At 67.6% G+C, this 57,341-nt stretch carries 59 protein-coding genes (1 of these 59 running past the window's edge); 16 read left to right on the top strand and 43 right to left on the bottom strand.

Annotated features, from left to right (window positions below):
• Both yaaA and RU01_RS00620 read left to right on the top strand, forming a co-directional pair.
• Nucleotides 1–508 carry the 3' portion of a peroxide stress protein YaaA gene (yaaA, locus tag RU01_RS00625; RefSeq protein WP_042572566.1) on the top strand. 236 nt of this gene lie to the left of the window's left edge, so the window shows 508 of its 744 coding nt (coding positions 237–744); its start codon lies beyond the left edge, outside the window; its stop codon occupies nt 506–508.
• Between the two features lie 59 nt (nt 509–567).
• Nucleotides 568–1,740: a DUF2786 domain-containing protein gene (locus RU01_RS00620; protein ID WP_231568545.1), complete on the top strand. Its 1,173-nt coding sequence runs from the start codon at nt 568–570 to the stop codon at nt 1,738–1,740.
• Here the strand turns inward: RU01_RS00620 and RU01_RS00615 are convergent.
• From RU01_RS00615 to RU01_RS00605, 3 genes are read right to left on the bottom strand one after another with little or no spacing between them, the layout of a single operon-like run.
• On the bottom strand, nt 1,731–3,188 hold the full coding sequence (locus RU01_RS00615) for an MFS transporter (protein WP_042572702.1): 1,458 nt from the start codon (nt 3,186–3,188) through the stop codon (nt 1,731–1,733). The two genes, RU01_RS00620 and RU01_RS00615, sit on opposite strands and share 10 nt — an antisense overlap.
• An 8-nt stretch (nt 3,189–3,196) precedes the next feature.
• The gene (cobA, locus tag RU01_RS00610) at nt 3,197–4,429 is read right to left on the bottom strand and encodes a uroporphyrinogen-III C-methyltransferase (protein WP_156148725.1); all 1,233 of its coding nucleotides are present in this window, start codon (nt 4,427–4,429) and stop codon (nt 3,197–3,199) included.
• 26 nt (nt 4,430–4,455) lie between these two features.
• Nucleotides 4,456–6,138: an alkaline phosphatase D family protein gene (locus RU01_RS00605; protein ID WP_042572564.1), complete on the bottom strand. Its 1,683-nt coding sequence runs from the start codon at nt 6,136–6,138 to the stop codon at nt 4,456–4,458.
• Between the two features lie 95 nt (nt 6,139–6,233).
• On the opposite strand from RU01_RS00605, the gene RU01_RS00600 reads away from it, so the two are divergent.
• Entirely contained in the window at nt 6,234–6,650 is a 417-nt protein-coding gene (locus RU01_RS00600; RefSeq protein ID WP_082042778.1) for a helix-turn-helix domain-containing protein, read from the top strand.
• A 4-nt stretch (nt 6,651–6,654) separates the two neighbouring features.
• Here RU01_RS00600 and RU01_RS00595 read toward each other — a convergent pair whose 3' ends face one another.
• The 6 genes from RU01_RS00595 to mqo form a co-directional block, all read right to left on the bottom strand.
• On the bottom strand, nt 6,655–7,290 hold the full coding sequence (locus RU01_RS00595; RefSeq protein ID WP_052493054.1) for a pentapeptide repeat-containing protein: 636 nt from the start codon (nt 7,288–7,290) through the stop codon (nt 6,655–6,657).
• 128 nt (nt 7,291–7,418) lie between these two features.
• Nucleotides 7,419–8,816: a cobyrinate a,c-diamide synthase gene (locus tag RU01_RS00590; protein ID WP_042572562.1), complete on the bottom strand. Its 1,398-nt coding sequence runs from the start codon at nt 8,814–8,816 to the stop codon at nt 7,419–7,421.
• On the bottom strand, nt 8,810–9,430 hold the full coding sequence (cobO, locus tag RU01_RS00585) for a cob(I)yrinic acid a,c-diamide adenosyltransferase (protein ID WP_042572699.1): 621 nt from the start codon (nt 9,428–9,430) through the stop codon (nt 8,810–8,812). The genes RU01_RS00590 and cobO overlap by 7 nt, the downstream gene beginning before the upstream one ends.
• Before the next feature lie 10 nt (nt 9,431–9,440).
• The gene (locus RU01_RS00580) at nt 9,441–11,345 is read right to left on the bottom strand and encodes a VWA domain-containing protein (RefSeq protein WP_156148724.1); all 1,905 of its coding nucleotides are present in this window, start codon (nt 11,343–11,345) and stop codon (nt 9,441–9,443) included.
• A gap of 191 nt (nt 11,346–11,536) precedes the next feature.
• Complete coding sequence (locus tag RU01_RS00575; protein WP_042572561.1) at nt 11,537–12,022, bottom strand: GNAT family N-acetyltransferase; 486 nt, start codon at nt 12,020–12,022, stop codon at nt 11,537–11,539.
• A gap of 12 nt (nt 12,023–12,034) precedes the next feature.
• Complete coding sequence (gene mqo / locus RU01_RS00570; protein WP_082042777.1) at nt 12,035–13,630, bottom strand: malate dehydrogenase (quinone); 1,596 nt, start codon at nt 13,628–13,630, stop codon at nt 12,035–12,037.
• A gap of 79 nt (nt 13,631–13,709) precedes the next feature.
• Here mqo and RU01_RS00565 point away from each other — a divergent pair, with 79 nt between their 5' ends.
• From RU01_RS00565 to RU01_RS00545, 5 genes are all read left to right on the top strand, one after another.
• Complete coding sequence (locus tag RU01_RS00565) at nt 13,710–14,753, top strand: alpha/beta hydrolase (RefSeq protein WP_042572560.1); 1,044 nt, start codon at nt 13,710–13,712, stop codon at nt 14,751–14,753.
• The gene (mtr, locus tag RU01_RS00560) at nt 14,750–16,138 is read left to right on the top strand and encodes a mycothione reductase (protein WP_042572559.1); all 1,389 of its coding nucleotides are present in this window, start codon (nt 14,750–14,752) and stop codon (nt 16,136–16,138) included. Before RU01_RS00565 ends, mtr begins: the two co-directional genes overlap by 4 nt.
• A complete protein-coding gene (locus tag RU01_RS00555) occupies nt 16,110–16,973 on the top strand; it encodes an RCC1 domain-containing protein (protein ID WP_042572558.1) in 864 nt (287 codons plus the stop codon). Before mtr ends, RU01_RS00555 begins: the two co-directional genes overlap by 29 nt.
• Before the next feature lie 80 nt (nt 16,974–17,053).
• Nucleotides 17,054–18,127, top strand: coding sequence for a DUF222 domain-containing protein (locus tag RU01_RS00550; protein WP_197074644.1), 1,074 nt, complete (start codon nt 17,054–17,056; stop codon nt 18,125–18,127).
• Nucleotides 18,128–18,201: 74 nt separating this feature from the next.
• On the top strand, nt 18,202–18,417 hold the full coding sequence (locus tag RU01_RS00545; RefSeq protein WP_156148722.1) for a hypothetical protein: 216 nt from the start codon (nt 18,202–18,204) through the stop codon (nt 18,415–18,417).
• A gap of 1 nt (nt 18,418) precedes the next feature.
• On the opposite strand, the gene RU01_RS00540 is transcribed toward RU01_RS00545, so the two are convergent.
• The 8 genes from RU01_RS00540 to dxr all read right to left on the bottom strand — a co-directional run bounded on the left by RU01_RS00540 (nt 18,419) and on the right by dxr (nt 27,706).
• Nucleotides 18,419–18,958: an alpha/beta fold hydrolase gene (locus tag RU01_RS00540; RefSeq protein WP_042572555.1), complete on the bottom strand. Its 540-nt coding sequence runs from the start codon at nt 18,956–18,958 to the stop codon at nt 18,419–18,421.
• Nucleotides 18,959–19,000: 42 nt separating this feature from the next.
• Nucleotides 19,001–20,521: a cobyric acid synthase gene (locus RU01_RS00535; protein WP_042572554.1), complete on the bottom strand. Its 1,521-nt coding sequence runs from the start codon at nt 20,519–20,521 to the stop codon at nt 19,001–19,003.
• Nucleotides 20,518–21,375 carry a type I methionyl aminopeptidase gene (map, locus tag RU01_RS00530; protein ID WP_042572553.1) on the bottom strand — a complete coding sequence of 286 codons (858 nt, stop codon included), beginning with the start codon at nt 21,373–21,375 and terminating at the stop codon, nt 20,518–20,520. The genes RU01_RS00535 and map overlap by 4 nt, the downstream gene beginning before the upstream one ends.
• A 29-nt stretch (nt 21,376–21,404) precedes the next feature.
• Nucleotides 21,405–23,213, bottom strand: a complete 1,809-nt coding sequence (locus tag RU01_RS00525) for a penicillin-binding transpeptidase domain-containing protein (protein ID WP_082042776.1) — start codon at nt 23,211–23,213, stop codon at nt 21,405–21,407.
• A gap of 32 nt (nt 23,214–23,245) precedes the next feature.
• Complete coding sequence (locus RU01_RS00520) at nt 23,246–24,079, bottom strand: GNAT family N-acetyltransferase (protein ID WP_042572552.1); 834 nt, start codon at nt 24,077–24,079, stop codon at nt 23,246–23,248.
• Between the two features lie 56 nt (nt 24,080–24,135).
• Nucleotides 24,136–25,275, bottom strand: coding sequence for a flavodoxin-dependent (E)-4-hydroxy-3-methylbut-2-enyl-diphosphate synthase (gene ispG / locus RU01_RS00515; RefSeq protein WP_042572551.1), 1,140 nt, complete (start codon nt 25,273–25,275; stop codon nt 24,136–24,138).
• A 74-nt stretch (nt 25,276–25,349) separates the two neighbouring features.
• Entirely contained in the window at nt 25,350–26,561 is a 1,212-nt protein-coding gene (locus tag RU01_RS00510; protein WP_042572550.1) for a M50 family metallopeptidase, read from the bottom strand.
• 8 nt (nt 26,562–26,569) lie between these two features.
• Nucleotides 26,570–27,706: a 1-deoxy-D-xylulose-5-phosphate reductoisomerase gene (gene dxr / locus RU01_RS00505; RefSeq protein WP_042572695.1), complete on the bottom strand. Its 1,137-nt coding sequence runs from the start codon at nt 27,704–27,706 to the stop codon at nt 26,570–26,572.
• Between the two features lie 96 nt (nt 27,707–27,802).
• Here dxr and RU01_RS00500 point away from each other — a divergent pair, with 96 nt between their 5' ends.
• Both RU01_RS00500 and RU01_RS00495 read left to right on the top strand, forming a co-directional pair.
• Complete coding sequence (locus RU01_RS00500) at nt 27,803–28,327, top strand: DUF1990 family protein (RefSeq protein WP_042572549.1); 525 nt, start codon at nt 27,803–27,805, stop codon at nt 28,325–28,327.
• An 88-nt stretch (nt 28,328–28,415) separates the two neighbouring features.
• Nucleotides 28,416–28,694 carry a DUF2631 domain-containing protein gene (locus RU01_RS00495; RefSeq protein WP_442970422.1) on the top strand — a complete coding sequence of 93 codons (279 nt, stop codon included), beginning with the start codon at nt 28,416–28,418 and terminating at the stop codon, nt 28,692–28,694.
• Between the two features lies 1 nt (nt 28,695).
• Here RU01_RS00495 and rlmN read toward each other — a convergent pair whose 3' ends face one another.
• Complete coding sequence (gene rlmN / locus RU01_RS00490) at nt 28,696–29,808, bottom strand: 23S rRNA (adenine(2503)-C(2))-methyltransferase RlmN (protein WP_042572548.1); 1,113 nt, start codon at nt 29,806–29,808, stop codon at nt 28,696–28,698.
• A 91-nt stretch (nt 29,809–29,899) separates the two neighbouring features.
• Between rlmN and RU01_RS00485 the strand changes: the two genes are divergently transcribed.
• Both RU01_RS00485 and RU01_RS00480 read left to right on the top strand, forming a co-directional pair.
• The gene (locus RU01_RS00485; RefSeq protein ID WP_042572547.1) at nt 29,900–30,280 is read left to right on the top strand and encodes a LapA family protein; all 381 of its coding nucleotides are present in this window, start codon (nt 29,900–29,902) and stop codon (nt 30,278–30,280) included.
• Nucleotides 30,281–30,412: 132 nt separating this feature from the next.
• Nucleotides 30,413–31,258, top strand: coding sequence for an HpcH/HpaI aldolase/citrate lyase family protein (locus RU01_RS00480; protein WP_442970421.1), 846 nt, complete (start codon nt 30,413–30,415; stop codon nt 31,256–31,258).
• 3 nt (nt 31,259–31,261) lie between these two features.
• Here the strand turns inward: RU01_RS00480 and RU01_RS00475 are convergent, their stop codons facing one another.
• From RU01_RS00475 to rpsB, 7 genes are all read right to left on the bottom strand, one after another.
• Nucleotides 31,262–33,628, bottom strand: coding sequence for an ATP-binding cassette domain-containing protein (locus RU01_RS00475; RefSeq protein ID WP_042572546.1), 2,367 nt, complete (start codon nt 33,626–33,628; stop codon nt 31,262–31,264).
• A gap of 39 nt (nt 33,629–33,667) precedes the next feature.
• Nucleotides 33,668–34,414, bottom strand: coding sequence for a class I SAM-dependent methyltransferase (locus tag RU01_RS00470; protein ID WP_156148721.1), 747 nt, complete (start codon nt 34,412–34,414; stop codon nt 33,668–33,670).
• A 14-nt stretch (nt 34,415–34,428) separates the two neighbouring features.
• Nucleotides 34,429–35,313: a phosphatidate cytidylyltransferase gene (locus RU01_RS00465; RefSeq protein ID WP_442970425.1), complete on the bottom strand. Its 885-nt coding sequence runs from the start codon at nt 35,311–35,313 to the stop codon at nt 34,429–34,431.
• A 29-nt stretch (nt 35,314–35,342) separates the two neighbouring features.
• Entirely contained in the window at nt 35,343–35,900 is a 558-nt protein-coding gene (frr, locus tag RU01_RS00460) for a ribosome recycling factor (RefSeq protein WP_042572545.1), read from the bottom strand.
• Between the two features lie 49 nt (nt 35,901–35,949).
• Nucleotides 35,950–36,675, bottom strand: a complete 726-nt coding sequence (gene pyrH, locus RU01_RS00455; protein WP_042572544.1) for a UMP kinase — start codon at nt 36,673–36,675, stop codon at nt 35,950–35,952.
• A 108-nt stretch (nt 36,676–36,783) separates the two neighbouring features.
• On the bottom strand, nt 36,784–37,608 hold the full coding sequence (gene tsf / locus RU01_RS00450) for a translation elongation factor Ts (RefSeq protein ID WP_042572543.1): 825 nt from the start codon (nt 37,606–37,608) through the stop codon (nt 36,784–36,786).
• A 111-nt stretch (nt 37,609–37,719) separates the two neighbouring features.
• Complete coding sequence (gene rpsB / locus RU01_RS00445) at nt 37,720–38,652, bottom strand: 30S ribosomal protein S2 (protein ID WP_042572542.1); 933 nt, start codon at nt 38,650–38,652, stop codon at nt 37,720–37,722.
• Between the two features lie 310 nt (nt 38,653–38,962).
• Here rpsB and RU01_RS00440 point away from each other — a divergent pair, with 310 nt between their 5' ends.
• Nucleotides 38,963–39,460, top strand: coding sequence for a M23 family metallopeptidase (locus tag RU01_RS00440; RefSeq protein WP_082042794.1), 498 nt, complete (start codon nt 38,963–38,965; stop codon nt 39,458–39,460).
• 1 nt (nt 39,461) lies between these two features.
• Here the strand turns inward: RU01_RS00440 and RU01_RS00435 are convergent, their stop codons facing one another.
• The 4 genes from RU01_RS00435 to RU01_RS00420 all read right to left on the bottom strand — a co-directional run bounded on the left by RU01_RS00435 (nt 39,462) and on the right by RU01_RS00420 (nt 42,776).
• Nucleotides 39,462–40,559 (bottom strand): MinD/ParA family ATP-binding protein, encoded by a 1,098-nt coding sequence (locus tag RU01_RS00435; RefSeq protein WP_231568544.1) that lies wholly within the window; start codon nt 40,557–40,559, stop codon nt 39,462–39,464.
• 114 nt (nt 40,560–40,673) lie between these two features.
• Entirely contained in the window at nt 40,674–41,648 is a 975-nt protein-coding gene (locus RU01_RS00430; RefSeq protein WP_082042774.1) for a tyrosine recombinase XerC, read from the bottom strand.
• Nucleotides 41,587–42,336, bottom strand: a complete 750-nt coding sequence (locus RU01_RS00425; protein WP_042572541.1) for a siderophore-interacting protein — start codon at nt 42,334–42,336, stop codon at nt 41,587–41,589. Before RU01_RS00425 ends, RU01_RS00430 begins: the two co-directional genes overlap by 62 nt.
• Nucleotides 42,337–42,434: 98 nt before the next feature.
• A complete protein-coding gene (locus RU01_RS00420) occupies nt 42,435–42,776 on the bottom strand; it encodes a histone-like nucleoid-structuring protein Lsr2 (RefSeq protein WP_042572540.1) in 342 nt (113 codons plus the stop codon).
• A 224-nt stretch (nt 42,777–43,000) separates the two neighbouring features.
• Here RU01_RS00420 and RU01_RS00415 point away from each other — a divergent pair, with 224 nt between their 5' ends.
• Nucleotides 43,001–44,296, top strand: coding sequence for a DNA cytosine methyltransferase (locus RU01_RS00415; RefSeq protein WP_082042773.1), 1,296 nt, complete (start codon nt 43,001–43,003; stop codon nt 44,294–44,296).
• Here RU01_RS00415 and dprA read toward each other — a convergent pair.
• The 3 genes from dprA to RU01_RS00400 are packed head-to-tail and all read right to left on the bottom strand — an operon-like array spanning nt 44,219 to nt 47,237.
• A complete protein-coding gene (gene dprA, locus RU01_RS00410) occupies nt 44,219–45,373 on the bottom strand; it encodes a DNA-processing protein DprA (RefSeq protein ID WP_042572538.1) in 1,155 nt (384 codons plus the stop codon). The two genes, RU01_RS00415 and dprA, sit on opposite strands and share 78 nt — an antisense overlap.
• Nucleotides 45,370–46,881 (bottom strand): YifB family Mg chelatase-like AAA ATPase, encoded by a 1,512-nt coding sequence (locus tag RU01_RS00405; RefSeq protein ID WP_042572537.1) that lies wholly within the window; start codon nt 46,879–46,881, stop codon nt 45,370–45,372. The genes dprA and RU01_RS00405 overlap by 4 nt, the downstream gene beginning before the upstream one ends.
• Nucleotides 46,881–47,237 (bottom strand): YraN family protein, encoded by a 357-nt coding sequence (locus RU01_RS00400; protein ID WP_042572536.1) that lies wholly within the window; start codon nt 47,235–47,237, stop codon nt 46,881–46,883. The genes RU01_RS00405 and RU01_RS00400 overlap by 1 nt, the downstream gene beginning before the upstream one ends.
• 185 nt (nt 47,238–47,422) lie before the next feature.
• On the opposite strand from RU01_RS00400, the gene RU01_RS00395 reads away from it, so the two are divergent.
• Nucleotides 47,423–47,713 (top strand): hypothetical protein, encoded by a 291-nt coding sequence (locus RU01_RS00395; protein ID WP_042572535.1) that lies wholly within the window; start codon nt 47,423–47,425, stop codon nt 47,711–47,713.
• Here RU01_RS00395 and RU01_RS00390 read toward each other — a convergent pair.
• From RU01_RS00390 to RU01_RS00365, 6 genes are all read right to left on the bottom strand, one after another.
• Complete coding sequence (locus RU01_RS00390; RefSeq protein WP_027505026.1) at nt 47,697–48,002, bottom strand: DUF2469 domain-containing protein; 306 nt, start codon at nt 48,000–48,002, stop codon at nt 47,697–47,699. The genes RU01_RS00395 and RU01_RS00390 overlap by 17 nt on opposite strands.
• Before the next feature lie 33 nt (nt 48,003–48,035).
• Entirely contained in the window at nt 48,036–48,665 is a 630-nt protein-coding gene (locus tag RU01_RS00385; RefSeq protein WP_042572687.1) for a ribonuclease HII, read from the bottom strand.
• 80 nt (nt 48,666–48,745) lie between these two features.
• A complete protein-coding gene (lepB, locus tag RU01_RS00380) occupies nt 48,746–49,501 on the bottom strand; it encodes a signal peptidase I (RefSeq protein ID WP_042572534.1) in 756 nt (251 codons plus the stop codon).
• A gap of 94 nt (nt 49,502–49,595) precedes the next feature.
• Entirely contained in the window at nt 49,596–49,937 is a 342-nt protein-coding gene (rplS, locus tag RU01_RS00375) for a 50S ribosomal protein L19 (RefSeq protein WP_042572533.1), read from the bottom strand.
• A gap of 191 nt (nt 49,938–50,128) precedes the next feature.
• A complete protein-coding gene (locus RU01_RS00370; RefSeq protein ID WP_042572532.1) occupies nt 50,129–50,986 on the bottom strand; it encodes a hypothetical protein in 858 nt (285 codons plus the stop codon).
• Between the two features lie 67 nt (nt 50,987–51,053).
• On the bottom strand, nt 51,054–53,366 hold the full coding sequence (locus RU01_RS00365) for a Tex family protein (RefSeq protein ID WP_042572686.1): 2,313 nt from the start codon (nt 53,364–53,366) through the stop codon (nt 51,054–51,056).
• A 104-nt stretch (nt 53,367–53,470) separates the two neighbouring features.
• On the opposite strand from RU01_RS00365, the gene RU01_RS00360 reads away from it, so the two are divergent.
• On the top strand, nt 53,471–54,409 hold the full coding sequence (locus RU01_RS00360; RefSeq protein ID WP_052493053.1) for a hypothetical protein: 939 nt from the start codon (nt 53,471–53,473) through the stop codon (nt 54,407–54,409).
• On the opposite strand, the gene trmD is transcribed toward RU01_RS00360, so the two are convergent.
• From trmD to RU01_RS00335, 5 genes are all read right to left on the bottom strand, one after another.
• The gene (gene trmD / locus RU01_RS00355; RefSeq protein WP_042572531.1) at nt 54,406–55,095 is read right to left on the bottom strand and encodes a tRNA (guanosine(37)-N1)-methyltransferase TrmD; all 690 of its coding nucleotides are present in this window, start codon (nt 55,093–55,095) and stop codon (nt 54,406–54,408) included. The genes RU01_RS00360 and trmD overlap by 4 nt on opposite strands.
• Nucleotides 55,095–55,640, bottom strand: coding sequence for a ribosome maturation factor RimM (rimM, locus tag RU01_RS00350; RefSeq protein ID WP_042572684.1), 546 nt, complete (start codon nt 55,638–55,640; stop codon nt 55,095–55,097). Before rimM ends, trmD begins: the two co-directional genes overlap by 1 nt.
• 10 nt (nt 55,641–55,650) lie before the next feature.
• Nucleotides 55,651–55,893, bottom strand: a complete 243-nt coding sequence (locus RU01_RS00345; protein ID WP_042572530.1) for an RNA-binding protein — start codon at nt 55,891–55,893, stop codon at nt 55,651–55,653.
• On the bottom strand, nt 55,890–56,354 hold the full coding sequence (gene rpsP, locus RU01_RS00340) for a 30S ribosomal protein S16 (RefSeq protein ID WP_042572529.1): 465 nt from the start codon (nt 56,352–56,354) through the stop codon (nt 55,890–55,892). The genes RU01_RS00345 and rpsP overlap by 4 nt, the downstream gene beginning before the upstream one ends.
• Before the next feature lie 206 nt (nt 56,355–56,560).
• The coding region (locus RU01_RS00335) for an amidohydrolase family protein (protein ID WP_042572528.1) at nt 56,561–57,341 on the bottom strand (781 nt) is incomplete at its 5' end.

Genomic DNA, 57,341 nt, shown 5'->3' with positions numbered 1-57,341 from the left:
ACTCGAGCGCTACACCGGCGTGCTGTACGACGCCCTCGATGCCGCGTCGTTCACGCGCGCTCAGAGGGCCAGGGCGCAGGCACGCCTCGCGATCGGCTCCGCGCTTTTCGGAGCCGTACGGGCCCACGACCACGTACCGGCCTACCGGCTGTCGGGCGGATCAGCGCTACCGGACCTCCCGACCCTGCGTGCCCTGTGGAAGCCCCAGCTGCCGGCGGCCATCTCCGCCGCCGCGGACGGCCTCGTCGTCGATCTACGGTCCGGTGTCTACCGCGATCTCGGGCCCGTTCCCGGCGCGATCACCGCCACGGTCCTCACCGAGCAGCCCGACGGTTCGCGCACCGTGGTCAGCCACTTCATCAAACATCACAAGGGTCTGCTCGCACGAGCCCTGACGGTGACGCGCGCGGAGCCGACGACCGCCCGGGCCGTCGCTCAGGTGGCGTCGAAGGCCGGCCTGCGGGCCGAGGTCGCGTCGCCGACCGAAGTCGTCGTGGTGACCCGATGAACCCGGTACCCGAGCTCCTGAGGCGCGGTGCGAACGCCGCGTTCGGACGGGGAATCGACATGAGAGCCGTCGACGACGTCGCGGACCAGCTGATCGCCTACCAGCAGTTCGATCCGCTGGGGCTGGGCTCGCACGCGCTGACGACGACGATCGACGCGGCGTACGAAGCCGGCTGGCAGCCGCTCGACCTACTGCACGTCGTCCGACGGCAGCAGAGCGCCGCGGTGACGACGCTGGCGGCCGCGGCGATCCTGCACGACGCCGATCTGACGCGCGCCGCGACCCGCGCACCCGAGGAATGGCTGCGGCACCTCCGTGAGATCGCCGACGCGCATCCCGATGCGGTATCGCCAGGAAAGCCCGACCCGAATTTCCTGGCGGCCCGCCTACGGGTCGGTGGGAAGAGCGACTACATCGCCGTCAACGATCAGTGGATCGCTGTGCTGTCCTTGCTCGGCCAGTGGCAGTCGCTCCCGCACTGGCCCCGCATCGGTTCGCTGCCCTCCCAGTGGCCGGCACGCCGGACGGCGGGAGGACCGACCGGTGACCGCCGGCCGACGGGAAGCACCGACTCGAAGATGCTGGGGCGTATCCGCGGCCTCCTGGCCAAGGCGGATGCGACCGAGTTCGAGGACGAGGCCGACACGTTCACCGCGAAGGCCCAGGAGTTGATGACGAAGTACTCCATCGATTCTCTGGTGCTGACCGAGGGCCGTTCCGACATCGTCAGCAGGCGCATCCACGTCGACAATCCTCACTCCGCTGCGAAAGCGCAGTTGCTGCATGTCGTCGCGACGGTCAACCGCGTCAAGACCATCTGGGATCAGGACTTCGCGGTGGGCACGGTCGTCGGGTCTCCCGTGGACGTGGAGCAGACCGAGATCCTGTTCACGTCACTGCTGATCCAGGCGACCAGAGCGCTGTCCCATTCCCCCAAGGCGAAGAAGCGAAAGGGCGCGTCCTCGGGCGCGTTCGGCAAAGCCTTCCTCTACTCGTATGCAGTCCGCATCGGCGAACGCCTCGAGGAAGCCGATGCCCACGTGCTCGAGGAAGCGAGCCGGGAGACCGGTGACCTGCTTCCGATGCTGGCCGCCCAGACGGTGGCCGTGGACGCGGAGTTCGAACGGCTCTTCCCGCGTGCGCGTACGGTGCGCGGCCCACGCCTCGACGCGGAGGGCTGGGAATCGGGGCACGCCGCCGCGAACGACGCCGACCTGCACCGTCAGCGGTGAACGGCGTCCTGAGCAGCCTTGGCCTGGGCGACGTCGGCAGCGCTGTAGCGGATGAACAGCGCCGCGATCGCCGCGATTGCTGCCAGCACGGCGCAGCCGAGCAACGCGAACGTGTACCCCTCGCCCAGGGCGACGATCTCCGGCCTGGTCATGTCCACGGCGGATCCGGTGCGGCCACCGAGTGAGAGCGTCTTCGACGCCGCCAGCGCGCTGACCACGGCGAGGCCCAGCGGTCCGCCCAAGTTCTGGGCGACCAGCGAGATGGCGGTGAGCGGCCCGATGTTCTTCTGATCGACATTGGCGATCGCGCAGAGAGGGAGAGCGATCACCGCGAGCCCGACGCCGAAGCCGATGCCGCCGATCGGGAGGAACAGGTTCTTCCAGTAGGTCGAGTCGACGGTGATGGTCGACGCGAAGAGTAGATAGCCGACCGTGAGGACAGCGCCGGTCGCAATGATCCACCGGGGGGCGACGCGCGGAGCGAGCCACGCGGATGCGATCGCCGCGAGGGCCATGCCGCCGCCGAACGGAATGAAGGAGATACCGGCGCGCAACGGGCTGTAGTCCAGGACGTCCTGGACGAACACCGCGACGATCACCGTCATCGCGAACAGGGCACCGCCGGAGAAGAAGATGGCGACGAAGGTCGCTACGCGATCTCGGTCGCGGAACAGCTCGAACGGCAGCAGCGGGTTCCGAGCGCGACGCTCGACCATGAGGAATGCCAGCAGCAGGAGCAGACCGGCCAGGATCGCCGTGACGGTGACGACGTCGGTCCACCCGCGCTCGGGTCCCTCGACGATGCCGAACACGACCCCGGTCGACCCCAGCGTCGCGAGGATGGCGCCGGGCACGTCCAGAGGAGCTCGCTCCCCCGCCGTCTCCGTCAGCGCCCGCGACCCCAGCACCAGGATCGCGATGCCGATGGGGACGTTGATCAGGAAGATCCACCGCCACGACACCTCGGTCAGGGCGCCGCCGATGATCAGGCCGGAGAAGGATCCGACGCCGGTCATGGCGGCATAGATCGCGATGGCCTGATTACGAACGGGACCGGGCGCGAACGTGGTCGCCACCAGGGCGAACGCTGTCGGTGATGCCACTGCGGCGCCGGCGCCCTGCACGACGCGCGCCAGCACCAGCATCGCCTCGTTCTGCGCGAGTCCACAGGCGGCGGAGGCGATCGTGAACAGCGCGACTCCGAGAAGGAACATGCGTTTACGGCCGAATGCGTCACCCATCCGTCCGCCGAGGAGCATCAGGCCACCGAACGCCAGGACGTACGAGGACACGACCCAGTTGCGTCCGGCGTCGCTGAGTCCGAGTTCGGCCTGCAGAGGAGCAAGCGCGAGGTTCACCACGGTGCCGTCGAGCACGGCCATGAGCTGCATCCCGGACAGGGCGATGATGGCGAGGCCGAACGCGCGCTCGGTCACGGGATAGGTCATGGGTCGGGTCACGACGCTGCTCCGATCGCGGCCGCGGCATCGAAGCCCGCGACGGGTCCGATGACGATAATGGCGGGTGGGCGCACGTTCTCCTCGCGGACCCGATCGGCGACGGTGGACAGATCGGCGCGGACGACACGCTGCGACCGCGTCGTCCCCTCCTGCACGACCACGACGGGTGTGTCTGCCGAACGGCCGTTCTCGACCAGCACGTCCGCGAAGGCACCGATGCGCTCGACGGCCATCAACAGCACGATGGTGCCGCGGAGGCGTCCGAGTGACGGCCAGTCGATCAGCGAGTCGGGGTGGTCGGGACGCAGATGACCGCTGACGACGACGAACTCGTGGGTGACGCCGCGGTGCGTCACGGGGATGCCGGCGGCCGACGGGACCGAGATGGCACTCGTGATCCCGGGCACCACGGTCACCGGGACTCCGGCAGCGGTGCACGCCTCGAGTTCCTCGTAACCGCGACCGAACACGTACGGGTCACCGCCCTTGAGCCGGACGACGAACTTTCCGGCTCTCGCGTGGGTGATGAGCGCGTCGTTGATGGCCTCCTGAGCCATGAACCGGCCGTACGGGATCTTCGACGCGTCGATGACCTCGACGTGCGGCCCCAGTTCGGCCAGCAGTTCCGGCGGCGCGAGCCTGTCCGCGACGACGACGTCGGCGCGGGCGAGGAGCCGACGGCCGCGCACGGTGATCAGGTCCGGATCACCGGGGCCGCCGCCCACGAGTGCGACACCGGCGACCGACTTCTCGGGAGCGTCCGCGATGGCACCGGACTGCAGACCGTCGAGAACGGCGTTGCGGACGGCAGCGGATCGGCGGTGTTCTCCACTCGCGAGCACACCGACTGTCAGACCGTCGTACTCGGCACTGGCCGGGGTGACGGCGGTGCCGTCCTTGGCGACGTCCGCGCGGACGCAGAAGATGCGGGACCGGGCGGCCTCGGCGACGATCGCCGCGTTGGTCTCGGCCTCGTCGGTGCAGGCGATGGCGTACCATGCCTCGCCCAGGTCCCCGTCGCGGTAATCGCGGAGTTCGAGGTCGATCTGGCCGAAGCTGGCCATCCCCTCGACGGCAGGCGTCGCCTCGCGTGTGATGACGGTTACCTTCGCGCCACACGACACCAGCAGCGGGAGTCGCCGCTGCGCGACGCTGCCTCCACCGACGACGACCACGCGACGACCGGCCAGATCGAGCCCTGCCAGGTAAGGAGATTCGGTCGCGTCCACGTCGGGTGACCTTACCGGCAGTGCAGTCAGCGCTCCCGCACCCCGGACGGCGTGAGGTCGTACCGCGCGGTCGTCCGCAGAGTCTGGCGACCGTTCACCACGGACGCGTGGTCGACCTCGAGCCGCAGCGCCTGCGAATCGGTGGTCAACGACATGACTCCGTTGTCGAACCAGGGTCCGGCCTCCGCGCTCCACTCCGCGTGCACCGGTTCCGCCTTGGCACTGCGCGCCAGCCGAGCGAGCATCTTCGCCACCGGACGACGGATGGCGAGCCGGTTGACCGCCCGGATCGGCAGGTTCAACGGGTTCCGGAACGGCGACATCGTCAGCTGGTAGAGCGAGGTGGACGTCGACACGCGGGTCTGCGCCTTGGCCACGTAGGAACAGTGCACATCGCCGGACAGCCACACCACGGACTTGGGTGCGGACGGTCCGACCACGACCTCGTCGACCAGATCGACCATGTCTCCGAACGATTTGCCGAAAGCGGCCCAGTGCTCGAGGTCGAGTGCGATGCGCAATTTCTCGCCGAAGCGGGCGACGCGCGGACCCCACGCGCCCTGGGCGACTGCCTCGTTCCACTGCTCGACCGCGTGAAGCCCCGGCAGCATGAGGAACGGCAGCGACGAGCCGAGCAGCACGTGCTCCTTACCCGAGTTCAAGGTGTGCTCCCGCACCCACGCCCACTCGACGTCGTCGACCATGGCCCTGCGTTCTGGCGAGAGATCGCGCGAGCAGCGGCTGTCGATCATGATCAGACGGGTGTTGCCGATGTCGCGGTGGTAGCTCCACCGGGCGGAGGACGGCTCGGAATCGGCCTTCAGCGCGAAGTCGGCGAGCAGCGCCTCGCGCTCGGAATCGCTGGCGGCCGACCGGACGGCCGCGTACATCGCGTCGTTCTCGAGTTCGCGCGGCGACAGGTTCCCCAGGTGCTGGTAGACCCAGTAGGACGAGAACGCGCCGATGACGCGGTCCTCCCACCACGGCTTCTGCGTGATGTCCCGGCGCCAGTCCGCCGACGAGTTCCAGTCGTCCCGCAGGTCGTGGTCGTCGAGGATCATGCAGGTGGGAACCGACGCCATCAGTCGGCGGACGCGGTCGTCTCCCCAGGACTCCTGGTACAGCCAGGTGTATTCCTCGAAGTCGCAGATCTCGTCCTCGACGTCCTCCGAGCGCGCACCCGCTGCACGCTCGCCGGCTTCGCGCCGCGCATGGAGGCGCTCCACGATCTCGGGCGACGGATCGTCGGCGTAGACCTGATCGCCGAGGAAGACCAGCAGATCCGGCCAGTCGTCGGGCTCCTCGCCGGCGACTCGATCGGCCAGGCCCACGAGGGCGTCCGCACCGATGCGGGTGAGCGCTTCCTCGCTGTACGTGTCACCGCGTCGGCAGGACCCGAAGGCGACGGTGATCGGCTCGTCTTCGCACATCGTGTGCACGACGGACGGGTGGCCGTCCGTCGGCCAGACCTGTCCGCCGTCTATCGACACGGTGTAGTCGACGGTGGAATTCTGCGGCAGACCTTCCACGGCGACGAGCGCGTAGTGGTGACCGTGTACTCCCCAGGTCTTCTCCTCGACCGAGACGCCGGTCGAGGTGGTGACGGTGACGGTGCAGGACTGGGACGTCTCGACCCAGAACGTCGCACGATCGGTGCTGACGTAACGGACGAAGGGCCCCAGGATCAATCTCGGGTCTGTGACGGTCATTCGTCCCAGGTTGCCACTCTTGCCCTGATTTCGTTGGATTCGCACGTACATGTCCCAATTGACGTGCGGGACAGGGGATGTTTAACGTTGTTTGTGTGACAGTGCGGATGTATTCGGTCGACGATGTAGCCGACATGTTGGGTCTGCACGTGCGCACGGTCCGCGGGTACGTGCGGTCCGGGCGGCTTCCCGCCGTCCGCATCGGCAAGCAGTACCGCATCTCGGCCGAGGACCTCGAGACGTTCACGGGCCAGTCCGCGTCGACACTGCGCACCGACCATCGCGTGGAAGTCACCTCCATCGTCGACATCGACACCGTCGATCGCGAGACCGCGGATCGACTCAGCGCACTTCTGGCCAGAGCGTCCACCGACGCCCGCCCCGACGGTGAGCCGCTCCGCGTCAACACCGCATACGACGCCCAGCGCGATCGGATGAAGATCGTCGTCCTGGGAGCTCCCCGCGAGGTCTCACGTCTGCTCGACTACCTCGAGGGGCTGCTCGCGGCCTGAGGTGTCAGCTCCCGAAGATGTTTCCCGGCACAGGGCTCGGCGTGGAGATAGGCCCCGTCGACACCGTGCACGAGGTATCGAGATTGCTGGCGCCCGATGGGTCGGTGCCGTAGATGTTCGCGCCGCACACCTGCGCTCCGAAGAATTTCGTACCTGCGAATCGTGCGTAGGACATGTCCGAGTCACGCAGATACGACACGCTGAAGTCGGTGTTGCTCAGGTTCGCTCGCGTCAGATCAGCCTGGTCCAGGACAGTGTTCGACACCGCGGCATCCGCCAGGTTCGCACCCGACAGGCGAGCGTGGTGGAAGTCCGCACGCCCGAACGACGAGCCCTGCAGGTTCGCGCCGGTCAGATCGGCCCCGGTAAATCGAGCCGAGAATCCGATCGCGCCCGACAGATTCGCCCCACTGAGGTTCGAGTCCGAGAAGTCGGCACCGGAGAGATCCATGCCGGACATGTCCGCACCGTTGAGATCCATTCCGCGACAGACGGTGTCGCTGGCCGGTTCCGCGATGACGCAGCCCTTGACATCCGTCGCATGTGCGGTGGCCGGAGCGACGATGCCGAGTACGGCTGACGTGATTCCGACAGCGCCGACTACTAGTGAACTCTTGGTGCGAAAACTTCTCGTGCGCATCGAACAGACCCTCTCGTCGAGTGCAGCCCCCGTTAACTGCGCCAAAAGATACTTGAAGTATGTATTGAAACGACATTGAACCCCAGAAGTCTGTGAAGTGCAACTATGAAGCGGAAGAGAGCAAGATCTCAGGCACGTACCGGGCAGGCGGCCGTGACGAACCGAGCGATGCCGGCGGCCGTCGCGACCGGGTGCGTGTGGAGGTACGACGCGTGCACTCGCCCCCCTGATGCCACTGCACCCTCCATGAGCGATGCGCCGTCGCGCCGCCATCCCCACGCGTTGTCGGCCGTTCCGCGTCGGGAGACGGATGTGCGGTGGAACTCGTGCCCGGTCACCCTGGTCCCCGCATCGAACATGACCGAGTCCGTCACGGCGACGGCGTCCCGGTATCCGAGTGTCAATCGACTCCCGAACTCCACGTCGAGGTCCAGCACGCCTGCCATCCGATGTCCGTCGAGCGACTGCGCCAGGTAGAGCAGCCCGGCGCACTCGCCGTGCACGGGGTGCCCCGCGTCCACGAGGTCTCGAATATCGTGCAGCAGAAGCTCGTTCGCGGCCAGCTCGGCGGCATGGAGCTCGGGGAATCCGCCGGGGACGACGAGACCGGACGTTCCCTCGGGGAGTCGGTCGTGACGCGGATCGAACACGGCGACATCGGCGCCGGCCGCCCGCAGAACCTCGACGTGCTCGGCGTACCCGAACGTGAACGCGGGTCCGCCCGCCATGGCGATCACGGGCGTGCCGGCGTTCGCCGTCGGTCCCGCGGCCTCCCTGGGGTCCCAGGCGGTGCCGGCGGGCACGTGGGCGGAGTCGGCGATGCGGGACAGTTCCTCGAGGTCGACGTGCTGCGCCGCGAGCGCCGTCATGGCGGAGACTGCATCGACTGCGGCGGATCCATGCTCGGCCGCCGTGACGAGGCCCAGGTGCCGTGACGGGACCTCGAGCGCGGCGGCGCGGGGAACGGACCCGATGACCGGAACGCCGATCCGATCGCAGGCCTGTCTCAGCACCGCCTCGTGGCGGGGGCTGCCGACTCGGTTGAGGATCACACCGGCGATACGGACCGCCGGGTCGTACGTCGAGAATCCGTGCACGAGTGCGCCGATGCTCTGGCTGTGACCGCGGGCGTCGACGACGAGCACGACGGGCGCGCCGATGGCCGATGCCACCGCGGCGGTCGACCCTTCGGCGCCCGGCTCGGTGGCCGCACCCTCGGACAGGTCGATCCGACCGTCGAACAGGCCCATGACACCTTCGACGACCGCGATGTCGCACCCCGCCGACCCCCACCGGAGTGAGGGCACCATGGCGTCGCGGCCCATCATGACGGCGTCGAGATTGCGGCCGGGCCGCCCCGCGGCGACAGCGTGGTAGCCCGGATCGATGTAGTCCGGTCCTACCTTGAACGGCGCGACTCGACGCCCTGCCGCTCGCAGAGCGCCCATGATGCCGGTGGCGACGGTGGTCTTCCCGCTTCCCGACGACGGCGCCGCGATGACGACAGCGGGCAGGTCGTTCACCATTCGATCCCGCGCTGACCCTTACGGCCCGCGTCCATCGGATGCTTGACCTTGGTCATCTCGGTGACCAGGTCGGCCGCGTCCATCAAGGCCTGCGGCGCGTTGCGGCCGGTGATGACGACGTGCTGGTTGCCGGGCCGATCCGCCAGAGTCGACACGACCTCGTCGACGTCGATCCACCCCCAGTGCAGCGGGTACGTGAACTCGTCCAGCACGTAGAACCGGTGCCGCTCGTCGCGGATACGCGAGGCGATCTCGGCCCATCCTTCGCGCGCATCCTCCGCGTGGTCGACCTCGTCACCGCGTTTACGCGACCAGGACCAGCCCGAACCCATCTTGTGCCACTCCACGGCGCCGCCGACGCCTGTGTCGTCGTGCAGATCTCCGAGCGTGCGGAAGACGGACTCCTCCCCCACCTTCCATTTCGCGCTCTTGACGAACTGGAAGACGGCGACGTCGAAACCCTGGTTCCACGCCCGCATCGCCATTCCGAACGCTGCCGTGGACTTCCCCTTGCCGGGGCCGGTGTGCACGGCGAGGACGGGAAGGTTGCGACGCTGACGCGTGGTCAGACCGTCGTCCGGAACGCTGCCGGGCAGCGGAACTCCCTGAGGCATCGTTATCTCCTCACGCCGCCGCGCGGACGACGCCGGCCACACCGGCCGACGACAGTTCCGGCAGCGAGATGTAGGTGCCGCGGAGCGCCGTCGCGAGGTCCCGAGCGAGACCGAGCCGGATCATGCCCGACTCGCAGTCGACGACGACGGAGGCCACCTTGTCCCTGGCCAGCAAGGCCGCCGCATAGCGGGCGCGGCCGACCGGGTCGGGTCCGCCGGTCGCGCGACCGTCGGTGAGAGTGACCACCAGAGCGCGTCGTCCCGGCTCCCGGATACGTTCACGCGCGATGACGTCGCGGGTCGCGAGGAACCCGGATGCGAGCGGCGTCTTCCCTCCGGTGCGGACGCCGTTCAGTCGGGTGACCGCCACGTCCACCGATCGAGTGGGCGGGAGAACGAGTTCGGCGTCACTGCCGCGGACCGACACCACGGCCACGCGGTCGCGGCGACGGTAGGCGTCGCGCAGCAACGAGACGACGGCGCCGGTGACGGCGGAGAGCCGATCGCGTGCAGCCATCGACCCGGACGCGTCGAGGACGAAAACGATCAGATTGCCTTCTCGCCCTTCGCGTTCCACTCCTCGCAGATCGCTGCCGGCGATCGTGAGACGCCCCGCCGATCCCCCGCGTCGTTCCGCGGCTCGTAGCAGCGTCTGGACGAGATGCAGTGAGCCGCCGGTGAAATCGGTGCCTCGCACGACTCGGCCCGACGAGACCTTGGCGCGGGAACGTCGACCGGGAGCTCCCTCACCGACCCCGTCGATTTGTAGCAGACGCGCGTCGAATCCGTCGCCGGCGTCGGCGGTGCCCGAGTTACCGGAGCCTGCCGGAGCCGGCTCCTGTCCGCTGTCCGATGTGCTCGTCTGGTCAGCGCTCGCGTCGTCGTCGGGTGTCGAGGACGACGGTTCGGCGGAGGGCGGCTCGGGAGCGCCCCCACCGTCCGGATCGGGATCGGGTTCGGGTTCGTTGTCACGGACATCGTCGGCCGCGCGTTGCATCGCGTCGTCGAGTTCGTTCTCCGCCATCCCGGGTGCGTCGAACGGATCGCGTCGGCGACGGTGTGGAAGGGCCAGTTCGACGGCGACACGGACGTCGTCCTCGGTGACCGAGTCCGCTCCACGCCACGCGGCGTGGGCGGTGGCCGTCCGAGCGACGACGAGGTCCCCGCGCATGCCGTCCACGTCGAAGGCCGCACACACGGCTGCGATGCGGCGCAGTTCGGTGTCGGGCAGATCGACGTCGGGGAGTCGCTGTCCCGCTTCCGCGATGCGACGTGCGATGTCCGCATCGGCGTCGGCGTAGGTCCGGGCGAAGTTCTCGGCGTCGCGCTCGTAGTCCAACCGGCGACGCACCACGGTCATGCGGGTGTCCACGTCACGGGAGGCCGCGACGTCGACGGCGAGACCGAAGCGGTCGAGCAGCTGCGGCCGCAGCTCCCCCTCCTCCGGGTTCATGGTGCCGACGAGGACGAAACGCGACGCGTAGGAGTGGGAGATGCCGTCGCGCTCGACGTGGACGCGGCCCATGGCGGCGGCATCGAGGAGCAGATCGACGAGGTGGTCGTGCAGGAGATTGACCTCGTCGACATAGAGAATCCCTCGGTCTGCCGCCGCGAGGAGTCCGGGTGTGAACGCGCGCGTGCCGTCCTGGACGATGCGCTCGAAGTCGATCGATCCGACCACCCGGTCCTCGGTGGCACCGACGGGAAGTTCGACCAGCCGTGCCGGCCGCGCACCGGACTGGTCGACGACAGGGGGCAGCAGAGCGGTCAGCGCGCGCACCGCGGTGGACTTCGCGGTGCCCTTCTCCCCACGCACCAGAACACCACCGATGCCGGGGTGTACGGCGCTGAGGGCGAGCGCGAGGAGCAGTCGGTCCTGACCGACGATGGCAGAGAACGGAAATCCGGGATTCAACGAGTGTCCTGTTCGACCTCGGTGACCGCGCCGAGGAATCGAGAAGATGCAGCGTGTGGTCTTCTCACGCAGCGTTGTCGCGAGCACCCGGCGATCTGGCTTCGTGGGTCGGAGGACTCACGTCACAGTGGCGGGACCGCGCCCGAATCTCACGGGCTTCTCCGGCAGTGCTCGCGGTGGATCGGCGTGGGTCAGGCCTTGTTCCCCTCGCTCCACGGAGTTCCGCCGCCGCGTCGCATGGGCGTGTGCGGAATACCGTCCTCGAGAACTTCCTCGCCGTCGGGCGCGAAACCGTGCTTGGCGTACATGTCCACGAGGTAGCTCTGCGCGTTGATCCGGCAGGGCGAGGATCCGACCTCGGCCAGCGCGGCGCGCAGGATTCGTGTGGTGTGACCCTGCCCGCGCGAGGACCGGTGCGTGCACAACCGGCCGATACGGAACGACTTCTCGCCGTCGTCGTGCTCCTCGAGCAGGCGCAGCGTGCAGACCACGTTGCCGTCCCGCTCGAGCCAGAAGTGCCGTGTGTCGGAGAGAAGATCCTTACCGTCGAGTTCCGGGTAGGCACAGGCCTGTTCCACCACGAACACCTCGACGCGAAGCTTGAGAAGTTCGTAGAGGGTCTCGTTCGACAGGTCGAGTGCCCAGGATCGCTTGAGTGTTGCAGTCGCCGTCGTCATCTGGTTTTGGTATCACACCGTGCCGGAGTGCGCGACCTGCCGACCACCGGTGGTGGTCGTGTCGAGCTGCAGGACTCGGGTGGTGTGCGACCAGATCTCGTCGAACAGACGCGAGTTCTCGGCGAGCTTGGTGCCCAACGACGGCACCATGTCCTTGAGAACCGGCTCCCACGAGGCATAGCGGTCGGAGAAGCAGCGCTGCAGGACGTCGAGCATGGCCGGGACGGCAGTCGAGGCGCCCGGGGACGCGCCGAGGAGACCCGCGATGGTTCCGTCGCCCGCGTTGATGACGGCGGTGCCGAATTCCAGGACGCCGCCGCGGCCCTTGCGACGAATCACCTGGACGCGCTGTCCGGCGGTGACCATCTCGAAGTCCCTGCCCTGCGCCGACGGCATGAACTCGCGCAGCGTCTCCACGCGATCCGTCTCGGACTGCAGCAACTCGGTGACCAGGTACTTGGTCAGCGCCATCTCGGTGACTCCGACGCCGAGCATGGAGAACAGGTTGTTGGGCTTGACAGAGTTGATCAGGTCGGTCATCTTGCCCTGCTTGAGGAACTTGGGCGACCAGCCCGCGTACGGCCCGAACAGCAGGCCGGGCTTGCCGCCGATGACGCGCGTGTCGAGGTGCGGAACCGACATGGGCGGCGCTCCGACGGACGCCTTTCCGTACACCTTGGCCGAATGCTGCGCGACGAGTTCGGGGTTGGTGCAACGCAGCCACTCACCGCTGACGGGGAACCCGCCGAAGCCCTTGGCCTCGGAGATGCCCGACTTCTGCAGCAGGTGCAGCGCGCCGCCGCCGGCGCCGACGAAGACGAACTTGGCGACGATCTTGCGCGTGACGCCCGTGCGGCCGTTGTAGACCTTGACCGTCCAGGTTCCGTCCGAGTTCTTGGACAGGTCGCGGACCTCGTGGCCGAAGTTGACCGACGCGCCCTCGGTGGCCAGGTGGTTCAGCAACTGCTTGGTCAGGGCACCGAAGTCGACGTCGGTGCCACCCTCCGACCAGTTGAGGGCGATGGGGTCGCTGTAGTCGCGGCCGGCAGCCATCAGCGGGAGACGACGTGCGAACTCGTCCTTGTCGTCGATGTACTCCATACCGGGGAACAACGGGTTGCCGGACAGCGCGTCGTAGCGCGCCCGGAGATACTTCACGTTGTCCTCGCCGTGGACGAAGCTCACGTGCGGGATGGGGTTTATGAAGTTCTTCGGGTCGGCGAGAACGCCGGCCTCGATGGCGTGCGACCACCACTGGCGCGAGACCTGGAACTGCTCGTTGACGTTCAGCGCCTTCGCGATGTCGACGGTGCCGTCCTTGTTCTGCGGCGTGTAGTTCAGCTCGCACAGGGCGGAGTGGCCGGTGCCCGCGTTGTTCCAGGGGTCACTGCTCTCGGCGGCGGCGGCGTCCAGACGCTCGAAGATCGAGATGGACCACGTCGGCTCGACCTGGCGCAAGAGGGTGCCGAGCGTGGCGCTCATGATGCCCGCACCGATCAGGACGACGTCGGTCCTCTCCGTTCGAGAGGACCCGGACTGCTGGTTCTGATCGTGTTCGCCCACTGCTAGATCGACTTCCTTCGTCCATCGATGCCCCGAACGGAGCATCGTGCGGATGGTTCATCACGCGCTGTGTACCCGATTGTGCCCCTCGCCACCGCTGCGACAAGCCCATTACTGTGTGAGTGTGACTACATGGGAGCCCGACGTACTCGGTGACGAATACGAGCAACTGACCATACCGCTCGGCTCCGACCCCGACGGCGAGGGAGATGTCCGGGCGACCCTGGTCCGCCTGACCCGCTCGGTGACCGGCCCGACGGCGCCGACCAGAGCGGTTCTCTACGTTCACGGCTTCACCGACTACTTCTTCCAGCGACACCTGGCCGAGCACTTCGCCGACCTGGGATACGCGTTCTACGCGCTCGACCTCCGGAAGTGCGGCCGGTCGATCGGGGCGAACCAGTCTCCACACTTCATCTCCGATCTCTCCCTCTACGACACCGAACTCGACCGCGCGCTGACGATCGTGCGCGACGAGACCGGAGCGGACGTCCTGATGGCGGCGCACTCCACCGGCGGACTCATCGTCCCGCTGTGGTTGGACCGCCTCGAACGCACCCGCGGAGGTGCGGTGAACGCGGGTGTGACCGGTCTGATCCTGAACAGTCCGTGGTTCGACCTCCAGGGTCCGCCTGCCGTCCGCAGCATCGGCACCGTCGCCATCGACCTGATCGGCCGCGTCGCGCCGAAGCGCTCGCTTCCCGGCGACGGACTGGACACCTACGGGTTGTCGATCAGCTCCGGCGGCAACGGCGACTGGGACTACGACCTGTCGTGGAAGCCGCTGGCCGGGTTCCCGATCAAACTCGGATGGATCCGCGCCGTGCGCCGCGGACACGCCACCTTGCACAGGGGCCTCGACATCGGTGTGCCGTCGCTGATCCTGCGGAGCAAGGTCACCCGGTTCTCGAAGACCTACATTCCCGACGTGGACGCCGCCGACGCGGTCCTCGACGTCCGCCAGATCGCCCGGTGGGCAGGATGTCTCGGCAACCGCACGACCATCGTGCCCATCGAGGGCGCCCGCCACGACGTGTTCCTGTCGACGACCGACCCTCTCGCTCGCGCATTCGCCGAGATGGACGACTGGCTGCGTCAACGCCGTGACGGGCACCTCGAGGCCGCGCCGTCCGGCGGCGACCACGCAGAACTGGCGACAGGCTCATGACGACGGAGCAGCACTTCGACCTCGCCATCATCGGATCCGGTTCCGCCAACACCATTCTCGACGAGCGCTTCGACGGACTGTCCGTGGCCATGTTCGAGGAGTCGATCTTCGGCGGCACCTGCATCAACGTCGGGTGCATCCCGACCAAGATGTTCGTCTACGCGGCCGAGGTAGCTCGCGCGATCACCACCGCGTCGAAGTACGGCATCGATGCGCACATCGACAAGGTGCGGTGGACGGACATCGTCGACCGCGTCTTCGGCCGCATCGACCCCATCGCCGAGGGCGGCGAGAAGTATCGGCGCGAGGGCAGCGCCAACGTGACGCTCTTCAGCAGTCACGCGACGTTCGTCGGCCCGAGGCGCATCGACACCGGCGACGGGCGCATCATCACCGCGGACCGCGTGGTCGTCGCCAGTGGATCACGCGCCACGGTGCCGGATTTCATCACCGAGAGCGGGGTGCCGTTCCACACCAACAACGACATCATGCGGCTGCCCTCACTGCCGGAGCATCTGATCGTCCTGGGGTCCGGATACATCGCCGCCGAGTTCGCGCACGTGTTCTCCGCGTTGGGTTCTCGGGTCACGATGCTGGCCCGCAAGGAACGGCTGCTCCGTAAGTCCGACGCCGAGATCTCGCAGCAGTTCACGGACCTCGCGCGGAAGAAGTGGGACGTCCGGCTCGGTGTCGACGCCACCGCTGTCCGCCGTGACGGAGACGACGTCGTGGTGACGCTCTCGGACGGCGCGGAGATTCGGGGTGACGCACTTCTGGTCGCCATCGGACGCGCACCCAACAGCGATCTCATCGGAGCAGCCGAGGCCGGTATCGACGTGCACCCCGACGGCCGGATCGTCGTGGACGAGTTCGGCCGGACGACGGCGGAGGGCGTGTTCGCCCTCGGCGACGTGTCGTCGCCGTACCAGCTCAAACACGTCGCCAACGCCGAGGCGCGGGTCGTTCAGGAGAACGTCCTGAAGACCTCGTGGACCGACACCACCGGATGGTCGAGGTTCGATCACCGATACGTTCCGTCCGCGGTCTTCACAGATCCCATGATCGCGGAGGTCGGCCTCACGGAACAGGAAGCGCGCGACCAGGGATACGACGTCGCTGTGAAGGTTCAGAAGTACGCCGACGTGGCGTACGGCTGGGCGATGGAGGACGACGAGGGTCTGTGCAAGATCGTCGCTGATCGTGCGACTCGAAAGATCCTGGGCGCTCACATCATCGGCGAGCAGGCACCGACCGTGATCCAGCCGTTGATCCAGGCGATCACGTTCGGTCAGACGGTCGACGAGGTCGCTCGCGGCCAGTACTGGATCCACCCGGCGCTGCCCGAGGTCGTCGAGAATGCCCTCCTCGGACTCGATCTGGACTGACGAGACGTCCCCGCCCACTGTCCTCGCTGCGGGCCGCCGGCACTCCGTCGGAGTGCGCGCCGACGGCTCGGTGGTGGGCGCGGGCGATCTGTCCCAGCACCGACTCGAGCACTGGACCGACGTCGTCGCCGTGGCCGCGGGAAACGTACACACGGCGCGCAACACCGGTCGGTCGCACACCGTGGGACTGCGGTCCGACGGCTCCGTCGTGGCGACAGGGTGGAATGCCCACGGCCAGTGCGACGTCGCCGACTGGTCCGACGTCGTCGGAGTGGCGGCCGGGTGGAGACGCACCCTCGGCGTGCGTGCCGACGGCACCGTGCTCGCCGTCGGCCGCCGCACCGAGGGTGCCTGCTGGGTCTCCTCGTGGACGGATGTCGTTGCCGTGGCCGCCGGTGACTGGCATTCGGTCGGACTTCTCTCCGACGGCACCGTGACAGCCGTCGGGAACAACCAGCGAGGCCAGTGCGCCGTCGAGGGATGGAGAGGCGTCAGGGTTGTCTCCGCCGGCTACCTGCACTCCGCCGCTCTGCACGAGGACGGACACGTATCGATCGCCGGCGACCATTCCTCGGAGGTATCGGGCTGGTCGAGCGTCGTGGGCATCTCGGCCGGGAGCAGCCACACGGTCGGCCTACTCGAAAACGGTCGCGTCGTCGCAGTCGGTGACGACAGTCGCGGACAGTGCGAGGTCGCATTCTGGCGGGACATCGTTGCGATCGCTGCAGGCTCGGCGCACACCCTCGGCCTGCGAGCGGACGGCACCGTGGTGGCTGCAGGCGACCACGGCGACGGCCGGTGCGACGTCGGGATGTGGAAACTCGCGCCACGCTGATTCGTGTCGGTGGGCTGGGTTAGTGTTTGGTCAGGTCGTCGGGGGGCGGCTTGATCGGGGTATCACCGGGGGGTGAATTCGTGTACGACGCAACAGTTTCCGTCGATGTGTTGGTGTCGGCGAAGGTCGACGCCCAAGCGTCGTTCGCCCGTACCGTCGCCGCGTCGTGCGCCTACGTTCACGAGGAATCGCGTCGTCCCGCGGTGCTCGGTCCGGGTGGGGTGTTCGACGCCGATGCCGCCGAAGCGTGTGCGGTGGCGGAGGTCGCGTCAGCATTGTCGGTGTCCACGGGCACGGTCACGGAGTGGCTGTTCCTGACCCGTACGGCCCGGCCGGCGGTGCAGGAAGCGTTCGCTGCGGGCCGGTTGGCGTACGCGGCGTTCCGCACGGTGTGCCGGTCGTTGGCCGGGGTTCCGAACGCGACCGAAGCGTTGCTGCAGCGGGTGATCGCTGCCGCATCCCGGTGTACCCCGGGTGCGGTGGCGTCGGCGATCGACCGGATCCTCGCCGACTTCGATGCGGAGTGGCACAGGGTCGTCCGGGAGCGGGCGGCGCTGGAGCGTGCGGCGACGGTGCGGAAGCTGCCTCGCGGTGAGGCGGAGCTGATGATCCGTGGTCCGGCGGAGAAGGTCGCGGCGATGTGGCGGAACATCGTCGCCGCCGCGCGGGGAGTGACCGATCCGACGTCGCTGCCGGCGCGGTTGTTCGACGCCGCGCACGCGATTCTGACCGGGACCGTGTCGAGTGAACCGGCCAACCATGCGGTCATCGTTCTCGATGCTGCGACGGCGGCGGGGTTGGCGGGGGAACCCGGTCACCTCGTCGGCTGGGGACCGGTCCCGGCTGATGTGGCTCGTCGCATCGCAGAGGATGCGACGTGGCAAGCACTCATCACCGCCGCGCGCGACAGCGAACACCACCCACCAGACCCGGAGTCCGATCCACCGGTTCCGGTCGACGGTCGGGAAGTACGCCGCACCCGCCGCATGCCGCCGGGCTGGACACCTACTTCCGGCAACGTCCGCAGCGCGAAAGCCAGGAAAGTCAGGGAGCAGGTCGAGTACCTCCGCACACTCCCACCCTCAGCACTCGACCGTGCCGTCGACAACCCCGACGGCCACGGGGCTTCGCCGTGCCCCCGGACGGGGCACTGACCTACCGCCCATCGGAGGCGGTCGCGGCTGTGGTGACAGCGCTGTATCCGACGTGCGTCCATCCGGGATGCGCGGTGCCCAGTGAGGACTGCGACCTCGACCACGTCGTCCCGTTCGACCACACCGACCCACACAAGGGCGGCTGGACCGTCACCGGCAACCTCGAACCCTTGTGTCGCCGGCACCACGGATTGAAGACCCGCAGACAATGGCACTACCGCATGCTCCGAGGCATCGTCCACATCCGCGACTCCCACGGCAACGACTACCTCACCGCACCCGGCGAATGAGTCACCAGGCGCTGGTGCGCATCACGATCTCCGTCGCCAGTGCGGCTGCAGCGGCGTCGGGGTCGGCGGCGTCGAGCGTGATCACGCGGTAGTCACCGTAGACGTACCGGCTGCTCGCGGAGGCGTCGTCACGGAAGGTGGGGTCGGCGACGACCATCGTGGTTCTCAGTTCCACTGCGGGGCAACTTTCGCCGCGTGTAGCCGGATGCCCACGGTCGATGACGACGAGGCTCGACACTCGACCGAACGTCCGCGCTGCGAGAGACCATGCGCGGTCCGCGCCCGCTCCCCTCCCGACCAGATTGACCCAGGGAAGTCCGAGCGTGTCGAGCAGTGCGATCAGGTCCGTATCCGACGGGTCCGCACCCGGTTCGAGGACCACGGTGCGCAGATCCGACGTGGTCAGCCGGGCTGCCGTGTCGTCGAAGGAGTCGGCAGCGTCGTCGGTGGCGGGAAGCAGAAGGACGGCGTGACCGCTGTCCGGCCCGTCGAGTCGCACGACGAGATCACCCGAGGGCAGTGTGACGGTCTGCTGCTGCATGGGAATGGACGCTACCCGAACGCTGACACCGGCTCGACACGTTCACCGCACCTCGAGGGTCCGCAATGACGGCGGAGCACCCTCCGCCATGAGCGACAGGACCGCCTCGATGTCGAGCGAGTTCTCGACCAGGTCGGCGAGCAGGTCCACCTGGGCGTTACGCATCGCGTCGACGTCCGTATCGGCAGCTACGACGAAGCCGCGGCGGCCTGCCTGATCCGCGACGTTCGTGAGATAGGCACGGCGGAAGTCGTCGTTCTCCAGCAACCCGTGCCAATGCGTACCGCGAACACTCCCCCGGACACTCCCCTCGGGCTCGTCGTCGCCGCCGGTGAACCAGGACGCGTCGCCGGTGCGGACGACCCGACCATGGTGGATCTCGTAGCCGCGCAGCACCTTTCCATCGAGCGAACCGGTGACCTGCGCCAACACCTTGTCCGCGCCGAATTCGATGTCGAGGTCCAACAGCCCGAGCCCCGCGACGACGCCCGCATCGGACTCCACCGAGTCGGTCACGGTTCGGCCCAGCATCTGATAACCACCGCAGATTCCGAGGACCGGCGCACCGCGCTCGGCGCGGCGCGCGAGTTCGTCGGCGATACCGGTGCGGCGCAACCAGTCCAGATCGTGCACCGTCGCTTTCGATCCCGGGACGACCACGAGGTCCGCATCGGTGAGCCGGGACGGATCGGTGGCCCAGTGCACGGTGACACCCGGCTCACAGGCCAGAGCCTCCACATCCGTGGAATTCGAGATACGCGGCAAGCGGATGGCCGCCACGCGCAGCCACTGCGATCCGAGAGGGGCGGCAGGTCGTCCGAGCGGCGCATCGGCCACCGTCCCCAAGGAGTCCTCGGCGTCGAGCCACAGACCCTCGCTGAACGGGATGACTCCCAATGTGGGCCGACCTGTTCGCTCTGCGAGCGTGTCCAGACCTGGTTGCAGCAAGGAGGGGTCCCCCCGGAACTTGTTCACCACGAAGCCTGCGATCAGCGCCTGATCCTCGGGTTCGAGTACTGCGAGCGTCCCGAAGAAATGCGCCAGTACACCGCCACGGTCGATGTCGCCCACCACGATCACCGGTAGGTCGGCCGCGCGCGCGAGACCCATGTTGGCAAGGTCCGTGGCACGGAGGTTGATCTCGGCCGGAGATCCCGCACCCTCACAGACGACGACATCGAAATCCTCACGCAGCGACCGCAGTTCGTCCGCGACGACGGTCCGTAACCGGTCGCGGTACGTCATGTAGTCGGCCGCCCCGACAGTGCCGGTGGCTCGGCCACGCACCACCAGCTGCGAGGTCCTGTCGCCACCGGGCTTGAGAAGTATCGGGTTGAATCGAACACTGGGTTCCAGTCCGCATGCTCTGGCCTGAAGTGCCTGCGCCCGCCCGATCTCACCTCCGTCGAGAGTGACGACGGAATTGTTCGACATGTTCTGCGCCTTGAAGGGCGCGACCCGCACCCCGCGCCGCGCGAGCAGTCTGCACAGGCCGGCCACGACGACACTCTTGCCGGCATCGGAGGTGGTTCCGGCGACGAGGATGGCGCCGCGAACGGTCAAGGGAGGGTGAGAATCTCAGCGCCCGTGTCGGTGACGACGAGGGTGTGCTCGAACTGCGCCGTCCACGACCGATCGCGCGTGACGACGGTCCAGCCGTCGTTCCACTGATCCCACTCCACACCGCCGAGATTGATCATCGGCTCGATGGTGAAGACCATGCCCGGCTCGAGGACCGTCTCGACGGACGGCTCGTCGTAGTGCAGCACGACGAGGCCGTTGTGGAAGGTGGTGCCGATGCCGTGCCCGGTGAAGTCACGGACCACGCCGTATCCGAAGCGGTCGGCGTACGCCTCGATCACTCGGCCGACGACGTTGAGTGCGCGACCCGGCTTGACCGCCTTGATGGCGCGCATCGTGGCCTCGTGAGTGCGCTCGACGAGCAGTCGGGCCTCATCCGAGACGTTGCCCGCGAGGAACGTGGCATTGGTGTCCCCGTGCACCCCGTCGATGTATGCGGTGACGTCGATGTTGACGATGTCCCCGTCCTGCACCACCGTCGAATCCGGGATGCCGTGGCAGATGACCTCGTTCAGCGACGTGCAGCAGGACTTGGGAAAACCCTTGTAGCCCAGCGTCGACGGATACGCGCCGTGGTCGATCATGTACTCGTGCGCGACGCGGTCGAGCTCGTCCGTCGTGACGCCGGGAGCGACGGCCTTTCCCGCTTCCTGCAGTGCGCGAGCGGCGATACGACTGGCGAGGCGCATCTTCTCGATGGTCTCCGCCGTCTGCACCCACGGCTCGTGACCCTCGCGGACGGTCTTCTTCCACGCGTACTCGGGACGCTCGATGTTCTTGGGAACGTCGAGAACGGGTGAGACGGTGCCGGGTTCGAGAGCGGTGCGGACGGACATGGCTCCAGACTAGTCGCCGTCGGTCGCTGTCAGTATCCGGCGGGCAAGGCGGTGATCATGTCGCGAGTCACGGCGACGGCGTTGTCGGAACTGCCGCCGCGCACCACCAGTGTCGCGAATGCGAGATCGCCGCGGTAGCCGACGAACCAGGCATGGGACCCGCCCTCGACCTCGGCCTCACCCGTCTTGCCGTACACCTCACCCTGGTCGGCGATGCGCTCGGCGGTACCGCTGGTGACCACGGATCGCATCATGCCGCGGAGCCCGTCGACCATGGCCGGCTCGATCTGCGGATGGTCACCGTCGATCGTGGTCTCCTCCCCCTGGATCAGGGTGGGAACCGGGGTGGAGCCGTGTGCGACGGTGGCCGCGGCGAGCGCCATGCCGAACGTCGACACCAGCACCTTGCCCTGGCCGAAGCCGTCCTCGGTCCGCTGGACCAGTTCCTCGGCCGGCGGCACCGATCCCGACTCGGTGGGAAGCCCGACCACGCCGTACTCCGGCCCGATCCCGAACATCGACGCCGCATCGGTCAACGCACCGGCCGACATCTCGCTGGCCAGCTTGGCGAAGGAGGTGTTGCACGACCGGGTGAACGCGGTGCTCATCGATACGTTCCCCAGCGAGAACTCGTTGTAATTGGGCACACTGCGCTCGCCGATGACGATGCGGCCGGGACACGGCACCGTCGTCTCCGGCGTTGCGATGCCTTCCTCGATCGCGGCGCCCGCGGTGACGATCTTGAAGGTCGACCCCGGCGGGTAGAGGCCCGTGGACGCGACCGGGCCGTCCTTGTCGGCGGCCGCGTTCTGCGCGACCGCGAGGATGTCTCCGGTCGACGGCTGGATCACCACCATCATCGCCTGGTCGCGCGAGACGTTCACGGCATTCTGTGCGGCGACCTGCACCGGACGGTCGAGACTGATGCTGATGGACGGGACCGGCTGCGGGGCCGTCTCGGTCAGGATCCCGGTATCTGCGCCGTTGGTGTTCACGGCGACCACGCTCCAGCCGGCAGCGCCGTCCACACGGTCCATCACCGTCTTCTTCACCTGGCTCACCAGGTCGGGCGCGAAGGTGCGATCGGTGGACACCAGGTCGGACTGCTCCGACACCGTGACACCCGACAACGCGAGCAGTCCCGGTGCCACCGCCTCGTAGTCCTCGTCCCTCAGCGTGACGACGCGATAGGGACCCGGCGACGCGGTCGCCGATTCCACGATGGACTGGGCAGTGATCGAGGCGTCGAACGGGACGAGGATACGTTCGAGCGTCCGGGCGCTGCCGACGACGTCGGTCGCCTCCGATGCATCGAACGAGACACCGTGCACGACACCGGGAACGAGAACGTCCGAGCCGGCGTGCTCGTTCACCCTGGCGCGCTCCGCGGCGGTGGATCGCAGAACCATCGACTGGGTGTCCCCGAGCTTCGGGTGCAGATCCGTCGAGTTCCAGCGGACGACCCAGTCGCCGCCGCGACGCCCCATCTGCAGTGCCCCGTCGTAGGTCCAGGTGCGGTCCTTCGGCAGATGCCACGTGTAGGTGTAGTCGACGGTCGCAGTGTCGCCGTTCACGGACACGGCCCCCGTCTGCGCGTCGAGCGACTCGGCCTGCAGTCCGTCCCATGCCTTGTCGACGGCGGACGCTGCGAGATCGGCCCTGTCCGTCACCTGCCCGGCAGCTGCGCTGTCACGCTGAGCGAGCGCTGCGACGAAGGTGTCGGCGGCGGACTCCGGTCCCTGCGGCTTGGGGGTACACGCGGTTGCCGACACCACCGTCGTCGTCGCGACGACTGCGAGAAGTACGCGGGTGATTCGGCCGTGCGTTCGAAAGATCATCGATACTCATCGTAGAACGGCGAGCTCCCGTTCTAGTCGAGCAACACCGTGGAGAACGTAGCTACTCGTTCGAAACCGACACGTTCGTAGGCCCGTCGCGCCGGCACGTTGAAGCTGTTCACGTAGAGGCTGGCTGTCCTGCCACTGTCCACCACGGCCGCGGCGACGGTGGCGGTGCCGGACGTCCCCAGCCCGCGACCGCGGAACAGCGGATGCACCCAGACACCCTGAATCTGCCCTACCGACGTGGACATCGACCCGACCTCCGCCTTGAAGATGACGCGACCGTCCTCGAACCGAGCCCAGGCGCGCCCGGCGGCGATCAGCCCGGCGATCCGACGCCGGTACCCACGTCCACCGTCTCCGGCTCGGGGATCGACGCCGACTTCCTCGATGAACATGGCGACGGCGGCGGTGAGGTAGACGTCGAGCTCGTCGATCGTGACGCGTCGAACGTGGACGTCGACGGCGGTGGGAATCGTGGTCAGCGCCAGCAGGGGCTGCTCGGCGCGGACCTCGCGAGGCGTGCCCCACTCACCGGACAGCATGTCCCACAACGGAAGTGTCAGCTCGGCGCGGCCGACGAGGGACGAACACACCCGAGGTGCCCGGAGCGCGCGCTCGGCGAAGCTTCGGAGGTCGTCGTACGTCCCGAACAACGGCACCAGATTGGCACCGGAGAAACACAGCGAGGAGGCCGGACCACCCCGCGACCACATTTCACCGTAATTGGTGCGGGGTTCGATTCCGGCTTCCTCGACGCGGGCGAGGACCATGCACGACGCCACGGGATCACGACGCAGGACACGAACGACTTCGTTCGTGTCCCGGCTCGTCAGCGCCTTCGCGCCGAGCAGTTTGAGCATCCCGCCACCTCCGTGACCCTGAACTTTGCCAGCAAAAGCGGTTCCGTAGGACCGAATCAGCTGACGGACACCACGGGTGCGCCCGGTCCCGCCTGCTGATCCGCCTCGTACGTCTCGGCGATACGCATGGCTTCCTCGATCAGGGTTTCCACGATCATCGCTTCCGGCACGGTCTTGATGACCTCACCCTTGACGAAGATCTGACCCTTGCCATTTCCCGACGCCACGCCGAGATCGGCATCGCGCGCTTCGCCGGGTCCATTGACGACGCATCCCATGACGGCGACGCGCAGCGGGATGTCCATGCCTTCGAGTCCGGCGGTGACCTGATCGGCGAGGGAGTACACGTCGACCTGAGCACGGCCACAGGACGGGCACGACACGATCTCGAGCTTGCGCGGGCGCAGGTTCAGGGACTGCAGGATCTGCGTTCCCACCTTGATCTCCTCGTTCGGCGGAGCCGAGAGGGACACGCGGATGGTGTCACCGATGCCGTCGGCGAGCAGCGATCCGAAAGCGACGGCGGACTTGATGGTGCCCTGGAACGCCGGGCCGGCTTCGGTGACGCCGAGGTGCAGCGGGTAGTCGCACTTGGCCGCGAGCTGGCGGTAGGCCTCGACCATGATCACCGGGTCGTTGTGCTTGACCGAGATCTTGATGTCGCCGAAGCCGTGCTCCTCGAACAGGCCGGCTTCCCACAGGGCCGACTCGACGAGTGCTTCCGGGGTCGCCTTGCCGTACTTCTGCATCAGCCGCGGGTCGAGCGATCCGGCGTTGACGCCGATCCGGATCGGGATACCGGCGTCACCGGCCGCCTTCGCGACCTCCTTGACTCGGCCGTCGAACTCCTTGATGTTGCCGGGGTTGACGCGGACGGCGGCACAACCTGCGTCGATCGCGGCGAAGATGTAGCGCGGCTGGAAGTGAATGTCCGCGATCACCGGGATCTGCGACTTGCGCGCGATGGTCGCGAGCGCGTCCGCATCTTCCTGCCGAGGGCAGGCCACGCGCACGATGTCGCAGCCCGAGGCAGTGAGCTCGGCGATCTGCTGCAGCGTGGCATCGATGTCGTGAGTCTTGGTCGTCGTCATCGACTGCACCGAGATCGGCGAGTCGCTTCCGACGCCGACAGTTCCTACCTGCAGCTGGCGGGTCTTCCGTCGCGGTGTGAGCACCGGTACGGGTCCGGCCGGCATGCCCAGTCCAACGGTCACTTCGTTCCTTTCGTCGTCTGACGGCAACTACTGCCGTCTGACATGCACCACTGTAGTTACTGGAACAGCTGGATGGGATTGACGATGTCCGCGGTGAGGGTGAGCAGCATGAATGCACCACCGATGACGATGACCACGTAGGTCAGCGGCATCAGCTTCATGTAGTTCACCGGCGCACCCTTGCCCAACCCGCGCACCGCTCTGATCTTGTTGCGGATGCCCTCGTAGATCGTCACCGCGATGTGACCGCCGTCGAGAGGGAGCAGCGGCAAAAGGTTGAACGCGCCGAGGAAGAAGTTCAGCGTCGCCAACAGGCTGACGAACACCTGCCACAATCCCAGTTCGGCGGCCTGACCACCGATGACACTGGCCCCGACGACGCTGACCGGAGTGTCGGCGTCGCGTTCGCCGCCGGTGACGGCCGTCCACAGCGCGCCGACCTTGCTGGGCAGATCGACGATCGCGTGGGCTGTCTGGCCCGCGATGAAGCCCGTGTACGAGACCGCGCCCGGCACGGCCGAGAGCGCGTTGTAGTCGATGGTCAGGGGTGTGCGGGCGACACCGATGGCGCCGGTGGTGCGCAGTTCGAGGGGCCCGTCGGCCGAATTGTCGAGCGCGAAGAGACGCTCGGTCCGCTGGACCGTGACCGGAAGCGTGAGCGTGTCGTCGCCGCGCTGGACGGTGACGTCGACGGACCCGGTCGCGCCCTGGATCTTGTCGACGACGTCGGCGAACGTCGCCGTGTCGTCGCCGTTCACCGCGGTGATGACGTCACCGGCCCGAATGCCGGCGTCACCTGCCGGACCGAGACCGGAGCAGGAATCGAACGTTCTGTCCTCGTTCTGCGCCGCGACGCACTGGACCCCGGCCACCGTCGCCGACGTGTCCCGGTTGGGCAGACCCCACCCGAGCGCGAGCGTGTAGACGAGAACGAAGGCCAGCACGAAGTTCATCGCGATGCCGCCGAACATGACGGCCAAACGCTTCCACGTCTTCTGCTTGTACATCGCACGATCGACCTCGTCGGGCGCGAGTTCGTCCACTGCCGTCATGCCGGCGATATCGCAGAAGCCGCCTGCCGGAACGGCTTTGAGACCGTACTCGGTCTCGCCGCGCGTCCAGGAGAAGATCTTCGGCCCGAAGCCGATGTAGTACCGCCGGACCTTCATGCCGGTGGCCTTGGCCACCCACATGTGACCGCACTCGTGCAGTGCAATGGAGATGCCGATGCAGATCGCGAATGCGACGACACCGAGAACGAACACCATCTTGTCGTTCAGCCTTTCGATCGCGCGAGCGTGCGGGCGCTGTCACGGGCCCACGAGTCCGCCGCCAGAACTTCGTCCACGGTAGACGGTTCCGCCGACCATTCGGCGGATCCGGCATCGACCACCTCGGCGACGACGTCGACTATCTGTGGGAAGCGCAGCGCGCCCGCGAGGAAGGCTTCCGCGGCGATCTCGTTCGAGGCGTTGTAGACGGCCGTCATGCAGCCACCCAGCTCACCGGCACGACGCGCGAGTGCGACGGCCGGAAACACGGCGTCGTCGAGGGGTTCGAAGTCCCACGTGTGTGATCGCGTGAAGTCCAGGGCCGCCGCGGCGTCGGCGATGCGGGCGGGCCAGCCGAGCGCCAACGCGATGGGCAGCTTCATGTCCGGGGGGCTGGCCTGGGCGAGCGTCGAGCCGTCGGTGAACGTCACCATCGAGTGGACGATCGACTGCGGGTGCACCGTGACGTCGATGCGGTCGTACGGGATCCCGAACAGCAGGTGCGCCTCGATCACCTCGAGCCCCTTGTTCACCAGCGTCGCGGAGTTCAGGGTATTCATCGGGCCCATGGACCAGGTGGGGTGCTTGCCCGCCTGGTCGGGGGTGACGGACTCCAGACCCTTGCGGTCCCACCCGCGGAACGGGCCGCCCGACGCCGTGACGACCAGCCGTGCCACCTCGTCCGCGCGGCCTCCGCGCAGACACTGCGCCACCGCGGAGTGCTCGGAGTCGACGGGGACGATCTGACCGGGCGCCGCAGCGGAGGTCACCAACGACCCGCCCGCCACCAGGGACTCCTTGTTAGCCAACGCCAGCCGGGCGCCCGATTCGAGGGCCGCCAGTGTCGGCGGCAGACCCAGCGAGCCGACGAGGGCGTTGAGGACGACGTCGGCACCCACGTCGCGGACCAGGTCGGTCGCGGCGGTGGGGCCCGACCGGACACCGGGACGGTCGAGCCGTCTCGCCGCGTCGACATCGGCCACCGCGACCTCGGTGACGCCGGTCGCGTCGATCTGTCGTCGCAGGAGGTCGATGTTGCCGCCGCCGGCCGCGAGTCCGACGATCGTGAACTTGTCGGGGCGTGCTGCCATCACCTCGAGCGCCTGGGTACCGATGGATCCCGTGCTGCCCAGAACGAGCACCCTCGTCTTCGCGTCCGTCACCAGGACAGTGTGAACGACCGCGCTGAGAGGAACGTGTGCGGGCGCAGTCGCTCCCCTCCGTGCCAGGATGGCGTGATGCCGTTCCTTCCGTCCGCGGACCCCGACACCTACACCGGAACCTCGTTCACGTACTCGGAGGTCGGCGGAACGGCGCGCGAGGTGATGCCCGCCGGCTACCACCATGTCGATGTCGAGGAACCGATCGGTACCGGCGTCGACCTGTTCGAACGAGCCGCCGCGAAGATCCTGGCCTGGGACATGCACCGCGGTGCGGGCCTCACGGTGTGGGCGACCTCGCCGAGGGCCGTCGTCGACGCCGTGGTGGTGTTGCGACTCGGTCCGGTCCGCATCCCGTGCAGAGTCGTCGACGTGATCGACGAACCGCAACGCCGCGGATTCGCCTACGGAACGCTCCCTGGACACCCCGAGAGCGGCGAGGAGAGCTTCTCGGTGCGCCGAGATGCCGAGACCGACACGGTGTACGCCGTCATTCGTGCCTTCTCCCGGCCGGGAAATCGACTGGTCGCCCTGGGTGGCCCGCTCAACCGGGCCACCCAGCGCATCGCCACCGGGCGTTACGTGGCGGCGTTGAAGGATTGACGCCATCCCCTACGACAGGCGGTCGTACCGCGCGCTAGGGTGACGTCACCATCTGCACCAGGATCACAGAGCATCAGGAGGATCGGCCGTGACCGACATCAGCCGGAACCACGCTTCCGACGTCGACCGCGTTCCCACGACGAACGTGAGCACCGCCGAAGTTCCGTCCGCCGAATGGGGATGGAGCGGCGAAGGCCCGCGCACGTCACGCATCGCCGGCTGGGTGACCGTCGCGATCCTGCTCGTGATGATCATCGGCAACCACAGCGGACGCGTCGAGGACCTGTGGCTGATCGGCTTCGCCGCCGCCATCGCGTTCATCCTCGTTCGCGACGTCCTGCGTCGACGCAAGCCCCGCCACTCCTGAATCAGTTCTCCGCGGCCAACTGACCGCAGGCGGCTGCGATCTCCTGTCCGCGCGTGTCGCGCACGGTGCAGGAGACTCCCTGCGCGCGCACCCGCCGCACGAACTCCTGCTCGACCGGCTTCGGGCTGGCATCCCACTCGCTGCCCGGTGTCGGGTTCAGCGGGATCAGGTTGACGTGCACCAACGCGCCGAGTGCCTTCTTCAGCTTCTTGGCCAGCAGGTCGGCACGCCACGGCTGATCGTTGATGTCGCGGATCAACGCGTATTCGATCGAGACTCGACGGCCCGTGGTGTCCGCGTAGTACCGCGCAGCGTCGAGCACCTCGGAGATCGACCAGCGGTTGTTGACCGGTACCAACGTGTCGCGCAGTTCGTCGTCCGGGCAGTGCAGCGACACGGCGAGCGTGACGGTCAGGCCCTCGTCGGCGAGTTTGCGGATGGCCGGCGCCAGACCCACCGTCGACACGGTGACCGAACGCTGGGACAGCCCCAGTCCTTCAGGCGCGGGTGAGACGATCCGCTTCACCGCTGCGACGACACGCTTGTAGTTGGCCAGCGGCTCCCCCATGCCCATGAACACGACGTTCGACAGGCGTCCCTCGCCGCCTTCGACGGCCCCGTCCCGAAGGTCGGCTGCGGCGGACCGCACCTGGTCGACGATCTCCGCCGTCGACAGGTTGCGCTGCAGTCCCGCCTGGCCGGTAGCGCAGAACGGACACGCCATCCCGCACCCCGCCTGGCTCGAGATGCACAGCGTCGCACGGTCGGGGTAGCGCATCAGAACCGACTCCAGCAGCGTGCCGTCACCGGCCTTCCACAGCGTCTTCCTCGTGTCGCCTCCGTCGCACGCGATGTGCTTGATCGGGGTCAGGAGGGTCGGGAAGAGTGCCTCGCCCACCTTCTCGCGTACCGACGCCGGCAGGTCGGTCATCTTCGCCGGGTCCGCCTCGAGGCGCGAGTAGTACTGACGGGCCAGCTGATCCGCTCGGAATGCCGGCAGGCCCAGGGCGACGACAGCGGCACGACGCTGGTCGGCGTCGAGGTCCGCGAGATGCTTCGCGGGCATGCCGCGACGGGGAGCGTCGAATACGAGAGGGAGAGCGATGGGTGCCATAGTGGCTCCATTGTCTCACTGTCCGCGTACTACCTGCGGACACCGCCGATCGGGACGTGCATTCGACACGTCGGTGCAGCATGATCGACACATGGCTCGCTCATCGCACGACGCATCCGATCCGACCGCCGGCACCGGCGCGGACGCCCCTCTGACCACCTCGGCACCTCTCGACGGCCCGGGCGACACGGTGGACACCCGGGCGGCGGCCGGGAAGACCCCGGACGGCGTCAAGCACACCCGCGCCGCTGCCCTGTACACAGGTCTGGTCGTCGGCGCGATCATCCTGGTCGTGCTGATGGTGTTCATCCTGCAGAACCTCGACAGCGTGCCCATCCACCTGTTCGGATGGACGTTCGACCTCCCCATCGGTATCGGCATGCTGCTCGCCGCCGTTGCCGGAGCACTCGTCATGGCCGCTGCCGGCGGAGTCCGCATCCTCCAGGTCCGACGGGCCGCCAAGCGTAAGTGACATCACAGTCATACCCGCTCTGTCCGACCGCTCACGTGAACACTATTGACAGAACCTTCACGTGGGCGGTCGAGCCGTGCACAGTGGGGATCGACCGGTAACCGCGAGCGATCCACCGACAGGACATCCGCAGTGACGACCTTCATGGAGAACCCAGTGCTACCCGTAGTGGCTGCAGACAAAGCACGCTCGTGGCTCCTCGTTCCCGCGAGCAAGCCCGACTTGTTCACCCCCGCTGCCGAATCCGCAGTCGACGCCATCATCCTCGACATCGAGGACGCGGTGGCTCCCGGTGCGAAGCCGGCAGCACGCGACGCCGTGGTGTCCTGGCTTCGCGCCGGTGGACGCGCATGGGTGCGCATCAACGACGCGACGACCGAGTTCTGGGCAGACGATCTCGAGGCTCTTCGCGGCATCGACACCCTCGAGGGCGTCATGCTGGCCAAAACCGAGAGTGGCAGCCAGGTCGAGGCCACGGCCGCGCGTCTCGGCGAAGGATGCCGCATCGTCGCACTGGTCGAGTCCGCGATGGGCCTGGAAGCCGCACCGGAGATCGCCCGTGCCGAAGCCACCTTCCGCCTCGCGTTCGGAAGCGGCGACTTCCGTCGTGACACCGGGATGAGCGACGACCCGATGGCGATGTCCTACCCCCGCGCCCGGCTCGTCGTCTCCAGCCGCGCAGCGCGGTTGCCCGGCCCGATCGACGGACCGACCCTGGCCGTCAACGACAGCATGCTCAGCCGGGACAGCCAGCTGACCGTGTCGATGGGAATGACCGGCAAGCTCTGCATGCATTCCGATCAGGGCCCCATCGTCAACAAGGAACTCGCTCCCAGCGTCCAGGACGTCGCGTGGGCGAAAGAGGTCATCGAGCAGCTCGGTGAAGACGGCTCCGGCGTCCGTGACGGAAGCGATCTGCCTCGCCTCGCGAAGGCGAAGAAGATCACCGCTCAGGCAGCCGTCTTCTCGATCGGCTGACCGTCAGCGCCGCACGTAGGCCGCCAGATGTTCACCCGTGAGGGTGGATTCGGCGTTCACGAGATCCGCCGGCGTGCCCTCGAACACCACGGTTCCACCGTCGTGACCGGCACCCGGACCGAGGTCGATGATCCAGTCCGCGTGGGCCATGACGGCCTGATGATGCTCGACGACGATCACTGACTTGCCGGCGTCGACGAGACGGTCCAGCAGCGCCAGCAGCTGCTCGACGTCTGCTAGATGCAGACCGGTCGTCGGCTCGTCCAGGATGAGAACTCCGCCCTTGTCGCCCATGTGAGTCGCCAGCTTGAGCCGCTGACGCTCACCACCGGACAACGTCGTCAGCGGTTGCCCGAGCGTCATATAGCCCAGGCCGACATCGGCCAGCCGGCTCAGGATCTTGTGCGCAGCGGGCAGAGCCGCATCTCCCTCCCCGAAGAACGCCGCGGCCTCCGCCACCGACATGGAGAGGACCTCGCTGATGTCCTTCCCACCCAGCCGGTACTCGAGCACCGATGCCTGAAACCGTTTGCCGCCGCACAGTTCGCAGACCGTGGCGACACCGGCCATGATCGCGAGATCGCTGTAGATCACACCGTTGCCGTTGCAGGTGGGACACGCACCCTCCGAATTGGCGCTGAAGAGTGCGGGTTTCACGCCGTTCGCCTTCGCGAACGCTTTCCGGATCGGCTCGAGGAGACTCGTGTACGTCGCGGGGTTGCTACGACGCGAACCGCGGATCGCGCCCTGGTCCACCGAGACGACGCCGTCGCGTCCGGACAGCGATCCGTGGATCAACGTGCTCTTCCCCGAACCGGCCACACCCGTGACGACGACCAGGACGCCCAACGGCACGTCGACGTCGACGGACCGGAGATTGTGGGTGTCGGCACCTCGGATCTGCAGGGAATCCGTCCACGCCCGCACCGTGTCCTTCACCGACACACGGTCGTCGAAGTGGTGCCCGGTGACGGTGTCGCTGGTGCGCAGGCCGTCGACCGTCCCCTCGAAACAGATGGTGCCGCCGTCGGTTCCGGCGCCCGGGCCGAGGTCGACGACGTGATCGGCGATCACGATGGTCTCCGGCTTGTGCTCGACCACCAGGACCGTGTTTCCCTTGTCGCGGAGACGGAGCAGGAGGTCGTTCATGTTGGCGATGTCGTGCGGATGCAGACCCGTCGTGGGCTCGTCGAACACGTAGGTCACATCGGTCAGTGACGATCCGAGATGCCGGATCATCTTGGTGCGCTGCGCTTCTCCCCCGGACAGCGTTCCGGCAGGACGATCGAGACTCAGATATCCCAGGCCGATCTCGACGAACGACGCCAGGGTCTCCGCCAACGACTCGAGCAGCGGCCCGACCGAACTGTCCGTCAGACCGCGGACCCACACGGCGAGATCGCTGATCTGCATGGCGCAGGCGTCGGCAATCGAGACGCCGTCGATCGTCGAGGAGCGTGCGCCCTCGTTCAGCCTGGTCCCGTCGCACTCGGGGCAGACGGCGAAGGTGACCGCCCGCTCCACGAACGCCCGGATGTGCGGCTGCATCGCATCGACGTCCTTGGACAGCATCGACTTCTGCATCTGCGGAATCAGTCCGGAGTACGTCAGATTGATGCCGTCGATCTGGATCTTGGTCGGCTCGCGGTAGAGCAGATCCTCGCGTTGACGCTTGGTGAACTTCGCGATCGGCTTGTCCGGGTCGAAGTACCCGCAGCCCCGGAAGATACGGCCGAACCACCCGTCCATGCTGTATCCGGGAATGGTGATCGCGCCCTCGTTCAGCGACTTCGACTCGTCGAACAGCGCGGTGAGGTCGATGTCGGACACCGCACCGCGACCCTCGCACCGCGGGCACATTCCCCCGGTGATGCTGAAGGTGCGCTTCTCCTTGGTCTGTCGACCGCCCTTCTCCATGGTCACCGCACCGGCCCCGGAAATCGACGCCACATTGAAGGAGAACGCCTGCGGGGAGCCCAGGTGGGGCGTGCCGAGTCGACTGAACAGGATGCGCAACAGCGCGTTGGCATCCGTCGCGGTGCCGACCGTGGATCGCGGATCGGCTCCGAGACGCTGCTGATCGACGATGATCGCCGTGGTCAGACCGTCGAGGATGTCGACATCGGGGCGGGCCATCGTCGGCATGAAGCCTTGCACGAACGTGCTGTAGGTCTCGTTGATCATCCGCTGCGACTCCGCCGCGATGGTGCCGAACACCAGGGAACTCTTGCCCGATCCGGACACCCCGGTGAAGACCGTGAGCCGGCGCTTCGGGATCTCCACGCTGACGTCCTTCAAGGAGTTCACGCGGGCGCCCTGGACGCGGATCATGTCGTGGGTGTCGGCGACGTGTGCCGGGGTCGTTGCCATGAAAAGATGCTGCCCTTCGTCGTGCCGACCGGATGTGGCTCAGCGGTCACCGTAGCGGGAAGAACGATCGAGGCGCTTCTCGATTCCTGATCCGAGTTCCACGCCCGTCGGTCTGCGACGAGTGTGCACCCGATAGCCGACATCGAAGGACAATCCGGTGACGGCCCGCACGGCAGCGGCTGCCACTCGCGGCGAGAACTCGATCCCGAGAACGGCGTCGAGGGTACGACGGTCGTGGAACGCCCACCGCGTGACGACGCGTGTCGTGTCGAACCCCTGGGCGTCGAAGAAGCGCTCCACCGCGGCCGGGTCGTATCGCGGGAGGTCACGTCGCATCCACTCGCCGTACGGGGCCACTGTCGCGTCGAGATCGACCACGACGAGAACTCCCCCGGGGCGCAGGACGCGCATCGCCTCGGTGATTCCCGGTCCGCATCCCGGGCCGAAGAAGTAGGCGGTGCGTGCGTGAACCACGTCGACCGACGCGGCGTCGAGAGGAAGCGACTCCGCCGTTCCCCCCGTCACACGGGTACGCGGCAGTCCGGATGCGAGCGCGGCCGCACGTTCCAGGAGCGGTGGGTGGGGCTCGACACCGATCACGCTGCGTGCGTCCGCGGCGAACATCGGAAGGTGGAAGCCGGCGCCGCACCCCACGTCGACGACGTCGCGGTCGGTGAAGGGCGCCAGGGAACGCAGCACGCGAGCGATCTCTCCGGTTACGTCCTGGGCTCGGTTCTCGGCCTCGTAGAGATCCGGCCAGTTCCAGATGTTCGGACTGGCGATCACGCCCCGCACGGAAGTCAGACGAAAGCGGTCAGGACGAGCCACGCGACCAGGATGCTCGGCAGCACCGAGTCCAGACGATCCATCAGACCGCCGTGGCCCGGCAGCATCGTTCCCATGTCCTTGATCCCGAGCTCACGCTTGACCTGGGACTCGATCAGGTCGCCGAGGGTGGACGAGAACACCACCAGCACGCCGAGCAACGCACCGACGAGCGGATTCGCGTCGAGAAGGAACGACACGGTGAGGACGCACCCCACCACGCTGAACAGGAGCGATCCGCCGAGTCCCTCCCAGGACTTCTTGGGGCTGATGGCGGGGGCCATCGCGTGGCGACCGAACAGGACGCCGGCTGCGTACCCGCCGACGTCGGAACACACCACCGCGATCATCAGCACGAGGACGCGGAACCCACCGTCGTCCGACAGGGTCAGCAACGTGGCGAAGGCACCGAACAGAGGCAACCACGCGAGGACGAAGATCGAGATCGCGCAGTCTCGCAGGAAGTTCTTCGGTGCCACGTCGAGCCCGCCGGAGAGCAGCCGCCACACCATCGTCACCAGGACGGTCGCCGCGAACGCGCTCAGACCGCCCAGCGCACCGAACGGCCAGGACAACCAGATCATGGCCTGACCACCGAGGATGACCGGAATGCGCGGCACCGAGATGTCGGACTCGCGCAGACGTTTGGTCACCTCCCACGAGGCGATCGCGACGGCGACAGCAGCGATCGGTATGAAGACCAGCGGCACGAACACCAGGACGACGATGAGGCCGACACCCAGGCCACCACCGACGGCGATCGCCGCCGGGAGGTCGCGTCCCGCACGTGACGTCTTCGTCGGAGCGGGTTCGGGTGCCGAATCGCTGTCGGCCGATACGGACACTGCTTCTCGTTTCACTTCGCCGGAGTCACCGGAACCGGAGGAGGTCACACCTCCATCAATTCCGCTTCCTTGTTCTTCACGATCTCGTCGACCTGGGCGACGTACTTCGCCGTCGTCTTGTCCAACTCGGCCTCGGCGCGGGTGACCTCGTCCTCCCCCGCCTCGCCGTCCTTCTGGATCCTCTTGAGCTCGTCCATCGCTTTACGACGCACGTTGCGAATGGATACTTTCGCATCCTCGCCCTTGCTCTTGGCCTGTTTCACGTATTCACGGCGACGCTCTTCGGTGAGCTGCGGAATGGAGATACGGATGATGTGGCCGTCGTTGGACGGGTTGAATCCCAGGTCCGAGTTACGGATCGCCGTTTCGATGGCACCGAGCTGCGCCTGTTCGTACGGCTTGACGATCACCATGCGCGCCTCGGGCACGTTGATGCCGGCGAGCTGGGTGATGGGGGTCAGAGCACCGTAATACTCGACCAGCACCTTGGAGAACATGCCGGGATTAGCGCGACCCGTGCGGATGGACGACAGGTCGTTCTGCGCGACCGTGACGGCCTTTTCCATTCTCTCTTCTGCATCGAAGAGCGCTTCGTCGATCACGACCGTTCCTTCCGAAAACTTCGAGTGTGCAGCGACTGCACGTGGTGACTCACTTGACCAGTGTTCCGATCTTCTCACCCGACACCGCGCGGGCGATGTTGCCTTCGGTGAGCAGATTGAACACCATGATCGGCATCCCATTGTCCATGCAGAGGCTGAATGCTGTGGCATCGGCCACCTTCAACCCCTTCTCGATCACCTCGCGGTGCGAGATCTCGGTGTACAGGGTGGCATCGGGATCTTCGCGGGGATCGGCGGAGTAGACGCCGTCGACGCCCTTCGCCATCAGGACGACCTCGGCGCCGATCTCGAGCGCGCGCTGTGCGGCCGTGGTGTCGGTGGAGAAGTAGGGCATGCCCATGCCCGCGCCGAAGATGACGACACGGCCCTTCTCGAGGTGGCGTTCTGCACGCAACGGTATGTACGGCTCCGCGACCTGGCCCATCGTGATGGCGGTCTGAACGCGGGTCGTGATGCCCTGCTTCTCCAGGAAGTCCTGCAGTGCAAGACAGTTCATCACGGTGCCGAGCATGCCCATGTAGTCCGAGCGGGACCGGTCCATACCGCGTACCTGCAGTTCGGCGCCGCGGAAGAAATTGCCGCCGCCGATGACGACGGCGACCTGCACGCCGGAGCGCACGACGTCCGCGATCTCCTCCGCCACCTTCTGCACGACGTCCGGGTCGAGTCCGACCTGACCACCGCCGAACATTTCACCACCGAGCTTCAGCAACACTCGCCTGAAGCCGGTGCGTTCGGATGACGACTCGGTCATGACAACTCCTGTCCGTGGGGCTTGCGCCTGATCTTGCCCCATGGGGGCGCAGACGACCGTGCCGCCCACTCGATTCGAGTGAGCGGCACGGTCGGGTGAAGCAGGGGCTCAGTTGGAGCCGACCTCGAAACGCACGAAGCGGGTGATGGTGACTCCAGCGTCTGCAAGAAGCGCCTTGACGGTCTTCTTGCTGTCCTGGACCGAGGACTGCTCGGTCAGCACTACGTCCTTGTAGTAGCCGTTGACGCGACCCTCGATGATCTTGGGCAGAGCCGCTTCCGGCTTGCCCTCCTCGATGGCGGTCTGCTCGGCGATACGACGCTCGCCCTCGACGACGTCCGCGGGGACCTCGTCGCGCGTGACGTACTTCGCCTTGAGTGCTGCGACCTGCATAGCTGCTCCACGCGCTGCCTCGGCAGCGGCCTCGCCCTCGCCGGTGTACTCGACGAGAACGCCCACGGCGGGCGGGAGGTCCGAGCTGCGCTTGTGCAGGTAGGTGGCCACCGGGCCGTCGAAGGAGACGACGCGACGGATCTCGAGCTTCTCGCCGATCTTGGCGGAGAGCTCCTGGAGTGCGACGTCGACCGTCTTGCCGTCGAGGTCGAGCGCCTTCAAGGCGTCGACATCGGCGGGCTTGCCGGCCGCGGCGACGTCGGCGATCGACTGCGCGAAGCTCTGGAACTCCTCGTTCTTCGCGACGAAGTCGGTCTCCGAGTTGATCTCGACGAGAACGCCGTCCTTGGCGACGACGAGGCCTTCGGCGGTGGACCGCTCGGCGCGCTTGCCGACGTCCTTGGCGCCCTTGATACGAAGCTGCTCGACTGCCTTGTCGAAATCGCCGTCGTTGTCGGCGAGAGCGTTCTTGCAGTCCATCATTCCGGAGCCGGTGAGCTCACGGAGCCGCTTGACGTCGGCGGCAGTGTAGTTCGCCATCGTGGGCGAGCCTCCTTGCATTGCTCGAGGAAATGGGGGGAGAGAAAAGAGTGGCGATTCACGACGAGACCCGGCGCACCGTCGACTGGGCACACCGGGTCTCGTACGTCGTCAGCTCTGTGAAGCGGGAACTTCTGCGACCGGAGCCTCGGTCTCGGCGGGAGCGGCTGCGCCGTTCGCACCCTCTGCGGCCGGTGCGTCGGTGACCGGCGCGTCGGTTGCGGCCGGGGTCTCCGCGGCTGCCTGCTGCGTGGCCTCGGCGGCCGGGGACGCCTGTGCGAGCTGCTCGAGCTCCCACTCGGCGAGAGGCTCGCCTGCGCCGACCTCGGGCTTGTCGTCCGAACCGGAGTTGCGTCCGGCACGCGACTGCACGCCCTCGGCCACGGCGGTTGCCACGACCTTGGTCAGCAGAGCGGCCGAGCGGATGGCGTCGTCGTTACCCGGGATCGGGTAGTCGACCAGGTCGGGATCGCAGTTGGTGTCCAGGATCGCGATGACCGGGATGTTCAACTTGCGCGCCTCGGCGACTGCGAGGTGCTCCTTGTTGGTGTCGACGATCCAGATGGCCGACGGAACCTTGGCCATGTCCCGGATGCCACCGAGGGTGCGGTCGAGCTTGGTCATCTCACGCGTGAGCATGAGGATTTCCTTCTTGGTGCGACCCTCGAAACCACCGGTCTGCTCCATCGACTCGAGTTCCTTGAGTCGGATGAGGCGCTTGTGAACGGTGCTGAAGTTGGTGAGCATGCCGCCGAGCCAGCGCTGGTTCACATACGGCATACCGACGCGCGTGGCCTCGGCTGCGATGGATTCCTGCGCCTGCTTCTTGGTACCGACGAAGAGGACGGTGCCGCCGTGGGCGACAGTCTCCTTGACGAACTCGTAGGCCTGATCGATGAAGGTCAGCGTCTGCTGCAGGTCGATGATGTAGATGCCGTTGCGATCGGTGAAGATGAATCGCTTCATCTTCGGATTCCAACGGCGGGTCTGATGCCCGAAGTGTGTGCCGCTGTCGAGCAGCTGCTTCATGGTCACAACAGCCATAGCTGTAGTTCTCTCTTTCGTATGCCGGTTGATGCGCGGACACAGTCCCTGGCAGACCGTGGGTCCGACAGGTGTCGTGTTCCGTGCCCTGGCGCTCGTCGTTCGGCGGACCTGCACCGCAGGACCAGCCGCCGAACATATGCTCGAGCGCGCGAAGTCGACCCGTGTGGACAGGCCGCAGGAACAAGTGTACGTCGGCGATGCCGCAGGTCATAACCGGGTCACGAGACCTGTGGACGGCCGACGACTCGTCCCCGGGGCACGATCGCGGCCCGAGCACGCACGCCCCCCGGCGGGAGACGCTGAGCGGATGCCCCTGCATCGGACTGCCGCCGTGCTCGTCCTGACCGCCCTGTGCTCGACCGCGAGTCCGGTACACGCCGATTCGGCGCGTCCGTTCGACTGGCCGTTGCACCCTCGGCCCACGGTCGTCACTGCCTACGATCCTCCCCCGCAGCGGTGGCTGCCCGGTCATCGCGGTATCGATCTGGATGCGAGCAGGGATCCGACCCGGACCGTCTTCTCCGCCGCCGACGGCGTCGTCGTGTTCGTCGGCGACGTCGCAGGACGGGGCGTCCTGTCCATCGAGCACGCGGGTGGACTACGCACCACCTACGAACCAGTCGACGGCGCCGTCGTCACGGGAGCGCGCGTGCGCCGTGGTCAACCGGTGGCGACGGTATCGGCGGGACATCCCGGATGCGGTGTTCCGTGGTGCCTGCACTGGGGCTTGCGGCGTGGCCGCGACTATCTCGATCCGACCCTCGCGCTCGACAGCGGGCGCCCGGTGCTGAAACCGGTCCGCTGAACTACCAGGTGCGGTGACGCTGCACGGGCGCCTGCGACGACGCATGGCGACCACCGGCATCCGGGAAATCGTCGGCCATCAGCTCGGCCAGCTGCATGAACGCCGCCCGGGTCCGGGGACGCAACCGGTCGATCTCGACGATCGATCCTTCCGCGAGGTGCGGATCGAACGGCACGACGACGACAGCACGGCAGCGGGCGAGGAAGTGGCGTTCGAGTTCGTCCATGTCGATGCTCGCGGCACCGGGCCGGTGCGCACTGATGACGACGACCGTCCGTTCGACCAGATGGGCGTATCCGTGCAGCCCCAACCAGTCGAGTGTCGCCGCGGCGCTCTTGGCGCCGTCCACGGCGGGCGAACTCACCAGCACCAGTGCGTGGGCGAGGGAGAGCACCCCGTCCATGGCCGAATGCATGATGCCGGTTCCGCAGTCGGTCAGGATCAGGTTGTAGTGCGCGCGCAGCGTGTCGATCACGGCGCGGTAGTCCTGCTCGGTGAACGCCTCGGACGCCGCAGGGTCACGCTCACCGGCAACGACCTCGAGTCGACTGGACGACTGAGACGTGTGTTCCCGGATGTCGGCGTAGCTGCGGATCCGCGGACGCGCGGCCAGCAGGTCACGCACCGTCGACATGGTCTGCCGGGGAATCCGCTCCCCCAGGGTTCCGAAGTCGGGATTCGCGTCGACCGCGATGACGTTGTCGCGCCTCAGCGACGCGAGGACGGAACCGAGTCCCACGGTGATCGTCGTCTTGCCGACGCCGCCCTTGAGGGAGAGGAACGCGATGCGGTAGTCACTGCTGATCGGCTGGCGGATGCGTTCGATCTGCTGCTCCCGGCGCGCGTCCGCGGAGACACCCGACTGCTGTCCCCACAGCCGATCGAGTGCCCGGCGCCAACTCGGCTTGCCGGCATCGGGTCTGCGAGCGACGGTCGCCCAGTCGGCGCCGGTTCGTCGAGGATCGGCCGGCACCGGCGTGTAGCCGGATTCCGCGGTCGATCGGGGGCTCGGTGCCGCGGGCGGGGACCACGGGGTCTGCGGTGGGAAGGTCTGCGGCGCATCCGGGCGGGGACGGTAGTCGTCGTCTCGATTGTTCACGATCGGCCATCCTTTCGCCGGACGGGGTGAACGGTGTACGACACACCCACTCGACAGCGCAAGTCCCCCGGTGGCCGACGGTACCAAACGTGCGGTGAGCGGCACCGAAGGGCGTCAGGCGCGTGGATGCGCCTGGTCGTGCACGGCGCGGAGACGCTCGACGGAGACATGCGTGTAGATCTGCGTCGTCGCCAGGGAGGCGTGCCCGAGCAGCTCCTGGACCACCCTGAGATCCGCTCCGCCCTCGAGAAGGTGCGTCGCCGCGGAATGACGGAGACCGTGTGGGCCGAGGTCCGGCGCTCCGGGAACCGCGGAGAGAACGTCGTGGACGATCGTGCGGGCCTGGCGCTGGTTCAACCGTCCCCCGCGCCGACCCACCAGCAGGGCCGCACCCGACGCCGACGTCACCAACGCCGGTCGACCGACGCGCATCCAGGCGTCGAGGGCGTCGTCGGCGGGCCGCCCGAACGGAACCACTCGTTCCTTGTCCCCCTTGCCGATCACGCGGAGTACGCGGCGGTCACGGTCGACGTCGTCGACGTCCAGTCCGCACAGCTCGCCGACGCGGATCCCGGTGGCATAGAGCAGTTCGACGACGAGGCGGTCGCGCAACGCCACCGGTTCCAGCTCACGAGCACCCGATTCGGCAGCGTCCATCGCGTCGGCGGCGTCACGTTCGCGGAGCACACCGGGGAGTGTGCGGTGCGCCGGAGGCGCGACGAGTCTGGCCGCGGGATCGACGGTCAGGGTTCCGATCGAACACAGCCACGCCGTGAACGTCCGCGCGGAGCTGGCCCGCCTGGCGAGCGTCGCACGTGACGCCCCGTCCGCGGACATCGATGCCAGCCAGGACCTCAGAGCGCGGAGTGTGACGAGGGACGCCATTCCGTCCGCATCGGGTGCGGCCGCCGAACCGAACGCGATCAACTTCTCCACGTCGCCGACGTAGGCACGGATCGTGTGCTCGGACCTGTTGCGCTGCCACGCGAGATGTCGGGCGAACCGTTCGAGCAGTTCCGGACCGAGCTCAGGACTCGCTGGCGGCGAGCTCTCGCTTCCAGGTCCGGAAGCCTTCCTCGGTTCGACCACGTCGCCAGTATCCCGAGATCGACGCCCATTCGGCGGTAACGCCACGCTCCTTGCGGATATACGGCCGGATCTCGTGCATCACCGACTGAGCTTCGCCGTGTACGAACACGTGTACCTGGCCGGGAAGCCATGCGATGTCCCGGACGGCGTCGGCGAGCACGCTGCTCACCCCGTCGCCGGAGTCGGACCGGAAGACCCACCGCACGTCCGCGGACGCCGGAGCGGCGACGTCGAGTCGGTCCTGCGGGTCCGCGGCCTCCAGTACGACGCGCGCGGGGACACCCTCGGGGAGCGCGGCCAGCGCAGCGGAGATCGCCGGCAGCGCAGTCTCGTCGCCTGCGAGGAGGTGCCACTGGGCGTCGACGCGCGGGGCATAGGCACCGCTGGGGCCGAAGAACGACAGGGAATCACCGGGGGCCGCCCGACGTGCCCACGGTCCCGCTACGCCCTCGTCGCCGTGGACGACGAAGTCGATCGCGATCTCGCGCGCCGCACGGTCGACCCGGCTGACGGTGTAGGTCCGCAGCGTGGGTTGCTCAGGGTCCCCGAAGTGCAACTTGACGTACCCGTCCGTGAACTCGGAGGCCTCGAACTCGTCGAAACCGTTGCCGCCGAGCACAACTCGGATCATGTGCGCCGTGAGACGCTCGGTACGCACCACGGTCATGGTGGTCAGTCGTCGCGCCACAGGACACCTCCGTCGAGAACATGCCACCGTTCGATGGCCTTCGGGTCGATCTGGGGTTAGCCTACCCTAAGATCGGCGCCGGGGACCGTGAGGCTCGATCAGTGAGCGGCGTCGTACGCGTCCTGGATCTCCTGACTGATGCGGCCCCGCGTGCTGACCTCGAAGCCGTTCTCCTTGGCCCAGGCGCGAACCTCCTGCAGGTTCTGACGCGGCTTGCTGCCGGTCGACGCGGTGGCGCGACGGGCCTTGCGTCCGCCGACCTTCTCCGCGTGCTCGATCCAGAACGCGAATTGATCGAAGAGCTCGTTGGCGTGCTTGTTGTTCAGATCGATCGAATACGACACCCCACCGATCGAGAACTCGACAGTTTCTCCCTGACCCTCCTTGATCAAGGAGCCGTCGACATCGTCGATCATTTGTACCGTTGTACGTCGTGCCATTGTTGCTGCGCTCCTCGCGAGGTGGAATGAACTTGCTCCAACATATCAGCCGACACCGGTGTCATGCCGGAGCGCAGCCGCGACGACCAGCGAAAAACAGGACACAACGGTCGCCCTCGCGTAGCGCCTCGGCAATAGCCACCGCCGGCACCGGTACGCTGACCGCGTACACCGTTCTCGGCGTCGTGATTCACGCCGTCGCACACTGACGGAAAGACCACCCGATGACGCGAACTTCCCCGGCAAATAGACCGGACAGTCGGTGGACCTTCGCGGATCTGTTCAGCGGTGCCGGCGGAATGTCTTGCGGTTACGCACGTCACGGGGATTTCGAGGTAGTCGGCGCGGCCGACGCGCAACTGGGTAAACCCAGCAGTACGCGCGGTTCCCTCGAATGCAATTCGTCCTACGAGGCCAATATCGGCATCGCTCCCCACGCCGTCGATCTCTCGTCGATTTCCGGTGCGGATCTTTCGCGGTTGTTCGCGTCCCGACTGCGTGGGCGGCCGCTCGATGTACTCAGCGCATGTCCGCCCTGTACCGGTTTCTCCCGTGCCAATCCGCAGAATCATCTGAGCGACGATCCCCGCAATTCCCTCGTCACCCGGGTAGCGGACGCCGTCGCCGCGCTCTCACCCGCCGTCGTGGTGATGGAGAATGCGCGGGAATTGGTCGGCGGGAATTTCCGCGTGCACCTCGACGTGTTGTCGGAGCGGCTGGACCGACTGGGCTACGACGTCAGCGCGTCGGTACACATGCTGACCGCTTTCGGACTACCGCAGCGACGCGAACGATCGCTCGTCGTCGCGGTCCGGCGTGACCACACCCTCCGGACGATGTCCGATCTGTGGTCGGGCGTCGCCGTCGATACCGAGGCCACGACCGTCCGACGCGCGATCGGGCATCTCCGCGCGGTCGAGGCGGGAGTGACGTCACCGACCGATCCGATGCACGTCTCACCCAGCATCGGCCGCGACTCCACGCTCCGGCGTCTGAGGGCACTCCCCCACGACGGCGGGTCGTGGCTGGACCTGCGCTCCACCCCGTCGGGCGACGACCTCCTGACACCCGCGATGAGCAGACTCGTCGCGGCCGGTCGCTTCGGCTCGCACCCGGACGTCTACGGGCGACTGTGGTGGGACCGGCCGTCTCCGACGATCAAGCGCGAATGCGCTCACTTCGGCAACGGCCGGTACACCCACCCCGAGCAGGACCGGCTGTGCACGGTGCGAGAACTGGCCTTGCTCAACGGCTTCCCGGACGACTACGTCTTCCGCGCCAGGTCGCTGTCCAACATGTACCGCCACATCGGTGACGCTGTCCCGCCGCTGATCTCCGCGCAACTCGCGGCACTGAGCACGTGGATCCTGACCGGTGACAAGCCCGATCTCCACGACGCGATCCTGCCCGGCACCTCCCTCCGCGCGACCGACCTGGTCCCGTCAGAGCCCGCCGATGCGGAACCACCCCGACTCGTCCCGGCCGGCGTGACCCTCGATCTCGAGCACCACCAGAGCTGACCGCACCGCCGACACCGTCACCCCGGAGTCCACCGACAGCTCCTGCACACTGCGCGCCCCCGACGCGGGGAACGCGTCGAGCACCCGAGCCGGTGTCGCCGGCAGCCTGTCCAGATCGCGCCCGAACAACGCGTCCTGCGCGTCGTCGTCCCCGGCGCCGGTCCCGATGACGCCGACCTCCGCAGCGATGTCGCGAGCGCCCGTGACCAGCCGCGCCTCACCCTCTCGGATCATGCGATGACACCCGGTCGACGACGCCGAGGTCACCGGGCCGGGCACCGCCATGACCGGTCGGCCCAAGGACCGCGCCCACGACGCCGTGTTCCGGGCGCCACTGCGCCACCCCGCTTCCACCACGACCACCCCGTCGCTCAGCGCGGCCACGACACGATTGCGGGCGAGGAAGCGGTACCTGGCGGGGTGTGTGCCCGGCGGATACTCGCTGATCACCGCACCGCTCTCCGACACGCGGCGCAGCAGACGTTCGTGGCCCGCCGGATAGGCTCGGTCCACTCCGCACGCCAGCACCGCCACCGTGCACCCACCCACGCCCAGCGCCGCGCGGTGCGCGGCGCCGTCGATGCCGTACGCACCACCGGAGACCACCGTCCAGCCGTCCACCGCGAGGTCGCCCGCGATCTCGGCGGTGACGTGCTCGCCGTAACTCGTCGCGGCACGTGTGCCGACCACCGCCACGGCACGCTCCGACGATGCCGCGATCGATGCCGACCCCACCACCCACAGGGCGAACGGCGCTCCTGCGTCCCGCTTGTCGGGCGCACCGTCCTGCCGGTCGAATCCGAGGAAGCGCCACGCCGGCCACTCCTCGTCGGACGGGATCACCAGTCGCCCGTCCAACGCCGCGACCATGTCCAGACTCTGCGCTGCCGAGTCGAGATGTGCACGCGCAGAGATCCTGTCCCACACTGCCTTCGGAACGTCCCCGGTCCTCATCGTCGCCGCGGCATCGATGACCCCGCGTGAGGCGATCAACTGTTCGACGGCGCGCGAGGGCCCCTGAGTCACCGTCGACACGTATGCCCGGGCCAGACGCTCCGGATCGAGAGCCCGCGTCATGCTCCGCTCCCCTGTTCACGGAACGACATGGCCGACGCGACGCACTCCGGACCGGGAACGTCCCTGCCCTCGAGGTCGCCGAGTGTCCACGCCAATCGCAGTATGCGGTCCGCGCCGCGGGCCGTGATCGCCCCGCGCCGCAACGCTCGCTCGATCGGTGTCAGCGCCTCGCGGCCGAGTCGGAACTGTTGCCGCAGTGCGGATCCGGGAACCTCCGCGTTGGTCTGCCACCCGAACTCGCGCCACCGCTCCGTTGCCGCCGCGCGCGCCGCGGTGACCCGGCCTCGCACGACGTCCGTGCTCTCTCCCTTGTCGTCGGTCAACATCCCCGTCGCCGCGGGATGCATCGCCAGCCTCAGGTCGACTCGGTCGAGCAACGGGCCCGACAACTTGCCGAGGTAACGCCTCCGGGCGTTCGGCGCGCACACGCAGTCGGCGGTTCGCGGCGACGCACACGGGCACGGGTTGGCCGCGAGAACCAACTGGAACCGCGCGGGGTACCGCGCGACGCCGTCTCGGCGGGCGATGCGCACCTCACCGTCCTCGAGCGGTGTACGCAGTGCTTCGAGGACACGAACCGACATCTCGGCGCACTCGTCGAGGAACAGCACGCCGTGATGCGCCCGGCTCACCGCACCCGGCCGCGCCATGCCGCTTCCGCCCCCGACCAGCGCGGTGACCGAACTGGTGTGGTGCGGTGCGATGAACGGGGCGGTGGTGATGAGCGGGCATTCCGCTGTGAGCGTGCCCGCGACCGAGTGAACGGCCGTCACCTCGAGCGCCTGCCGGTCCGTCAGCGGAGGGAGCAGACCCGGCAGACGCCCGGCCAGCATCGTCTTCCCTATGCCGGGCGGTCCCGTCAGCATGAGGTGATGCGCGCCGGCGGCCGCCACCTCCACGGCCCACCGCGCCTCCGCCTGCCCGACGACATCGGCGAGATCACCCACCTGCGGAGAGACCACGGGGGTGACGACTCCGGGCTCCGTCAGGAACGTGCGACCGTCCAACCAGTCGATGACCTCGCGCAGATGGGCGGCGCCGAGGACTTCGATTCCCCCGACCAGTCCGGCCTCGGCGAGGCTGTCCGACGGCACGACGACGCGAGCCCAGCCGGCACTGCGCGCAGCCAGCACGGCCGGGAGAACCCCGCGCACCGCACGCACCCGCCCGTCCAGCGCCAACTCACCGAGAAGCACGGTCTCTCGGAGCAACCGGTCGGGAACCACCTTCGCCGCGCCCAGCACCGCGCAGGCCAAGGCGACGTCGTAGACGGATCCCACCTTCGGCAGCGTCGCCGGTGACAGTGCGAGAACGACTTTCGACATCGGCCACGTCTGACCCGAATTGTTCACTGCCGCGCGCACTCTGTCACGCGACTCCTGAAGTGCCGCATCGGGAAGACCCACGACGTGCACACCCGGCAGACCCCGGCCGACATCCGCCTCGATCTCGACCAGAACTCCGTCGATTCCCGTGACCGCCACCGAGTAGGACCGTCCGAGAGCCATCAGAACGCACCCTGCAGATGCACCACGCGGGGTCCGTCGCCTCGGGCGACGATCACCTCGACGACGTCGAACCGCACCGGCACCCACGGTCCCGCACGCTCCGCGAGCCACAGCCCCGCGAGGCGGTGGATCCGCTGCGCCTTGACCGGCGTCACGGCCTCGGCCGGTGAGCCGAACCTCTCACCCGACCGTGTCTTCACCTCCACGAACACGATCGTGTCCCCGTCCGCACCGATGATGTCGACCTCGCCGTGCCGGCACCGCCAGTTACGGGCGACGATCTCCATCCCCGTCGTCGTCAGGAATTCCGCCGCCGCGTCCTCCCCGTACCGCCCCAACTCCACGTGTGTTGCCATGGCTCCCCTCGCCGACGCCGGCATCCGGGCTGGATGCACGTGCTGTGTCGGGACACGACCTTCACCCGTGGAGGAGACGTGTCGACGGGATCGACCTGCGGCGACAGAAATGTTGGGGATGACGTCCCTGGTTGTGGATCGGCCGTTGCCCGGCGACGACGCTCGGACTTCCCTAGGATCGAACGATGAGCAGCGCGAACGATTCGTCGGCAGGGGCGCCGACCGAGTTCTTGTTGCGCCGGGCACCGCACGCGGGCCGGCCGGACCACCCGTACGCGCTGCTGTGGACCTCGAGCGACGACGTGGGAGAGCAGTCGACACGAGAGATCGGCCGTGGTGACTACCGCTGGGCCGTACGCACCGCGAGGATGTTGTCGATTCCGCGAAGCTCCATCGAACATGCCGACACTCGCGGCCTGGACGACGGCTACGAGGGCTGGCACCTCAATGCCAGGATCGTCACTCGGGAAGTCTGAGGTCCGGCTTGTCGAGTTCCTCGATGTTGACGTCCTTGAACGTGATGACGCGGACGTGCTTGACGAATCGTGCGGGTCGGTACATGTCCCAGACCCATGCGTCGGACATCCGCACCTCGAAGTAGATCTCGCCGTCGGCGTTGCGGGGAATCATCTCCACCGAGTTGGCCAGGTAGAAGCGGCGCTCGGTCTCCACCACGTAGGTGAACTGGCCGACGATGTCGCGATACTCCCGGTACAGCGACAGTTCCATCTCGGTTTCGTACTTCTCGAGATCCTCGGCACTCATGCCGACATCATCCCGCATCGACGTCGTGAGGCGTCAATCGGCCCTGTCGCCGTCCGTCCGAGGAGACAGTCCCGACACGTTCGCCCAGGACTGTCGATGCTCGTGACTCGCTCCCAGACGTGCGAGGGCATCGGTGTGCAGAGTCGTGTTGTAGCCCTTGTGGATCGAGAAGTCGTACCCGGGGATGTCGCGGTCCATTCGGCGCATGATGCGATCGCGGTGCACCTTCGCCAGCACGCTCGCGGCCGCGATGCACGCGGCGGTCGCGTCTCCGCCGATGACGGGCAGGGACGGCGCCGGCAGACCCGGCACACGGAACCCGTCGGTCAACACGTACCCGGGATCGACGGCCAGGCCCGCGACCGCGCGGCGCATTCCCTCGATGTTGGCGACGTGGATACCGATCCGGTCGATCTCCGCTGCGGGAATCGTCACGATCGAGTACGCCGTGGCCCAGCGAATAACTTTCGGAAACAACGCTTCCCGCGTGTTCTCACTGAGCTTCTTGGAGTCGTCGAGTACCTCGAGAGACGATCGAGCGCGGTCTCCGAGGATGCACGCAGCCACGACCAGCGGGCCCGCACAGGCGCCGCGCCCTGCTTCGTCGACACCCGCAACGGGACCGAGTCCGGACCGCAGCAGCGCCGACTCCATCGTGCGCATACCCCCGGCGCGCCGGATGACGGTCCGCGGCGGCCACGACGTTCGTGAGAGCCGCGGCGTCGCCGTGATGGTGCGGGGACTCACTGACCCTGGATGTCCGGATCGTCGATGAGGCCCCAGCGACCGGGCGGCAGGACGATGGCCTGCGCCTCACCGATGACGTTGTCCAGCGGGATCGTTCCCTGCAGTTCGTCGGCGACGTGGTACCGCGAGTCGGCCGAGTTGCTGCGGTTGTCACCCATGACCCAGACGTTGCCCTCCGGCACCGTGACGGGGCCGAAGCACCTGCCGGACCGGATCGGGGTGTCGCAGGTGAGGGAGCCGGGCACGAAGTCGAAGTCCATGGTGATGTAGGGCTCGTCGAGAGGTTTGCCGTCGACCAGGACCCGACCCTGCTCGTCGCAGCACTCGACGGTCTGCCCGCCGGTGGCGATGACGCGCTTGACCAGATCGTTCTCGTCCGGGGCCACGAGGCCGACGAGGGAACCGAGTTCCTGCGCGCCTCGCACGACGACGTTGGACGACCGCGTGGAGACGTAGTCACCGTCCCACGACGGAGGGCCGCGGAAGACGATGACGTCACCGGCCTTCGGATCGCCGAAACGGTAGGACACCTTCTCCACCACGATGCGGTCGCCGGTGCACCCGGTGCAGCCGTGCAGCGTCGGCTCCATCGACTCGGAGGGGATGAGGTACACCCTCGCGACGAAGGTCTGCAGGAGGAAGCTCAGAACGAGCGCGACCAGGATGAGGATGGGAAGTTCTCGCCAGAAGGACCGGGGCTTCTTCACCGGTGGCGTGTCGTCGTTGTCGTCGCTCACGCGCTTGTCCGTCACGACTAGAGATTAACCGCAGGCCCGGAATATGGAACGGCCGGACACCCGAGGAAGAACCTCGTGTGCCCGGCCGGACGACGAACGACGCCGTGGATCAGCGCTTTTCCTTGATCTTGGCCTTCTTGCCGCGCAGCTCGCGCAGGTAGTACAGCTTGGCGCGACGCACGTCACCGCGGGTCACGACCTCGATGAGGGAGATGTTCGGGGTGTGGACGGGGAAGGTGCGCTCGACACCGACGCCGAAGGACACCTTGCGGACCGTGAAGGTCTCGCGGATGCCGCCACCCTGACGCCGAATGACGACGCCCTTGAAGATCTGCACGCGCTCTTTCGAGCCCTCGATGACCTTCACGTGCACGTTCAGTGTGTCGCCCGGGCGGAACTCGGGAATGTCGCTACGCAGCGACTGCTTGTCCAGGAAATCCAGGGTGTTCATGGTTCATCCTTGCTGTGACGAGATCTCGAGCAGAGGACCCGAGCGGCTGCCGACGATGGTGCCGTCGACGCTCGACTGGTTCGTACTCCGAATAGGTGTCCACCCGTCGTCGGAGCATGCGGAACGCAACGCCGGGTCGGGCAACCCCACGATTGTGCCAGAGAGACAGGTCGAGACGAAATCGACGGGGATCAGCCCGTCGTCACGTGTTCCCTGTCCGTCCGACTCGACGACGGAGGCGGTGCGGGCTGGACGACGCGGTCCAGGACGTCCTCCGTGACCGCACGGACGTGCTCGGCGTCCGGGGTGCCGGCTATCGCGTCCTGCATCCAGATCTTGGCGCGCACCACCGGCCGTCGGAGGTTCTTCTCCCGGCGCAGCGCCTTCGCCATCCGCTTGGGCCGTCGGGTGTAGCGCCATCGGGCCCACGGCGCACCGGGGCGGGACAGTCTGATCGCACCGATCAGGAGCAACGGGAGGAAGAACAGGCCGACCAGGCCCGTCCAGATCTTGCCCTTGGCCAGCACGATCGCGGCCAGCAGCAGGTTGAGCGCGGCGAGAACGACGATCAGGACCCTGACACCGACGTTCGCGTCCTCGCGGAATCCGGCCACGTCGAAGAATTCCAGCGGTTTCAGACCGAACAACAGCATGATGGTGGCCGCGACGGCGACGAAGACCGCGTCGACGGAGGTTCGGCCCTGTTCTGCCCAGTACACGTCCTCCAGATAGAAGATCAGCGCGAACTCGTCGAGGACCAGCGCGGCGCCGATGCCGAAGAACGTCGCCAGCACCGCCCCGGTGGTCTGCGTGCCGTCGACGTAGACCGCGATCATCGCCACCCCGGACACCAGCATGCAGACGACGCCGAAGACCACGTGATGCACGTGGTGCCCACCCGGCGTGACGTTGCCGGGCCACCAGGACACCTGTGCACGGATCATGCGCACGCTGAACCGGATGAACGCGAAGCCGACGATGAACCCCACGAGGAAGAACAGCAGCGGGATCCGGCCCTCGTCGGAGACGTGATGCAGCCACCGCTCCATCGCTCCACCTCTCGGATCCGTGCCGGACCGGACGCTCGCAGTGTATCGAGGCCGGTCCGGCGGGCGCCTACTTTCCGAAGCCCGCTCTGCGCAGAGCGTCGGCCATGGATCCGGCTGCCGCGGGCGCGGGCGGTTGTTTCGCAGTCTTCCGCGGGGCGGCACCGGCGCCGCGCCGGTCCCGGCGTTCCGGTGCGGAGTTCTGCGCGGTGCGCGGGGAACCGCCGCCGATCTCGTCGTCGAGCCGCAGCGACAGGCCGATGCGCTGGCGCGGGAGGTCGACCTCCATGACCTTGACCTTGACCACCTGTCCCGACTTGACGACGTCGTGCGGGTCGCGGACGAACTCCGTCGACATCGAGGAGACGTGCACCAGCCCGTCCTGGTGGACACCCACGTCGACGAAAGCCCCGAACGCCGCGACGTTGGTGACGACACCTTCGAGCACCATTCCCGGTACGAGATCCCCCACCTTCTCCACTCCCGCGGCGAAGGTGGCCGTCGCGAACTCGGGGCGTGGGTCACGGCCCGGCTTCTCGAGCTCGGCGAGGATGTCGGTGACGGTCGGGAGCCCGAAGCGGTCGTCGACGAAGTCCTGCGGACGCAGCGATCGCAGGACCCGTTCGTTGCCGACGACCTCGCGAACCCCCACACCTGCCTTGTCGACGATGCGGCGCACGACGGGGTACGCCTCGGGGTGGACGCTGGACCTGTCGAGCGGGTCGTCGCCGTCGGTGATGCGAAGGAAGCCCGCGCACTGCTCGAACGCCTTGGGCCCGAGGCGGGGCACCTTCTGCAGCGCCGACCGTGACCGGAACGGGCCGTTCGCATCCCGGTGCGCGACGATCGACTCGGCAAGGGTCGTGGCGACGCCCGATACTCGGGCGAGAAGCGGGACGCTGGCGGTGTTCACGTCGACTCCGACCGCGTTCACCGCGTCCTCGACGACGGCGCCCAACGATCGCGCGAGCATCGACTCGGAGACGTCGTGCTGGTACTGCCCGACGCCGATCGACTTCGGATCGATCTTCACCAGTTCTGCGAGCGGATCCTGCAGACGACGCGCGATGGACACCGCTCCGCGGATCGAGACGTCGAGGTCCGGGAGTTCGCGCGAGCCGTAGGCCGACGCGGAGTACACGGACGCGCCGGCCTCCGAGACCATCGCCTTGGTCAGCTTAGCGGCCGGGTACTTCGCGATCAGTTCCGCGGCGAGTGCGTCGGTCTCCCGTGACGCGGTGCCGTTACCGATCGCCACCAGGTCGACGCCGTGCTTCGCGGCCAACCCGGCGAGGGTGGCCAGGGCGTCGTTCCACTTCCCCTGCGGCTTGTGCGGGTAGATCGTGTCGTACGCCAGCACTTTGCCCGTCGGATCGACGACGGCGACCTTGGTGCCGGTCCGGAAACCCGGGTCCAGGCCCATGGTCGTCCTGCTGCCTGCGGGGGCGGCGAGGAGCAGGTCCTTCAGGTTGGACGCGAAGACGTCGACGGCACGCTCCTCGGCAGCCTGGCGCAGCCGCATCCGGGTGTCGATGCCGAGGCTGACCAGGAGCTTCGTCCGCCATGCCCATCGGACGGTGTCGAGCAGCCAGCGATCCGCGGGTCGGCCGTGATCGCCGATGCCGAACTTCGCCGCGATCGCCGTCTCGTAGACGGAGGGCACGCCGGGGACCGGCTCGTCCGAGCTGGGCTCGGGATCCATCGTCAGCGACAGCACCTCTTCCTTCTCCCCGCGCAGCGCAGCGAGAACGCGGTGCGAGGGAACCGAGGTGAAGGACTCGGAGAACTCGAAGTAGTCCGAGAACTTGGCGCCCTCGGTCTCCTTGCCCGGACGGACGGCGGCGGTGAGGCGACCACGGGTCCACATCGACTCACGCAGCGATCCGACGAGGTCCGCGTCCTCTGCGAAGTGCTCGACGAGGATGGCGCGAGCTCCGGCGAGTTGCTCGTCCGAGTAGGTCGACGGGTCGGTGGTGGGGTCACCGAGGAGCGCATCGGCCACGGGCTGATGGCCGGCTTCACGAGCGATCTGCGCTTTGGTCCGACGCTTCGGCTTGAACGGCAGATAGATGTCCTCGAGGCGGGCCTTGGTGTCGGCCAGCACGATCTGCTCCTCGAGCGCGTCGTCGAGCTTGCCCTGGCCGCGGATCGACTCGAGCACCGCGTCGCGACGCTCGTCGAGTTCGCGCAGGTAGCGGAGCCGTTCGTCGATGAGACGGAGTTGGATGTCGTCGAGCGTGCCCGTCACTTCCTTGCGATAGCGAGCGATGAAGGGAACCGTCGCCCCTCCGTCGAGGAGCTCGACCGCGGCGCGTACACGCTCTTCCGCGACCTCCAGCTCATCGGCGATCCGGCGATTGACAGATTTCACAGCGGGCGTCACGGCGATGGACCTTACCGCGCCGGTACCGTGGAACTCGTCGTGCGGTCCGCTGCGATCGCACGCCATGACAGATCGGTAGATACGTGACAGTTCTCTCGCCGCCCGTGCGGCGAATCGCAGCCGTGGTGGTGGCATCGGTCCTGGCGATGTCGGCGCTCGGTGCGTGCTCGCAGCCCGACGCGGCACCTGCGGCAGCGACCGTTCCGGTGGCGCCGGAGTTCCCGGAACCGGAAATGCCCATGGCGCCGGATCTCACCGGCCGCCTGCAGCAGGCGCTGGACGGTGCCGCGGCGCGCGGCGCCACGCTGTCCATCGGTTTCCTCGACCGAGTGACCGGAAGCTACATGGGCTCGGGCGATCGCGATCCCATCGAAACCGCATCCGTCGTCAAGCTCTTCATCGCGGACGACCTTCTCTTCCGGTCCTCTCGCGGCGAGTTCGCTCTGGGCGACGACGCCCGCGCGCTGATCGCACCGATGCTCTCCTCCTCCGACGACAGTGCCGCACAGGTGTTGTGGGACACCGCCGGCGGCTCGGACGTGGTCACGCGAGTGGCGGCACGCTACGGGTTGCCCGCGACGGCACCGTCGGCAGACGGCATCTGGTGGAACACCCGCACCACGGCAGCGGATCTCGTGCAGTACTACGACGCCGTCCTCGACGGCAACGGCGGACTTGCCGCCCCCGATCGCGCGACCATCGTCGGCGATCTCGAGGCGTACACCGAGGACGGCGCGGACGGGTACCCGCAGACCTTCGGCATCCCTCGCGCGTTGTCGGGAGAACCGGTCCGCGGGATCAAGCAGGGATGGATGTGCTGCGTCGACGGCCGCTGGATCCATCTGAGTACCGGATTCGTCGGCGAGGGTGAGCGTTACGTCGTCGCCGTGCTGTCCCGCGAGGACCCGTGGTACGGCTCGGACGGCGGCAGTGCGGACACCACCGCCGACACCGCGGTCACCGACGACGACGGCGCCAAGCACGCCAGGGTCACCGTGACGGGTGCGTTGAAGATCCTGTTCCCCGACGGAGTCGTCGACTAGGAATTCGGGGGCAGCAGATCGGGACGGCGGTCGGCGGTCCGCTCCAGCGACTGCTCGCGGCGCCACTCCTCGATGCGAGCGTGGTTGCCGGACAACAGGACCGAGGGAACATCGAGCCCTCGCCAGGTGGCGGGACGGGTGTACCCCGGCCCCTCCAGCAGCCCGTCGGAAAACGAATCCTGTTGATGCGAGAGCTGATTGCCCAGGACGCCCGGCAACAACCTGGTGACCGCCTCGGTCATGACGAGGACGGCCGCCTCACCGCCGATGAGCACGTAGTCACCGATGCTCACCTCCTCGACCCGCACGCGGGTGGCGGCGTCGTCGAACACCCGTTGATCGATGCCCTCGTAGCGCCCGCAGGCGAACACCAGATGGCTCTCACGAGACCATCTCTCGGCGGTGCGCTGCGTGAACGGCACGCCGGCAGGGGTAGGAACCACGAGAACGGGATCCGCGTCGCGCATCACGTCGTCCAGGGCATCGCCCCACACCGTGGGTTTCATGACCATTCCGGGCCCGCCGCCGTACGGAGAGTCGTCGACAGCTTTGTGGACGTCGTGCGTCCAGTCCCGGAGATCGTGCACCCCGAGGGTGACCAGGCCGTTCTGGATGGCCTTGCCCAACAACGCGGTACGCATGGGTTCGAGGTATTCCGGGAAGATGGTCACCACGTCGATGCGCATCACTCGCCGTCCAGAAGCCCTTCGGGAGGATCGATCTCGACCGTCCGGGACGTGCGGGACACCGACACCACGATGGCGGCGACGAACGGCACCAGAAGCTCTCGACCGACGCTCTCGTCGGCAGGGGCGATGGACAGCAACTCCCCCGCGGCCGAGTGCAGGACCTCGGTGACCGTTCCCACCACCTCGCCGGCGGACGGATGGTCGGCCGCGAACTGCACCGTCATCCCCTCGAGTTCGTGATCGTAGAACTCGTCGGGGTCGTCCGACGCGGGAAGATCTGCAGTATCGACGACGAACAGGGTGCCGCGCAGTGCGTCGGCCTCCCCGCGGTCGGAGATACCTTTCAGACGCAGCAGAAGCCGCCCGGAGTGATCCCGGGCGGCTTCCACCGTGTAGTCGGTCGTGCGGTTGTCACGACGTGACCGTCCGTGCAGCACCGAGCCGGGAGCGAAACGCTCGTCCGGATCGTCGGTACGTACCTCGACGACGATCTCGCCCTTGATGCCGTGCGACTTCGCGACGCGACCTACGACGAGCTCCACGACAGCGAGTTCAGCGATCCGTGTCGACGACGTCGACACGGATGCCGCGGCCGCCGATACCCGAGACGAGTGTCCGGATCGCCGTGGCGGTGCGCCCGCCACGGCCGATGACCTTGCCCAGATCGTCGGGGTGCACGTGCACCTCGACGGTCCGACCACGGCGACCGGTGATCATGTCGACGCGAACGTCGTCAGGATTGGAGACGATGCCGCGAACGAGATGTTCGACGGCGTCGGCGACCACGGTGCTCACTTGTCGGCGGACTCGGCGGTGGCGTCGGCGGTCTCGGCGGCCGGAGCGCTCTCTGCAGCGTCGTCGGCCTTGGCGGCCTTCTTCTTCTTGGGCGTGGTGGCCTCGCCGACGGGCTCGTTGTCGGCGGCAGCGAGAGCTGCGTTGAAGAGATCCAGCTTGGAGGTCTTGGGCTCCTTGACGCGCAGCGTGCCCTCGGCGCCCGGCAGGCCCTTGAACTTCTGCCAGTCACCGGTGATCTTGAGCAGGGCCGCGACGGGCTCGGTGGGCTGTGCGCCCACGCTGAGCCAGTGCTGCGCACGCTCGGAGTCGATCTGGATCAAGGAAGGCTCTTCCTTGGGGTGGTACTTGCCGATGGTCTCGATGGCGCGGCCACCACGACGCGTGCGCGCATCGGCGACGACGATGCGGTACTGCGGGTTGCGGATCTTGCCGAGACGGGTGAGCTTGATCTTGACTGCCATGTGAAACGAAGCCTCTTTCGGTGTGGTTGCGTGATGCAACCGCTGGTCACGGCGCAATTCGGCGATGCGCACGGCATGCGCACCCGGTTTTGCGGTGAATGGATGTTGTGACCGCCGCTCGGTACGGAACCGGAGACGGGCGAACAGGCGTTGATTCTGCCAGACCGTGCCCGCTGGTCATAATCTCCGGCGGCCGCTCGGCCCGGTCACCAAATACGTCCGCGCAAGATCACGACGTCGGGTGCGGCCAGTACGTCCGGTCCGGTCCGCGGATCCTCGGTGTAGAAGACGAGGTCGGCCGGAGCGCCGTGCTCGACGCCTGCCCGACCGAGCCACCGTCGCGCGTTCCAACTGGCCGCGCCCAGCGCGTCCGTCGGGGAGAGTCCCACCGCCGTCAGCGCGGCGACCTCGTCGGCGACGCGGCCGTGCTCGATGCTGCCTCCGGCGTCGGTTCCCGCGTAGATCGGCACCCCGGCGTCGTGCGCGCGCCCGACGGTGTCGGCGACGCGGGCGTGGAGGTCACGCATGTGATCGGCGTACCGCGGGTAGCGCCCGGCCGAGTCCGCGATGGACGGGAACGTCTCGATGTTGATCAGAGTGGGAACCAGGGCCGTCCCGTGCTCGACCATCATCTCGACCGTGTCGTCGGTGAGTCCGGTCCCGTGTTCGATGCAGTCGATGCCGGCGCCGATCAGACCGGGGAGCGCATCCTCACCGAAGACGTGCGCCGTGACCCGTGCACCTTCGGAGTGTGCCGCGTCGATCGCGGCCCGCAGGATGTCGTCGTCCCACAGCGGAGCCAGATCGCCCACGCTGCGGTCGATCCAGTCACCGACCAGCTTGACCCACCCGTCACCGAGCCGAGCCTGCTGCCGCACGGCCTCCGGCAACTGCGATTCGTCCTCGAGATCGACGGCGAGCCCGGGAATGTATCGCTTGGGCATCGCGATGTGCCGACCGGCGCGGATGATCCGGGGCAGGTCGTCC

The sequence above is a fragment of the Rhodococcus sp. MEB064 genome, assembly GCF_000834565.1.
Taxonomy (GTDB): domain Bacteria; phylum Actinomycetota; class Actinomycetes; order Mycobacteriales; family Mycobacteriaceae; genus Rhodococcoides.
The sequence above is the reverse complement of the archived record's forward strand: the minus strand, read 5'-3'. Positions and strand labels throughout refer to the sequence as shown.

Coding starts and splice junctions, on each gene's coding strand:
- RU01_RS00520 (WP_042572552.1), bottom strand. CDS start 24,079: ATGCTCAAACTGCTCGGCGCGAAGGCGCTGACGAGCCGGGACACGAAC.
- pyrH (WP_042572544.1), bottom strand. CDS start 36,675: ATGACCGAGTCGTCATCCGAACGCACCGGCTTCAGGCGAGTGTTGCTG.
- rpsP (WP_042572529.1), bottom strand. CDS start 56,354: ATGGCAGTCAAGATCAAGCTCACCCGTCTCGGCAAGATCCGCAACCCG.
- RU01_RS00605 (WP_042572564.1), bottom strand. CDS start 6,138: ATGACCGTCACAGACCCGAGATTGATCCTGGGGCCCTTCGTCCGTTAC.
- cobO (WP_042572699.1), bottom strand. CDS start 9,430: ATGCCTCAGGGAGTTCCGCTGCCCGGCAGCGTTCCGGACGACGGTCTG.
- RU01_RS00620 (WP_231568545.1), top strand. CDS start 568: ATGAGAGCCGTCGACGACGTCGCGGACCAGCTGATCGCCTACCAGCAG.
- RU01_RS00510 (WP_042572550.1), bottom strand. CDS start 26,561: ATGGTGTTCGTTCTCGGTGTCGTCGCATTCGCGATCTGCATCGGCATC.
- rplS (WP_042572533.1), bottom strand. CDS start 49,937: ATGAACACCCTGGATTTCCTGGACAAGCAGTCGCTGCGTAGCGACATT.
- rlmN (WP_042572548.1), bottom strand. CDS start 29,808: ATGGCACCCATCGCTCTCCCTCTCGTATTCGACGCTCCCCGTCGCGGC.
- RU01_RS00400 (WP_042572536.1), bottom strand. CDS start 47,237: ATGGCAACACACGTGGAGTTGGGGCGGTACGGGGAGGACGCGGCGGCG.
- RU01_RS00540 (WP_042572555.1), bottom strand. CDS start 18,958: ATGCAGCAGCAGACCGTCACACTGCCCTCGGGTGATCTCGTCGTGCGA.
- mtr (WP_042572559.1), top strand. CDS start 14,750: ATGACGACGGAGCAGCACTTCGACCTCGCCATCATCGGATCCGGTTCC.
- RU01_RS00420 (WP_042572540.1), bottom strand. CDS start 42,776: ATGGCACGACGTACAACGGTACAAATGATCGACGATGTCGACGGCTCC.
- RU01_RS00525 (WP_082042776.1), bottom strand. CDS start 23,213: ATGATCTTTCGAACGCACGGCCGAATCACCCGCGTACTTCTCGCAGTC.
- ispG (WP_042572551.1), bottom strand. CDS start 25,275: ATGCCGGCCGGACCCGTACCGGTGCTCACACCGCGACGGAAGACCCGC.
- RU01_RS00415 (WP_082042773.1), top strand. CDS start 43,001: ATGACGCGAACTTCCCCGGCAAATAGACCGGACAGTCGGTGGACCTTC.
- RU01_RS00590 (WP_042572562.1), bottom strand. CDS start 8,816: ATGGTGAACGACCTGCCCGCTGTCGTCATCGCGGCGCCGTCGTCGGGA.
- mqo (WP_082042777.1), bottom strand. CDS start 13,630: ATGCTCCGTTCGGGGCATCGATGGACGAAGGAAGTCGATCTAGCAGTG.
- RU01_RS00370 (WP_042572532.1), bottom strand. CDS start 50,986: ATGGAGCGGTGGCTGCATCACGTCTCCGACGAGGGCCGGATCCCGCTG.
- trmD (WP_042572531.1), bottom strand. CDS start 55,095: ATGCGCATCGACGTGGTGACCATCTTCCCGGAATACCTCGAACCCATG.
- RU01_RS00475 (WP_042572546.1), bottom strand. CDS start 33,628: ATGGCAACGACCCCGGCACACGTCGCCGACACCCACGACATGATCCGC.
- RU01_RS00485 (WP_042572547.1), top strand. CDS start 29,900: ATGGCTCGCTCATCGCACGACGCATCCGATCCGACCGCCGGCACCGGC.
- map (WP_042572553.1), bottom strand. CDS start 21,375: ATGTCCGTCCGCACCGCTCTCGAACCCGGCACCGTCTCACCCGTTCTC.
- RU01_RS00615 (WP_042572702.1), bottom strand. CDS start 3,188: ATGACCTATCCCGTGACCGAGCGCGCGTTCGGCCTCGCCATCATCGCC.
- tsf (WP_042572543.1), bottom strand. CDS start 37,608: ATGGCGAACTACACTGCCGCCGACGTCAAGCGGCTCCGTGAGCTCACC.
- RU01_RS00500 (WP_042572549.1), top strand. CDS start 27,803: ATGCCGTTCCTTCCGTCCGCGGACCCCGACACCTACACCGGAACCTCG.
- RU01_RS00395 (WP_042572535.1), top strand. CDS start 47,423: ATGAGCAGCGCGAACGATTCGTCGGCAGGGGCGCCGACCGAGTTCTTG.
- RU01_RS00405 (WP_042572537.1), bottom strand. CDS start 46,881: ATGGCTCTCGGACGGTCCTACTCGGTGGCGGTCACGGGAATCGACGGA.
- RU01_RS00385 (WP_042572687.1), bottom strand. CDS start 48,665: ATGCGCACGATGGAGTCGGCGCTGCTGCGGTCCGGACTCGGTCCCGTT.
- RU01_RS00595 (WP_052493054.1), bottom strand. CDS start 7,290: ATGCGCACGAGAAGTTTTCGCACCAAGAGTTCACTAGTAGTCGGCGCT.
- RU01_RS00440 (WP_082042794.1), top strand. CDS start 38,963: ATGCCCCTGCATCGGACTGCCGCCGTGCTCGTCCTGACCGCCCTGTGC.
- RU01_RS00390 (WP_027505026.1), bottom strand. CDS start 48,002: ATGAGTGCCGAGGATCTCGAGAAGTACGAAACCGAGATGGAACTGTCG.
- RU01_RS00555 (WP_042572558.1), top strand. CDS start 16,110: ATGCCCTCCTCGGACTCGATCTGGACTGACGAGACGTCCCCGCCCACT.
- RU01_RS00575 (WP_042572561.1), bottom strand. CDS start 12,022: ATGACGACGGCGACTGCAACACTCAAGCGATCCTGGGCACTCGACCTG.
- rpsB (WP_042572542.1), bottom strand. CDS start 38,652: ATGGCTGTTGTGACCATGAAGCAGCTGCTCGACAGCGGCACACACTTC.
- dprA (WP_042572538.1), bottom strand. CDS start 45,373: ATGACGCGGGCTCTCGATCCGGAGCGTCTGGCCCGGGCATACGTGTCG.